Origin of the sequence: Halomonas sp. B23F22_3, from assembly GCF_043496965.1 — a bacterium.
In the GTDB taxonomy this organism is placed as follows: domain Bacteria; phylum Pseudomonadota; class Gammaproteobacteria; order Pseudomonadales; family Halomonadaceae; genus Halomonas.
The window spans coordinates 282,184-339,216 of the sequence record NZ_JBIEKG010000002.1; the positions used below are offsets into that span (position 1 = coordinate 282,184).

A 57,033-nucleotide genomic window follows, 5' to 3' on the forward strand; every position below is an offset into this window, starting at 1 on the left:
TGGTGCTCAAGCGCGTGCTCGAGAGCGGCCTGGGGGCGGTGCGCGAACCGGTCGAGCATGGCCTCGAGCCGGTGCTGGCGATTCACGATCCCGGCTATGTCGATTTCCTCGCGCGCTGCTGGGCGGACTGGGTCGCCGCCGGCCGCGAGGGTGAGGCGATCGCCTGGATCTGGCCGACCCGCACCATGCCGGGGCGCGTCATTCCCGACCACATCGACGGCCGGCTCGGCCACTACGCCCTGGGGGCCGACACCTCGATCTGCGAGGGCACCTTCGAGGCGGCCATGGCCAGCAAGGACGTGGCGCTATCGGCGGTGGATCATGTGCTGGCCAGCGGCGAGCCGGCCTTCGGGCTGTGCCGGCCGCCCGGCCACCACGCCGCCACCGACCAGTTCGGCGGCTACTGCTTCTTCAACAATGCCGCCATCGCCGCGCAGCGCGCGCTGGACGCCGGCCGCTCACGGGTCGCGGTGCTGGACATCGACTTCCACCACGGCAACGGCACCCAGCAGATCTTCTACGACCGCGACGACGTGCTCTTCCTCTCGCTGCACGGCGATCCGCGCCACTGTTTCCCGCACTTCCTCGGCCACGCCGACGAGACCGGCGAGGGCCCGGGCGAGGGCTTCACCGTCAACTATCCTCTGGCGCCGGGGACCGGCTACGAGCGCTGGGCGCAGGCGCTGGAGGACGCCAAGGCGCGCATCCTCGAGGCCGGCTGCGAGCTGCTGGTGGTCTCGCTCGGCGTCGACGCCTTCGAGCACGACCCCATCAGCGCCTTCACGCTCTCGAGCGACGACTTCAGCGACGTGGGCCGGCGGCTGGGACGCCTCGGGCTGCCCACGGTATTCCTGCTCGAGGGCGGCTATGCGGTGGAGGAGATCGGCATCAACGCGGTCAACGTGCTGAGTGGCTTCGAGCAGCCCTGAGCCGCGTCGCCACCGGGCCGACGATTGGGAGAGGGCGTCAGCCCCCCGACGCCTCCAGGTGTCGCTGCCGCTCCTCCAGGGTCTGGTTGATGCGCTCCGCCGCCTGCTCGGCCCGCTCGAGGGTCCCCTGCGGAGGGGGCAGCGCCTCGCCTTGCTCCCCGGCGGTGACGGCCGTGTCCAGGTAGGTCGTCATCACGTAGCCGAGCAGGATCAGGGCCAGCAGCAGGCCGAGGATGCGCATGGCGTCTCTCCTGGATGGTGCCGAGTGGAGGCGCGAGGCGTGGGGCCGGGGTTCCCGCCAGTATAGGCCGCTCCCGGCCGAGCCGAGACGTCGCTATCGGGGCGAGCGCCTTCCCCCCGGGGAGGGGTGGGCAGAGAACCTCTTCCCTGCCGGGGCACTGTGCCATGTCGGGCCGACTCGCGAGGCTTGGCGTTTACCGGGCGTGGGGCCACACTTCAGAGGCGAGAGCGCCGGCCAACGAGGACGAACCATGTTTGATGCTCCGGCAGGGCCCGACGGCGTCGGGGCTTGGCGTGCGGCGATGATCGAGGTTGCCACCCCGGGCCCTGATGGGCGGTACCCCGAATGATGAAGCGCGCCCAGCGGCGCATCGTCGCGCTGGCGACGCTTGGCATCCTCTGCACGGGGGCGCTGGTCGGGCTGGCCACGGCCTGGCCGCTCTACCAGGCGCATCGCCAAGGACTCGAGACGATCACCCTGGTCAGCGCCTCGGCTCAGGCGGAGACCCTCGATCACCTGCTGGCGCGCTATCGGGACGTCGCCCGACAGATCGCCAGTCGCACCGAGTTGAGGGGCCGCCTGGAGGACTACGTGGAGGGCCGTGTCGCGACCCGCGAGGAGCGTGACGCCCTGGCGGCCTTCATGGCGCCGCGGCTGGTGGATGCCATGCTGCAGTCCCCGGACCTCGTGGGCCTGATCCGGCTGGATGGGGCGGGTCAGCCGCTGGTGACCATCGGCCGCGTTCCCGAAGCACGCCCGGTGACAGCGAAGACCGACACGCCGGGTCAGGCGCGCCTGGTGCCGGCGGAGGAGGGCATGCTCGTGGAGGTGACGACGCCGGTCGTCTCTCGGGACAGCCGGCGCCTCGGCACCGACCGGCTCTATTTCGGCGCCCAGGGCATCGCCGGCCTGCTCGACGACGCCAGTCGCTTCGGTGAGGGCGCTCGACAGTGGCTGCTGGCCCCTCCCGGCCAGGCGCTGCTGGCGGCGGATCCCCAGGGCGCGCTGGTCACGACCGAGCCCGACGGGCGGCTCGCCGGACGCCTGCGCGAGGCGCTGGTGTCCGGCCAGGCGGAGCTGTCCCGCGATGGCGAGGGGGCGCAGGCGGCCGTGCTGGTGCTGGTGCCGCTGGCCACGCCTGACTGGGCGCTGATGGTGCAGATTCCCGCCCGCGGCTTCTATGGCGTGGTCTATCACGAGCTGCTCTGGCCGGCGATCATGGTGCTGGTGCTGATGGGGCTCGGGGCGTTGGCCACGGCACGGGTGATCAGCCCGCTGCTGTCGCGCATCACCGATCAGGCCGGTCGCCTGCGGCGCTCGGCCAACTTCGATCCGCTGACCGGCCTGCCCAATCGTACCTATCTCAACCAGCGCCTCGCCCTGGCGCTGGAGCGCGCGGAGGAGGACGCGGGAGCCCTGGCGGTGCTGTTCCTCGACCTGGATCATTTCAAGGACATCAACGACAGCCTCGGCCACCCACTGGGCGACCGCCTGCTGCAGGCGGTCGGTCGGCGCCTGGGGCGGGCCGTGCGAGACGAGGACTCCTTGGGGCGCCTGGGGGGCGACGAGTTCGTGCTGGTGCTGGAGCGCCTGCATGAGTCCGCCGATGCCGGCCGGGTGGCACAGAAGCTGATCGATGCCCTGTTGCAGCCGTTCCATATCGGGCAGCACGAGATCTTCATCGGCGCCTCCATCGGGATCAGTGTCTATCCCGGCGATGGGCGCAGCGCCGGCGAGCTGATCCAGCGCGCCGATACCGCCATGTACGGGGCCAAGGCGCTCAAGCGCAACACCTGGATGTTCTTCACGCCGGAACTGGCCGAGGCCAGCCGCGAACGTTTCACCATGGATACCGGCCTGCGTCGGGCCCTGGATCGCCAGGAGCTGGTGCTGCACTACCAGCCCCAGGCGCGGGTGGAGGGCAGCCGCGTGTTCGGGGCCGAGGCGCTGGTGCGCTGGACGACGCCCGAGGGAGAGACGATCGGGCCTGGGCGCTTCATCGCCCTGGCGGAGGAGGCCGGGCTGATCCATCTCATCGGCCGCTGGGTGCTGGGCGAGGCCTGTCGCCAGGCCCGCGAGTGGGAGCTGGCCGGGCTTTCCCTGCGCGTCGCGGTCAACCTGTCGGGGCTGCAGGTGGTGCAGGGAGACATCGTCGGCGACGTGCGTGAGGCGCTCGAGCAGAGCGGGCTCTCCCCCTCGCGGCTGGAGCTCGAGATCACCGAGGGCTTCGTGATCGGCCATGCCGACGAGGGCCTGGAGCGGCTGAACGGGCTGCGCCGCCTGGGGGTCGAGCTGGCCGTGGACGATTTCGGTACCGGCTACTCCTCGCTCTCCTACCTCACCCGCCTGCCGGTGCAGTGCCTGAAGATCGATCGTTCCTTCATCACCGACGTGCCCGGCGACGCCGACGACGAGACGATCGTCGCCGCCATCCTCTCGATCGCCGAACGCCTGGGACTCGAGGTCATCGCCGAGGGCGTGGAGAACGCCACCCAGCTCGCGCTCCTGCGCTCGCTGGGCTGTCCCGCCTATCAGGGCGACTACCTGAGTCCGCCGCTGACGGCCGCGGAGTTCGCCGAGCGCTGGGGCGCGGGAGGGCTGGCGCGGGAGGCCTGAATCCGCGCCGCTTTCCGCCGGGCGCCCCGGTCGATAGAATGACCGTTTGCCGTCGAGCATCGGGCCCGCGCCAGCGAGCCGTCCGATCGCCCGGCGCCCCATCACCCAGCTGCTGTTCGCTTTACCGCAAGGATCCCGCGCTGCATGAGCTATCAGGTTCTGGCCCGCAAGTGGCGACCGCGTACCTTCCATGAACTGGTCGGCCAGGAGCATGTCCAGCGCGCGCTGGTCAATGCCCTGGACCAGGGTCGGCTGCACCACGCGTATCTGTTCACCGGCACTCGCGGCGTGGGCAAGACCACCCTGGCGCGCATTCTGGCAAAGTGCCTGAACTGCACGGCAAATGGCCGCGGCGACGAGGGCGTGACCTCCACCCCCTGCGGCGAGTGCGACAGCTGTCGTTCCATCGACGAGGGGCGCTTCGTCGACCTGATCGAGGTCGACGCCGCCTCGCGCACCAAGGTCGAGGACACCCGCGAGCTGCTCGACAACGTGCAGTACGCGCCGACCCAGGGACGTTACAAGGTGTACCTCATCGATGAGGTGCACATGCTCTCCACCAGCAGCTTCAACGCGCTGCTCAAGACCCTGGAAGAGCCGCCGCCCCACGTGAAGTTCCTGCTGGCCACCACCGACCCACAGAAGCTGCCGCCCACGGTGCTGTCGCGCTGCCTGCAGTTCACCCTCAAGCACATGGCGCCGGAGCGCATCGTCGGGCACCTGGCCGCGGTGCTAGAGGCCGAGCGGGTGAGCTTCGAGGAGAGCGCCCTGTGGCTGCTCGGCAAGGCCGCCGAGGGCTCCATGCGCGATGCCATGAGCCTCACCGACCAGGCCATCGCCTTCGGCCAGGGCGAGGTTCGCCACGCCGACGTGGCGGCCATGCTCGGCACCCTCGATCATCGCCACGTGCTGGCGCTGGTCGAGGCGCTGGCCGAGGTCGATGCCGCCCGGCTGCTCGGCGAGGTGGCAGCCCTGGCCGAGCAGGGGCCCGACTTCGCCGCGGTGCTCGACGACATCACCGGCGTGCTGCACCGGCTGGCCATCGCCCAGATGGTGCCCGACGCCGTGGACAACGGCCACGGCGACCGCGACGCCCTGCTGGCGTTGGCCGCGCGGTTCACCGCCGAGGACATCCAGCTCTTCTACCAGATCGGCATCCAGGGCCGCGGCGACATGGAACATGCCCCGGACCTGCGCACCGCGCTGGAGATGACGCTGCTGCGCATGCTGGCGTTCCGCCCCCAGGGCGTGCCGCGGCCGGCGCAGACGCCGCTGCCCCTGCGGGGACTGCCGGACGGCGGCGGGGCAGGACCGACCAGCGAGTCGGCCGGCGACCCGGCGTCGGGGCCCGAGGCGTCGCGGGCCGCCTCAGCCGAGATGCCGCCATCTCCAACGCCCGAGCCGACCCATCCGCCGGAGCCCGGGGCCGCGTCTGCTGCTTCGCCCGAGCCGCCCCGTGAGCCGGCAGTGGCCACCGAGACCGCGCCAGCGCCTGCTGCGCAGGAGCCGCCAAACGCGCCGGCCGGCGATGCCACTCCCGCCCCTGAGCCCGTCTCCCTATCACCGGAGATGGCTCCGGAAACGGCACCGGAGACGGCACCCGAGACGGCGCCCCCGGAGAGCATGCCCCAGGCGGCGCCCGCGCCGTCTCCTGCCGAGGCCCCGTCGTCCGAGCGCCCCGAGCCTGTCCCGGCGGGCGAGGCGAGCCACGACCTCGAACCCGCTCAGGCAGCCGATGGGACGGCGCCGGCCGCGCCGGCGGGCCGCTTCGGCCACGCCGACTGGCTGGCCAGCTTCGAGTCGCTGGGGCTCGGCGGGCTGACCCGCAACCTGGCGGCTCACTGCGTGGTCGAGGCCGACGACGGCGAGCGGCTCACGCTGCGCCTCGATCCGTCCCAGGAGGCGATGAACGCCGAGATCCACGTGACCCGCATCCGCGAGGCGCTGGCGGCCGCTGGCGTCGAGCGCCGCCTGGTGCTGGAGCCCGGCGAGCTGCCCCCGGCGGTCGAGACGCCCCGGCAGCAGGCCGACCGCCTGGCCGCCCAGCGGCATGCCGAGGCGATTGAAGCCTTGAACCGCGACCCCCATGTACAGAAGTTGCAGCAGGCCTTCGGCGCGCGCCTGATCGAATCCACGGTCAAGCCCGCCGATGCCGAGGCCCGCGGCTGAACCGCGCGCCGAGACCGATCACATCAACCACGAGAGGATTTCGCCATGATGAAGGGTGGCATGGGCAACATCATGAAGCAGGCCCAGGAGATGCAAGAGAAGATGCAGAAGGCCCAGGAGGAGGTCGCCAAGGCCGAGGTCCAGGGCGAGGCGGGCGCCGGCATGGTCAAGGTGACCATGAACGGCCGCCACGACGTCAGCAAGGTCGACCTTGACCCGAGCCTGATGGAGGAGGACAAGGAGCTCCTCGAGGACCTGCTGGCGGCCGCCGTCAACGACGCGGTGCGCAAGGTCGAGGCGGACTCCAAGGCGCGCATGGAGGAGGCCACCGCCGGTCTCAACCTGCCGCCGGGCTTCAAGATGCCCTTCTGATCCAGGCCGAGACGGACCGACCATGAGCTTTTCCCCGCTGATCGAGAGACTGATGGAGTCGCTGCGGGTGCTGCCCGGCGTCGGCCCCAAGACCGCCCAGCGCATGGCCATGCACCTGCTCGAGCGCGACCGCGACGGCGGCCGGCGCCTGGTGGCGGCGCTGGACGTGGCGCTCGAGCGGGTCGGCTACTGCCGGCGCTGCCGCACCCTGACCGAGGAGGAGGTCTGTGGCATCTGCCAGAGCGCGCGGCGCGACGAGGCCCTGCTCTGCGTGGTGGAATCCCCCGCCGACCAGCTGGCCATCGAGGAGGCCGGCGGCTTTCGCGGCCGCTACTTCGTGCTGCACGGCCACCTCTCGCCGCTGGACGGCGTCGGCCCCGAGGACATCGGCCTCGACCAGCTCGAGGCGCGGGTCGCCGAGGGGGGCGTCGAGGAGATCGTGCTGGCCACCAATCCCACGGTGGAGGGGGAGGCCACCGCCCACTACATCGCCGCCCAGCTGGCGCCCCGGGGCGTCTCGCTCTCGCGGCTGGCCTATGGCGTGCCCATGGGCGGCGAGCTCGAGTACGTCGACGGTGGTACCCTGAGCCGCGCCTTCAACGGTCGCCTGCCCTTCCGGGGCGAGTGAGCCCTTTTCCCTGCTGTCGGAACCCTGCATGACCCTGAACCCCGAGATTCGCTGGATCGATACTCCCGCCGCCCTGGACGCCGCCTGTGCCGAGGTGGCTACGGCCGACGTCATCGCCCTGGACACCGAGTTCTTTCGCGAGAACACCTTCCATCCGGTGCCGGCGCTGATCCAGTTCGCCGCCGGCGGTCCGGCCTTCCTGGTGGATCCCCAGGAGGTGGCGTGCACCGAGGCCTTTCGTCGCCTGCTGGCCGAGGGGCCGTTGAAGCTGCTGCACGCCTCGAGCGAGGACCTCGAGGTCTTCGCCCACTGGGCCGGGGTGCCCGTGGCCCCCTTGGTCGATACCCAGGTCGCCCAGTCGCTCCTCGGCGAGGTCCCGTCGATGGGCTACCAGAAGCTGGTGGAGCACTGGACCGGCGAGACCCTGCCCAAGGACGAGACCCGCTCCAACTGGCTGCTGCGCCCGCTCTCGGGGTCCCAGCAGCGCTATGCGGCCCTGGACGTGGTCTTCCTGCTGGACGTCTGGGAGCAGCAGCGCGCCTCTCTCGAGGATCAGGGCCGCATGGCCTGGGTCGAGGCCGACTGCGCCGCCCTGGTGGCGCAGACCGAGCGCAGCGAGACCGCCGACGGCCAATGGTACCTGCGTCATCGCCAGCTCTGGCGCCTCTCGCCGCGGCAGGTGGAAGCCTATCGGCGCCTGACCATCTGGCGCGAGGGCGAGGCGCGGCGTCGCGACGTACCGCGGGGGTGGCTGGTGCCCGACCGGCTGCTCTATGCCATCGCCGAGCAGCTGCCGGAGAACCGTTTCGAGCTGGCGCGCGTCGAGGACCTCAAGCCCGCGCTGATCAAGCGCGAGGGCGATGACCTGCTGAGACTGGTGCGCGAAGCACTGCAGGTCGACGAGGAGGCGCTGCCGCCGGCACCGCTCTCGCCGATGACGCCCGAGTTCAAGCAGCGCCTCAAGGCCTTGAAGAAGGTGGTCAACGCCGAGGCCGAGGCGCTGGGCGTGGCCCCCGAGGTGCTGCTCAAGCGCCGCGAGCTCGAAGCCCTGGTGAGTGCCGACCTGAAGGGCCAGCCGCTGCTCCTGCCCGGCGGCTGGCGCGGGGAGCGACTGGCGACGGGCCTGACCGCGGCCCTCGAGGAGGCATCACGATGACTGACGACCGGATGCGCGGCGACAAGCTGCTCTGCGAGATCTTCAAGAGCCCCGCCAAGGAGGAGATGTACCTCTACGTGGACAAGCGCCAGGGGCTTGCCGAGGTGCCCGAGGCGTTGCTGGAGCACTTCGGCAAGCCGATCTCCGCGATGACCCTGATCCTTACCCCGGAGAAGCGCCTGGGCCGTGCCCAGGCCGGCGACGTCATGGCCGCCATCCGCGAGAAGGGCTACTACCTGCAGATGCCACCCGCCAAGGAGGAGTATCTGCTCGACCTCTATCGCGTTCCGACCGAGGCACGCTACTAGCGTCGCGCGGCGACACGGCGAGCTGAGGCGCCAACATCGGCGAGCGTCATGTATCGCCAAGGCCCCGAAGGGGCAGGAGAGATCATGAGAGAACGATTCTGGGAGCGCTTCGACCTGCAGGAGCTCACCGACGAGGAGTGGGAGGCGCTCTGCGACGGCTGCGGCCAGTGCTGCCTGCTCAAGTTCCAGGATGAGGAGAGCGGCGACCTGGCGGTGCTCAACGTCGCCTGCGAACTGCTGGATATCCCGAGCTGCCGCTGCGGCGACTATGACAATCGTTTTGCCAAGGTGCTGGACTGCACGCAGCTGACGCCCGAGCGCATCGACGACTTTCGCTGGCTGCCCAAGTCCTGTGCCTACCGTCGGGTCGCGGAGGGTCGCAAGCTGGCCGCCTGGCACCCGCTGATCGCCGGCGGGCCTGAACGGATGCACCGCAAGGGCGTCAGCGTGCGAAGCTTCGCCGTCTCCCAACGCGAGGTGCCCGAGGAGGAGCTCGAGGAGCACATCATCGCCATCCTGCCCATCGACGCTTGATTCACCCCCTGCATCAGGGCGCCCTCCGCTCCATGCCTGAGACGCCTCATACGCAGTAGGCGTCCACGCTCATCCCCCAGCGACCCTTGTTTCATGGCTTCGTCCTATGGCGCCGATCACCGGCGAGGACGATGCTTTGCTGTGTGTAACAGTTTGTTGTCCAGCGTGAACGTGAGCATGGCGTGTCACGTCCGGGGGCATGGGATAACGACGAGGGGATGCATCATGAAAGGTTTCAGGAAGTTAGCGCTTGCCTTGGCGGTGGGTGCCCTGGCCTCTTCCGGTGTGGCGGCGCAGTCGTCCTCGTGGAGTGGACAGGCGCTCAGCGACGACGAAATGGCGGCGATGTTCAACGACCTCATGAACGAGGGCCGGGTACTCGACGACCAGGAGATGGCGCAGCTGCAGTCATGGCTGCCGACGCGGCAAAGTCCCGAACAGCTGCTGCTGCTCTACCCGCCGAGCGCCGGTGACCGGGAAACGGCCCTGTCCAGCGCACGCGACGGCAGTGACGTCGTGCTGGCCGCCAGCGATGGCGGCGCCGATGACGGTACGGGTGGCGGCACGGACGATGGTACCGATGGTGGCACCGACGACGGCAGCGATGATGGCACCGACGACGGTACGGATGACGGCACCGACGATAGCACGGATGGTGGCACCGACGATGGCACGGATGATGGCACCGACGATGGCGGTGATGACGGCACCGACGACGGCACCGACGACGGTACGGATGACGGCAGCGATGATGGCACGGATGACGGCACCGACGATGGCAGCGGTGACAACGGCCTGATTCATTCCGGTGGTGGGGGTGGCGGTTCCGGCGGCGGCTCGGGTGGCGGTTCCGGCGGCGGCTCGGGTGGTGGTTCCGGCGGCGGCTCGGGTGGCGGTTCCGGAGGCGGTTCCGGAGGCGGTTCCGGCGGTGGCTCGGGAGGCGGTTCCGGCGGCGGCTCGGGCGGCGGCTCGGGCGGCGGTTCGGGTGGCGGTTCCGGCGGCGGCTCGGGTGGCGGTTCCGGCGGCGGTTCTGGAGGTGGCCCGGGCGGTGGTGCCGGCGGCGGCAGCTGAGCGGGCGCTCTCCAGGACAGGCAAGTCGCTTCATGCGAGCACGACAGGAACCCGGCCGAGGCCGGGTTCCTGTCGTCAGGGCGCTGTCCTCCGGGCTCTGTCGTCAGATTGATGTCACCGAGGCATCAGGCCTCCCGGTCTTCCAGGCCCAGCGCCCAGAGGATGAAGGCGTCCTGGCGGGCATTGTCGTGCCAGGCCTTGAAGCGCCCCGAGGCGCCGCCGTGGCCGGCAGACATGTCCGTCCTCAGCAGGATGGGGTGATCATCGGCGCGCTGCTCAGGGGCCAGTTCCTTGAGGCGTGCATAGAGCTTGGCCGGCTCCCAGTAGGGCACCCGGGTGTCGTGCCAGCTGCCCTGCAGGAAGACCGCCGGCCAGGGCTGGGCCGAGAGGTTGTCCAGCGGGGAGTAGTCGCGGATGCGGCGTCGCGCCTCGGGCTCGCGAGGGTCGCCCCACTCGGTGTATTCCGCGGTCGTCAGGGGCAGGTCGGGATTCTCCATGGTGCGCAGCACGTCGACGAAGGGCACGTCGAGCACCGCGGCGCAGAAGGCGTCGGGGGCCAGGTTGAGGCTGGCGCTGACCAGCAGACCGCCGGCACTGGCACCGTAGGCGGCGATGTGCTCGCCGTCGCTGAGGCCCTTCTCGACCAGGGCGTCGCGGGCCGCGAGGAAGTCGTGGAAGCTGTTGGCCTTGTGCTCGAGCTTGCCGGCCAGGTACCAGGGCTCGCCGCGGTCGCCGCCGCCGCGCACGTGGGCCACGGCGAAGGCCGCCCCGCGTGCCAGCAGCTCCAGCCGGGCGACCGAGAACCAGGGGTCGAGCACCTCGCCGTAGGCGCCGTAGCCGTAGAGCAGGGTGGGCAGGGGGTGGCCGGAGAGATCGGCCCGCCTGACTACCGAGACCGGCACGCGCTCGCCGTCGTGGGAGGTCGCCCAGATCCGCTCGCAGGCCAGCTGTTCGGGCCGCAAGTCGCCATGGATGGGCTGCTGCTTGAGGAGACGCCGTTCGCCGCTGTCGAGGTCGAGCTCGTGCCAGGTCACCGGCAGGGTGAAGGACTCCTCGCGCAGGCGCAGACACCGCTCGGCGAAGTGAGGCGCGTCGCCCAGCGCCAGGCTGCAGGGCAATTCGGGCAGTGGCAGGCGCTCGTCGCGGATGAGGGCGTGGTCGTCCGCCAGCTCGAGCACCCGCAGATGCACCTGGGCCTCGTGGTGGTCGCGCTCGGTGATGACGAGCCCCCAATCGAAGGCGTCGACCCCCTCCAGGGTCGCCTCGTCGCGATGGTCGATGAGCGGCTGCCAGTGGTGCGCGGGGTCGGCTCCGTCCAGTGAGCGCTCCGCGAGCCGGTCCAGACGGAAGTGCGTCGCCTGGCGGTTATGCAGGACGTAGAAGTGGCCGGGACGATGGTCCACGGCATACTCCACGCCGCTCTCCCGGGCGCGGAAGCAGCGGGGCGGCGTGGCCGGGGCACGGGCGGGAATCAGGTGGCTCTCGCTGGTGTCCTTGGAGGCGCTCTCCAGGATCAGCCACTCCCGTGAGCGGGTCTTGCCCAGGCCCAGCCAGAACTCCGGATCCTCCTCGCGCAGGATCAGCGTCGGCTCGCCGGCCTGGCCATGCGCCACCGGCAGGCGCCAGATGCTTTCCGGACGCTGGGTGGCATCGAAGCGGGTGAACAGCAGGGTGGCATTGTCCTCGGCCCAGCCGATCTCGGGGCCGATCTCCTCGAGCAGCACGGCGGGATCGCCATCCGGCAGGCGCTTGAGATAGAGCGTGTAGGTCTCGTCGCCGCGGGTGTCTTCGGTCCAGGCCAGCCAGGCCTCGTCCGGGGAGAGGGCCATGTCGCCGAGCTCGAGGAAGTCGTGCTCGCCGGCCCTGGCTTCCAGGTCGAGGAAGGCTTCCGCGGCATCGGGGCGGCCGTTGGGGTGGCGCCACCAGACCGGATAGTCGGCGTTGGGCGCCGTCTCGCTCCATACCGTGAAGTGATCCAGCGGCGTCTTGAGCCCGCTCACGGCGAGTTCACGGCGCGCCAGGTGGCCGTGATAGAGGCGCTCCACCAGGTCGTCCAGCGGCGTGAACCAGCGGTCGGACTCCTGGTTGGCGGTCTCGAGGAAGGCGCTGACCTCCGGGGCGTCGCGGTTCTCCAGCCAGTGCCAGGCCGGATCATCGGCATGGCGAAAGCGGGCGGCGGGATCGTCGGCGGGGAGGGTGGGGGCCTTGTCACGTGGCGGCTGTGCTTTCATGGCGCGGGATGTACCATACTCAGTGTGTTTTCAAGAACGTGCGTCGTCGACGCACAACTCGCGAGGTCGTGATGCTGATGTCGGATTCGATGCCCCTACTATGGCTGGTCTATGTCGTGTTGTCGCTGGTGGTGCTGCTGACCGGCTACCTGGGGCTGGGCTTTCTGCCGCGCTTGCCGCGGCTGGTGATCACCTGGGCGGTGGCCGGCGTGATGTGGACCCCGTCCCATTTCCGTCTGCCGCTGCTGGAGGAAGGAGAGTTCTACAGCGGATTCGCCCCGGCGGTGATGGTCGCGGCCGTGGCCTTCCTCGAGAATAACCGCGAGACCTTCCTGCCGGTCGCCCTGCTGGTCGTCATTGGGGCCGGCGTGGGCGCCCTGCTGGGGCTGCTGCTGTGGTGGCGCGGTCGCCATCGCAGGACTCACGGCCAGGAGGACGATGTGGACATGGACGACGAAGCGTCCGCCGCCTCCGGCCGCCGCGACAGTGGCGAACGCCATGAGCCGGTGATCGGCTAATACGCGCCATGATCGGCGGGCGCGAGCGTCTCGCTCGATCGTCCAGCGTGATCGGCTAAGGAGCTCCGATGAGTGGGTACGGCAAGGAACGCGTCGGCTGGCTGCCTCGAATGCTGGCGGCGGGCCTGGTCCTGTGGCTAGGGGCCGGCCCGCTCTGGGCCCAGCCGCACGAGGAGCGCCCCGACGTCCGGGTGGTGGTCGATGTCTCCGGCAGCATGCGCGACAACGACCCCGACCGGCTGGCCGTCAGCGCCCTGGACCTGCTGGTGGCGCTGCTGCCGAGCGGGGCGAGGGCGGGCGTGTGGACCTTCGGCGAGACGGTCGACAACCCCCTGCCGCTGGGCGAGGTGGATGCGGCCTGGCGAGAGCAGGCCCTGGCCCTGCCGCCGGCGCTGCAGGCCTACCAGCAGTACACCGACATCGAAGCCGCGCTCAACGCGGCCTCCCGCAGCGAGGCCAACGGCTGGCGCCACCTGGTACTGCTGACCGACGGCATGATCGACCTGTCACCCGGCCGGGGGCCCAAGCCCGACATCGATCGGGCCTCGCGGCGTCGGCTGGTCGGGGAGCGGGCCGAGGAACTCGCCAATCAAGGGGTGGCGGTCCATGCCATCGCTTTCTCCGACCAGGCCGACCTGGCGCTGGTGGAGCGCCTGGCCCAGTCCACTGGCGGGCTGGCGGCACTGGCACAGAGCCCCGAGGGCCTGCTGGGGGCCTTCCTGGACATCGTCGAGCGTATCTTTCCCGCCGATCAGGTGCCCCTGGACGACGGGCGCTTCGTCATCGATGACGGCGTGGAGACCTTCTCGGCACTGATCTTCCATGAGCCCGACGACGAGCCCCTGACCCTGGTCGACCCGGAGGGCACGCGCTACCGGGCCGAGGATGCGCCGGATGACGTCCGCTGGCAGGTGGAGCCGCGCTTCGACCTGATCCGGGTGCCCGATCCCCAGGCCGGCGAGTGGCGCATCGACGGCGCCGTGGGCGAGGAGAGCCGCGTCAACGTCGCCTCCTCGCTGCACCTGCGTACCGCCGACCTGCCGACCACCCTCTACCGAGGCTTCGACGTGCCGGTGGAGGCGTGGATCACCCACGATGGCGGGCCCTTCGAGGGCGGCGAGGACCTGACGCTGTCGGTGTCGCTGCAGGACGATCAGGGCGAGGTGCAGTCTCGCGTCGTGCTCGAGGCCGAAGCGGGGCGCTATCGTGGGCGCCTGCCGGCTCCGGCGCTGACCGGCAATGCCCACCTGGTGATCCGCGCCGAGAGCGAGGCGTTCCAGCGCCAACGGGCCCAGGCCGTGAACGTGTTGCCGGCCATCGGAGCCGTCCATCGTCCCCAGGCCGGGCGGGTGGTGCTGGCCGCCGAACACCCGAGTCTCAATCGTGACAACACCGAGATCCACGGCGAGCTGCAGGGTGAGCGCCTCGAGGCCGAGGCGGTGGGGGAAACGCGCTGGCACCTCGCGCTGCCCGACCTCGATCCCTCGCTGAGTCTGCCCCTGCTGCTGGAGGCCACCGTCGAGCTCGACGGCGAGCGCCGCACGCTGTCGATGCCGCGCCTGGTGCTCTATCCCGATGGCCGCCTCGGCATCGGGGTGGCCGACGTGGTCGGCCCGACGCTTGCTACCGAGGCCTTCGATGACCCACGTGGGAGCGACGCCGAACCACCGCCCGACATGGGCGACGAGCCGATCGCCGATCGCTTCGTCGCCTGGGTCAACCGCCTGCCGGACGCGGCCCAGGCGCTCTGGCGGGCGGGCTGGCCGGGCCTCGAACGCCTCTGGCACGAGCACCGTCGCGATCCGCGCCTGTGGGGAGCGCTGGCGGCGCTCGTCCTGCTGCTGGTGGTCATATCCCTGATTCGGCGCCGCCAGGAGCGGCGCCCCCCACACCGGGAGGAACCCCATGTGTGAGCTTCTGGGCATGAGTGCCAATGTGCCCACGGATATCTGCTTCAGCTTCACCGGCTTCCTGCATCGGGGCGGCGGCACCGGACCGCATCGCGACGGCTGGGGCATCGCCTTCTACGAAGAGGGCGGCTACCGCGACTTTCGCGACCCGCACCCCTCGGTGCACTCGCCGATCGCCCGGCTGATCTGCGACTATCCCATCAAGTCGAACATCGTCATCAGCCATATCCGCCAGGCCAACGTCGGCCAGGTGCGCCTGGCCAACACGCACCCCTTCGTACGCGAGATGTGGGGGCGTCCCTGGTGCTATGCGCACAACGGCCAGCTGGCCGACTGGCAGGCCCTGCCGCACTCCTTCTACCGCCCGGTGGGCAGCACCGACAGCGAGCACGCCTTCTGCTGGCTGCTCGGCGAGCTGCGCAGTGCCTTCCCCGAGCCACCTGCCGATGACCGGCAGCGCGAGGCCCTCTGGTCGATGCTGCACGGGCTCTGCGAACGGCTGCGTGGCCTGGGGGTGTTCAACCTGTTGCTGGCCGACGGCGACTATCTCTATACCTTCTGCTCCACCAAGCTCGCGCACATCACCCGCCGGGCGCCCTTCGGGCGGGCGAGCCTGTCGGATGCCGAGCTGACGGTGAACTTCGCCGAACACACCACCACCGATGACGTGGTCTCGGTGATCGCCACCGAGCCGCTCACCGACAACGAGGAGTGGGTGTGCATGGTGCCGGGCGAGCTTCTGGTGTGGCAGGGGGGAGTGATCCAGGCACGCTATAAAACGTAAGTTTTAATCGCTCGTTTTACAGCCATCGAGTCGCTGGTATAAGGTGCCTGCTAACAACACCGCGTGTGGATAACCCTTCGCGTGGAGAACAATAAGGCCGGTATCGACATCGGCCGCAGCATGGAGATAGCCCATGAGCGAGAACGCCACGCCCGCCATCCTGACCGGTCAGCCCCTCGAGAAACTCGATGGCTATGCCTCGGTAATGGAGGTCTTCCACGCCTCGGTGGCGCGCTTCGGCGACAAGCCGGCCTTCAGCTGCATGGGGCGGGTGCTGAGCTACGCCGAGCTCGACCATCTCTCCGGCCACTTCGCGGCCTGGCTGCAGCAGGAGACCGACCTTGAGCCCGGGGATCGCATCGCCATCCAGCTGCCCAACGTGCTGCAGTTCCCGGTCGCGGTGTTCGGCGCCCTGCGGGCCGGCCTCGTGGTGGTCAATACCAACCCGCTCTACACCGAGCGCGAGATGGCCCATCAGTTCAAGGATGCCGAGGTACGCGCCATCGTCATCCTGGCCAACATGGCCGCCAAGCTCGAGAACATCCTCGAGCGGACCGGCATCGAGCAGGTGGTGGTGACCGAGCTCGGCGATCTGCACCCCTTCCCCAAGCGTGTGCTGATCAACAGCGTGGTCAAGCACGTCAAGAAGCTGGTGCCGGCCTTCTCGCTGCCCGGCGCCACGCCGTTTCGCCGGGCGTTGGCCACCGGTGCCCGGCATGCTCACCGTGAGGTGAGCCGCGAGCCCGACGACATCGCCGCCCTGCAGTACACCGGCGGCACCACCGGGCTCGCCAAGGGTGCCATGCTGACTCACCGCAACCTGGTGGCCAACATGCTGCAGGCCCGCCAGGCGATCGGGCCGGCGCTGGGGGAGGGCGTCGAGACCATCATCGCGCCGCTGCCCGTCTACCACATCTACACCTTCACGGTGAACTGCCTGTTCATGATGGAGACCGGCAACCATTCGGTGCTGATTCCCAATCCCCGCGACCTCGACGGCTTCGTCAAGACGCTCAAGCAGGTGCCTTTCACCGGCTTCATCGGGCTCAATACGCTGTTCAATGCGCTGTGCAACCGCGAGGACTTTCGCGGGCTCGACTTCTCGCGGCTGCACCTGACCATCTCCGGCGGCATGGCCCTGACCCGCGCCTCGGCGACCCGCTGGGAGGAGGTCACCGGCTGCCAGGTGGCCGAGGGCTACGGCCTGACCGAGACCTCGCCCATCGTCAGCTTCAATCCCGTGGACGCCATCCAGCTGGGCACCATCGGCAAGCCGGTGGCGGGCACCGAGGTGAAGGTGCTGGACGCCGACGGCCGGGACGCCCCCCTTGAGGCCGCGGGGGAGCTCTGCGTGAGGGGCCCTCAGGTGATGAAGGGCTACTGGCGCCGCGACGACGAGACCGCGAGGTCGATCGATGATCAGGGCTGGTTCCACACCGGTGACATCGCCGTGCTCCAGCCGGACGGCTATATCCGCATCGTCGATCGCAAGAAGGACATGATCCTGGTGTCGGGCTTCAACGTGTACCCCAACGAGATCGAGGACGTCGTCGCCGCCCATCCGGGGGTGGTGGAATCGGCGGCCGTGGGGGTGCCGGACGAGGCCAGCGGCGAGGCCATCAAGCTGTTCGTGGTGTCCCGCGACGAGGGCCTCGATGCCGATACCCTGCGCACCTGGTGTCGCAAGGAGCTCGCCGGCTACAAGGTGCCGAGGTTCGTGGAGTTTCGCGACGAGCTGCCCAAGACGAACGTGGGCAAGGTGCTGCGTCGCCAGCTGCGCGACGAGGAGCAGGAACAGGCGGGGGCCTAAGCTTAGGGGGAGCACCGAGACTGAGACCGGTTGTCGCGGCGTCATTGAAATGCCTGCCCTGGAGCACCAGTGTCGGGTTGTGGGGCAGCTCATCCGCCCCGTTCGACGATCCAAGGAGAGAGCGATGCGCATCGAGAAGATAAAGTCGGAAGGTGTCGCCCATCTGTCCTACATGGTGATCGACGGTCAGTCGGCCGCCGTGATAGATCCCCGGCGCGATATCGATGTTTACCTCGATATCGCCAGGCGGGAAGGCGCCAACATCACCCATGTCTTCGAGACTCACCGCAACGAGGACTATGTCGTGGGGTCGCGCAGCCTGGCAGAGATGACCGGGGCGCGAGTGTTCCATGGCCAGGCCGGTCAGGTTGCCCACGCGCAGCCGGCCACCGACGGCGAGCACTTCGATATCGGCAAGGCCCGGCTGACGGTGCTCGAAACGCCGGGCCATACTTTGGACAGCATCTCGCTGACTCTGGCTGACAGCGATTTCGGCGATGCCCCCGTGGCCGTGTTCACCGGCGATACGCTGTTCATCGGCGATGTGGGGCGCACGGACTTCTACCCGGAGCGCCGCGAGGAAATGGCCGGCAAGCTCTACGACAGCCTCTTCGGCAAGCTGCTGCCTCTGGGTGATGGGGTCCAGCTCTATCCGGCCCATGGGGCAGGCTCGGTGTGCGGCAGCGGGATGGCCGAGCGCGAGTTCTCCACCCTGGGCTATGAGCGGCGCTACAACCCCATGCTTCAGCTCGATCGTAGTGCGTTCATCCGCACCAAGAGTCAGGAGCATCACTACCAGCCCCCCTATTTCCGGCGCATGGAATCGCTCAATGACCAGGGCATCGAGCATGATGCTCTGCCGCGGCCCAGTGCCTTGCCACCCGGACCATTCGCCGAACGCTGCGGCCGTGACATGACGGTGCTCGACCTGCGCACGCCCGAGGCCTTCTGCGGTGCGCATATTCCCGGGAGTCTCTCCATGCCCACGGCGGTGGCGCCGGGCTACATCGGCTGGCTGGTGTCCTATGACACACCGCTGGGACTGGTGCTGGACGACGATGCCGACCTCGATCGGGCATTGCGCGAGCTGTACCGTCTGGGCTATGACCGGGTGGAGGCCTATCTGACGCCGGGTATGACGGCCTGGGAAGCGAGTGGTGCCGACTACGGTGTGGTGCCGACCATCGCGGCCTCGACCCTGAAGCAGCGCTATGCGCAGGATGAAGCGTTCGTGCTGCTGGATGTGAGGGGCATCGAGGAATACGAGGCAGGTCACCTGCCCGAGGCGAGGCATATCTACCTGGGCCATCTGCCCGACCGGCTCGATGAGCTGCCCAAAGAGGTGCCGATCGTGACCTTCTGCGGCAGCGGCAAGCGTGCGGCGGTCGCCGCCTCTCTCCTGAAACGCCATGGTTTCGACAGGGTCGAGAACTGCCTGGGATCCATGGCGGCATGCCAGGCGGTGGGCTGCCAGATTGTCGACTGACCCCGGACATCTCCCCCTGGGAGCGATATAATCGTTGATTTGCCCCGGGTTCGCCCGGGGCAAATCGCGTTGTGTTTCACTCGATGAGGTTTCCTTGAGCACCACCACATCCGACCATGCATCCTCTGATCGCCAGGCACTGGCCGCGCTCGAACGGGAACTCGATGACGTCATGCGCCGCGACGTCGTCGGCCTCGAGAAACGCCTGCGCGGCCTGCGCCGCCGCCTGAAGGAAGGCAAGCCCGTGGACCGCGGCCTCGCCGAGGTCCGGCGGGCGATTGAGCGGTCGCGAGAACTGGTGGAACGACGCCGAGCGTGCCCTGTCACCCTCGACTACCCGGCGTCGCTGCCGGTGGCCGAGCGTCGCGAGGACATCCTGGCGGCGCTCGAGGAGCACCAGGTGGTGGTGGTCGCCGGCGAGACCGGCTCGGGCAAGACCACCCAGCTGCCCAAGCTCTGCCTGGAGCTGGGCCTGGGGCGTCGTGGGCTGATCGGCCACACCCAGCCGCGGCGCTTGGCGGCGCGCTCGGTGGCCACGCGCCTGGCCGAGGAACTCGCGGTGCCGCTCGGCGAGCAGGTCGGCTACCAAGTGCGCTTCACCGACCAGAGCAGCGACGAGACCCTGGTCAAGCTGATGACCGACGGCATCCTGCTCGCCGAGACCCGCCACGACCCCGACCTCAGCCGCTACGAGGCGATCATCATCGACGAGGCCCACGAGCGCAGCCTCAACATCGACTTCCTGCTGGGCTACCTCAAGCGCCTCACCGCCCGCCGGCCCGACCTCAAGGTGATCATCACCTCGGCGACCATCGACGTCGAGCGCTTCGCCGCGCACTTCGGCACTCGCGACGCCGAGGGCCGGGACGAGCCGGCGCCGGTGGTCGAGGTCTCCGGGCGCACCTACCCGGTGGAGGTGCGCTATCGGCCCCTGGTGCGCGATGACGACGACGAGGAGGACCGCACCCTGCAGGAGGGGATCCTCCACGCCGTGGAGGAGATCGAGCGGATCGAGCGCGAGAAGGGCTGGTTCCACGGGCCCCGCGACATCCTGGTGTTCCTGCCGGGTGAGCGCGAGATCCGCGAGACCGCCGACACTCTGCGCCGGGCCGACCTGCGCGGCACCGAGATCCTGCCGCTCTATGCAAGGCTCTCCAACGCCGAGCAGAATCGCGTCTTCGCCTCCCACGCGGGGCGGCGCATCGTGCTTTCCACCAACGTCGCCGAGACCTCGCTGACGGTGCCGGGCATCCGCTACGTCATCGACCCGGGCCTGGTGCGCATCAGCCGCTACAGCTACAAGGCCAAGATCCAGCGCCTGCCGGTGGAGCCGGTCAGTCAGGCCAGCGCCAACCAGCGCAAGGGCCGCTGCGGCCGGGTGGCCGAGGGCGTCTGCATCCGCCTCTATGACGAGGAGGACTTCCTCGCCCGCCCCGAGTTCACCGACCCCGAGATCCGGCGCACCAACCTGGCCTCGGTGATCCTCTCGATGCTCTCGCTCAAGCTCGGCGACATCGAGGCCTTTCCCTTCGTCGATCCGCCGGACGCGCGCTTCATCACCGACGGTTTCCGGCTGCTCTTCGAGCTGGGCGCGGTGGATGCGGGCAACCGCCTGACCCCGCTGGGGCGCAAGCTGGCCCGACTGCCCATCGATCCGCGCCTGGCGCGCATGGTGCTGGCCGGCGCCGAGCAGGGGGGGCTGCGCGAGGTGCTGATCGTGGTCGCCGGCCTGGCGGTCCAGGATCCCCGCGACCGCCCGGCCGACAAGCGCCAGGCCGCCGACCAGGCGCATCGCCGCTGGCACGACCCCGACTCCGACTTCGTCGCGCTGCTCAACCTCTGGCACGGCTTCGAGGCCGCCCGGGAGGAGCTCTCGGGCAACCGGCTGCGCCGCTGGTGCAAGGATCACTACCTCAACTACCTGCGTCTGCGCGAGTGGCACGATACCTTCCGCCAGCTGCGCCAGCTGCTGCGCGACATGGAGATCGAGGTGCCGCCGCCGGCACCGATCGAGGCCCAGGAGGAGGGCGACGACAAGGCGCGCCGCGAGGCCGGCCGCAAGCGCGCGGTCGCCCTGCACCAGGCGCTGCTCACCGGGCTGCTCTCGAATATCGGCCTGCTCACCGAGAACCGCGAGTACCTGGGGGCGCGCAACCGCAAGTTCGTCGTCCACCCCGGCTCGGGGCTCGCCAAGAAGTCGCCCAAGTGGCTGATGGCCTTCGAGCTGGTGGAGACGACCAAGCTCTTCGCCCGCACCGCGGCGCGCATCGAGCCCCAGTGGATCGAGCCCCTGGCCGGCCACCTGGTGAAGCGCTCCTACGCCGAGCCCCACTGGGAGATGAAGCGCGCCCAGGTGGTGGCCACCGAGCAGGTCACGCTGTTCGGCCTGCCCATCGTCACCGGGCGCAAGGTCAACTTCGGGCCGATCGACCCGGCGGCGTCCCGGGAGCTCTTTATCCGCCGGGCGCTGGTCGAGGGCGAGTTCAGGACCCGCGGCGACTTCTTCGCCCACAACCGGGCGCTGGTGGAGGAGGTCGAGGACCTCGAGGATCGTGCCCGCAAGCGTGACATCCTGGTCGACGAGGAGACCCTCTTCGCCTTCTACGACGAGCGCCTCCCCGCCGAGATCGTCAACGGCAAGGGCTTCGAGGCCTGGCGCAAGAAAGCCGAGGCCGAGGACCCCGACATCCTCAAGTTCGACCGCGCGGCCCTGCTGGCCCGCGAGGCCGGCGAGGTCACCCAGGCCGACTACCCCGACGAGCTCACGCTCAACGGCGTGCGCTACCCGCTCGCCTACCACTTCGAGCCCGGCGCCCCGGACGACGGCGTGACGCTGACCGTGCCGGCCGCCATGCTGCCCCAGCTGCCCCTGGCGCGGCTGGAGTGGCTGGTGCCGGGCCTGTTGCGCGAGAAGTGCATCGCCCTGATGAAGTCGCTGCCCAAGGCGATCCGGCGCCAGGTGGTGCCGATTCCCGACTGGGTGGACGCCGCCCTGGAGGCGATGATCCCGGACGACGTGCCGCTCACCGAGGCGCTGGGCGAGTTCCTGCGCCGCAAGACCGGCGTGCGCCTGCACCCCGACGACTGGAACCTCGAGGCCCTGGAGCCCCACCTGGTGATGAACCTGCGGGTGGTCGATCATCGCGGCGAGCCCCTGGGCCAGGGCCGCGACGCCCGCGAGCTGGAGCGCCGCTTCGAGGCCGCCGCGGGAGAGGGCGCCCGGGCCCTGGCCGAGCAGGCGAGCGACGAGGACGAGCTTTCGGCCCTGCCCGAGACGCCGCTGCCCGAGTCCCGGGTCACCACCCAGGCGGGCATCCGGGTGGAGGCCTATCCCGCCCTGGTGCCCGCCGGGGAGGCCTACCGGGTCGAGCTGTGCGATCATCCCGACAAGGCCCGCGAGGCCCATCGCGCCGGCGTGGTCCAGGCGGCCATGGCGCAGTGCCCCGACCAGGCGCGCGCCATCGAGCGGCTGAAGGGGCTCTCCACCTGCGCGCTGCTGTTCGCCAAGGTGGGCGGCAAGCGCACGCTCATCGAGGACGTGGTGGCGGCGGTCTTTCGCCAGGTGGTGGCCACCGACCCGCTGCCGCGCTCCCGCGATGAGCTGGCGGCGCGACTCGAGGCCACCGGCGACGCGCTGCTGCCCCGCGCCGAGGCCCTGGTAGCGACCCTCGAGCAGGCGCTTCAGGGCCACCTGGCGGTGACCAAGGCGCTGAAGGGCAACCTCAACCTGGCCCTGGCACTGGTGTACAGTGACCTCAAGGCGCAGATGCAGCGCCTGGTGCACCCCGGCTTCGTCAGCGAGGCCGGCAAGTGGCTCGAGGAGTACCCCCGCTACATGGAGGCGGCGCTGATCCGCCTGGAGAAGGCGCCGCGGGAGCGCATGCGCGACCAGATGCACATGCAGGAGGTCCAGGACTTCGAGGCGCGCCTGGCGGCTCGCCGCGAGAGCGAACGGCGCGGTGGGGTGGAAGACCCGGCGCTGGTGGAGTTCGGCTGGTGGATCGAGGAGCTGCGCGTCTCGCTCTTCGCCCAGCAGCTGGGCACCCGCTTCCCGGTCTCCACCAAGCGCCTGGAGAAACGCTGGGCCGAACTCACAGGGAGAAGCGCATGACCCACGCAGTGATTACCGGCACGGGGCTGTTCACGCCGTCCCATGCCATCGACAACGCGGCCCTGGTGGCCTCGTTCAATGCCTGGGTGGACGCCGAGAACGCGCGTCGCGCCGAGGCCGGCGTCGAGGAGCGCCTCGAGCACTCGAGCAGCGACTTCATCGTCAAGGCGTCGGGCATCCACAGCCGCTACGTGATGGATGCCGAGGGGATCCTCGATCCCGAGCGCATGCGACCGCGGCTCGCGCCGCGTGGCAATGACGAGCCCTCCATCCAGTGCGAGATGGGCCAGGCCGCGGCCCGCGAGGCGCTGGACGCGGCGGGTGTGGCGGCCCGCGAGATCGACCTGGTGATCGTCGCCTGCTCCAACCTGGAACGCCCCTACCCGGCGGTGGCCGTGGAGCTGCAGGCGGCGCTGGGTGCCGGCGGCTATGCCTTCGACATGAACGTGGCCTGCAGCTCGGCGACCTTCGCCATCGAGACCGCCGCCAACGCCATCCGCGCCGGCAGCATCCGGCGTGCCCTGGTGGTCAATCCCGAGATCTGCTCGGCCCACCTGAACTTCCGCGACCGCGATAGCCACTTCATCTTCGGCGATGCCTGTACCGCCCTGGTGCTGGAGAGCGACGAGGTGGCCAGCGCCGAGTCGCGCTTCGAGATCCTCGGCACCCGGCTCACGACGCGCTTCTCCAACGCCATTCGCAACAACGCCGGCTTCCTCGATCGCGTCACCGACAGCGACCCGCTCGCCACCGACCGACTCTTCGTGCAGGAGGGGCGCCGGGTCTTCAAGGAAGTCTGCCCGATGGTGGCGGCGCTGATCACCGATCACCTGGCAAGCCTGGAGCTCACCGGCGGTGACCTGGCGCGCCTGTGGCTGCATCAGGCCAACCGCCACATGAACGACCTCATCGCCCGGCGCGTGCTGGGCCATGAGCCTGAGGCCGAACAGGCGCCGATCATCCTCGATCGCTACGCCAATACCAGCTCGGCCGGCTCGATCATCGCCTTCCACCTGCATCGTCACGACCTCGCGTCCGGCGCACTCGGGGTGGTCTGTTCCTTCGGCGCGGGCTACAGTGCCGGCAGCGTAGTGGTGCGTCGCCAATGAGCGTCAAGACAGTAACCGCAGGGAGGCGATAGTGCCCGATGAACGGACGTGAGAGGAACGGGATGATGGCAGGGGCGATGACCCGGTGGGCGGGTCGCGGTGCCCTGGTGGTGGCGCTGGCACTGCTCGCGGGCTGCGCCAGCAGTGGCGAGATGCGCGAGCGACATCCCGACGACCCCTGGGAGGGCTTCAATCGCAAGGTCTTCGCCTTCAATGACGTGGTCGACCGCTATGCGCTGAAGCCTGTCGCCCAGGGCTATCGCTTCATCACCCCGGATCCGGTGGAGACGGGTGTCGGCAACTTCTTCTCCAACCTGGGCGAGATCCGTACCACCCTGAACAGCCTGCTGCAGGGAAAGGGGGGCAACGCCGGCGTCTCCACGGGTCGCTTCCTGATCAACACCACCGTCGGCATCGGCGGGCTCTTCGACGTCGCCACGCGGATGGACATCACCGGCCGTGAAGAGGACTTCGGCCAGACCCTCGGCGCCTGGGGCGTCGGGGAGGGGGCCTATCTGGTGCTGCCGCTGCTGGGACCGAGCACCGTGCGCGATACGGCGGGGCTCCCGGTGGACGCGTACACCTACCCGCTCACCTACGTGGAAGACGACACGGTCCGCTACGGGTTGCGCGCCCTCCAGATCATCGATGCTCGTGCCGGGCTGCTCGACCAGGAGGCGCTGATCAGCGGCGATCGCTACAGCTTCATCCGCGATGCCTACCTTCAGCAGCGTCGCTTCGAGGTCAACGACGGACAGCTGGGCGAGGATCCCTTCGCCAGCGACGAGTTCGACTTCGATGAGGCGGACTTCGACGACGCCTTCGCCGAATGAGGCCATGACCGCATGCCACCAGCCAAGCAACTGATCGGCGTGATCGACCTCCCGGGCCCGGAGCGTGACGCCCTGGCCCAGACGATCGCCCGTGACGACCTGGCGGTATACGCCGCCTCCGGGATCGAGGAGCTGCCGCCGGAGACGGCGCTGATCGTCGCCCATGCGCGGGCGGTCTCGCGCGCCGAGTGGGAGCGCCTGGCCGAGCGGCTGCCGACCCTGGTGGTCAGTGACGATCGTCAGGACGCCGATCTGCTGAAGGCCGTAGAAGCGGGCCTGGTGGACTACATCATCGATCCGCTGCGCCACGGCTCGCTCTTGCGGCGCATGATCGTCAAGGCGATCGAGGTGCATCGGCTGGCCGCCGAGCGGGAGCGTGACCGCACCCGGCTGGCGCATCTCAACGAGAACCTCGAGGAGCTCAACGAGAGCCTGGAGACCCACCTGGCGATGCTGCGCCTCGACCAGCAGGCCGGCGGCCAGATCCAGCGCAAGCTGCTGCCGCCCCGTCCCCAGACCCTGCAGGGCGTGACCTTCGACTACTGGCTGGCGCCCTCGCTCTATCTCTCCGGGGACTTCCTCGACTTCCAGGGCTTCGACGAGCGCTACAGCCTGTTCTACTTCGCCGACGTCTCCGGCCACGGCGCCTCCTCGGCCTTCGTCACCGTGCTGCTGAAATACCTCTCCAATCGCTGGCAGCAGGAGTGGGACGGCGAGCATCCCGAAAGGCTGGCGCCGCGCTGGCTGGAGGCGCTCAACCGCGAACTGCTGGATGCCGGCATCGGCAAGCACGCGACCCTGTTCGTCGGGGTGATTGACCACCGGCGCCGTTATCTCCACTATTCCCTCGGCGCGCAGCTGCCCATGCCGTTGCTGGTGACCGACGGCGAGGTGCAGGCGCTGCCCGGCGAGGGGATGCCGGTCGGCCTCTTCCCCGGGGTCGACTACCCGAGCCTGGGCTGTCCGCTGCCGGAGAACTTTCGGCTGTGGCTCTGTTCGGATGGCATATTGGAGTGTCTGCCGGGGGATACCCTGGAAGGGCGGCTCAGGGAACTCGAGCGGCGGGTCCTGGCCAGCGAGACGCTGGAGGACCTACGTGGCAGTCTTGCACTGGAGCATCTGGCCGACGATGATGAAGTCGTGGCCCAGAGTGCACCGGGGCATGAGGAACTGCCAGACGACCTGACGATCATGGTGTTGAGCGGATTTGGCAATGATAAATCATGAGGGCCGCATCAAGGCAGCGTTTGCATCGGGGGTCTTCGTCCTCAAGCTGTGCGGGGATGTGCGCCTGACGCTCTGTGCGACCCTGGATCGCCAGGCCCAGCAGCTCGCGGAGACGCCGGGCCTCGAGACCCTGATCATCGACCTGAGAGACACCACCAACGTGGATTCCACCGCTCTGGGCTTTCTCGCCAAGGTGGCCATGGCGGTGCAGGGACGGGTCAGCGAGCCGCCGACCATCATCGCCGACAATCCCGATGTCCAGCGCATGCTCGACGTCATGGGGTTCTCGCGCATCTTCACCCTGGTGGAATCGCCGATCACCGAGGCGCATGACCTCCGCGACCTGCCCGAGATCCCCACCGACGTGGAGGAGACCCGCCAGCGGGTGCTCGAGGCGCATCGCATCCTGATGCGCCTCAACGAGCATAACCGCGAGGAGTTCCAGCCGCTGGTGGAGATGCTCGAGGCCCAGCAGGCCGCCTCCCACGACTCCTAGACGGGCGCCCATCGAGGCGGCCCGGCCGCCCAGGCCGCCCGTCTCCGATCACCCCCTCCTGAGCTCTCCCAGCAGCGTCTCCAGCTTGCGCTGGTCGGCCATGAACTTGCGGATGCCCTCGGCCAGTTTCTCGGTGGCCATGGCGTCCTCGTTCATCGACCAGCGGAACTCCGCCTCGTCCTGCGGCTCCGGCGCGCTCGTCTCGGCGTCCAGCGGTGTGAGTCGACGCGTCAGCGGCGCCTCGGTGCCGGCCAGCTCCTCCAGCAGCGCCGGGGAGATGGTCAGCCGGTCGCAGCCCGAGAGGGCGAGGATCTCGCCGCTGTTGCGGAAGCTGGCGCCCATCACGATGGTATCAAAGCCGTGGCCCTTGAAGTGCTCGTAGATGCGCTTCACCGACTGGACGCCCGGGTCGCGGTCGCCCTCGAAGTCGGCCTCGGGATCCTGGGCCTTGTGCCAGTCGAGGATCCGCCCCACGAACGGCGAGACCAGAGTTGCGCCGGCATCCGCGCAGGCGCGGGCCTGGGCGAAGCTGAACAGCAGGGTCAGGTTGGTGTGGATGCCCTCGCGCTCGAGGATCCGCGCGGCACGAATCCCCTCCCAGGTCGCCGCGACCTTGATCAGGATCCGCTCGGGACCGACCCCGTGGCGGCCGTAGCGCTCGATCAGCGCACGGGCCCGGGCCAGGGTGGCATCGGTGTCGAAGGAGAGTCGCGCGCTGACCTCGGTGGAGACGAAGCCGGGCACCAGGGCGCTGATCTCGCTGCCGATCTCGACGGCCACGGTGTCCAGGGCATCGTCGATATCGGTGGCGTGGCGGGCGATCTCGCCCAGCCGCGCCCGGCGGCTCTCGTGCTGCGCCGCCTGGAGGATCAGCGAGGGGTTGGTGGTGGCGTCGGTGGGTTCGAAGCGACGAATCGCCTCGAGATCGCCGGTGTCGGCCACCACGGTGGTCATGGTCTTGAGTTGTGAAAGCAGGTCGTCTGCCATGGTGGGGATCCCTCCGGTTGTCATGGCGTTCACTCTAGCAAGGCAGCCCGGGCGAATATAGGCGGCCGGGCCAGCGAGCGGATTTTGGGTTATCATTAGCCCTCTATCTTTTGTCGCGATCCACTCCTTCTCTGCCAAGAGCCCTGTGGGAGGCGCCTTGTTGACCCTGAATTCCCGGCGCGTGGCCCTGCTGGTCGCCGCCAATACCGCCCTGGCTCCCTTCGCCATCGATGCCTACCTGCCCGCCATGCCGGCCCTGGCCGAGGCGGTGGGCGCGAGCATCCATCATACCGAGCTGTCGATCAGCACCTTCCTGGCCGGCTTCGCCCTCGGCCAGCTCACCGGCGGGCCGCTCTCCGACCGGCTGGGGCGCAAGCCGGTGCTGCTCACGGGCCTGGTGATCTTCCTGCTGGCGAGCCTGATGCTGACCACGGTGGGCAGCCTCGGCGAGCTGCTCTCCTGGCGCCTGGTGCAGGCGCTGGGCGGGGGTGCCTGCGTGGTCAACTCGGCGGCCATAGTGCGCGACTGCTTCCAGGGGCGCGAGGCCGCCAAGGTGATGTCGACCATGGCGATGATCATGATGCTGGCGCCGCTGGCGGCCCCGGCGGTGGGCAGCGGGCTGCTCTATCTCGCCGACTGGTGGCTGATCTTCGTCTTCCTGGCGGTCTATGCGGCCTTCCTGCTCTGGCTGATGGGCACCAAGCTGCCCGAGACCCGCGCGCCGGACGCCCCCACGGCCTCGCCGCGGCAGGTGCTGCGCAACTACGCCAGCGTGCTGCGCCACCGTGAGGGCATGGGCTATGTGCTCGCGGTGGCCTCGACCTTCGCCGGCATGTTCGCCTTCATCACCGCCTCGCCGTTTCTCTACATCACCCACTACGGCGTGTCGCCGGCGATCTACCCGGTGGTCTTCGGCGCCAACGTGGTGGTCATGGCGGCCTCGAATCGCGTGAACATCCGCCTGCTGCGCCGCCGCAGCCCCCAGCAGAACATGCGCCTCGGTCTCGGCGTGCAGCTTGGCGTGGCGTGCTGCCTGACCCTGCTGGTGGCCTCCGGGCAGGACTCGCTCTATACCGTGGTGCCGCTGATCATGCTGTTCATGGGCATGGTCGGACTGATCACGCCCAACGCCATCGCCTCGCTGCTCGAGCACTTCAGCCACATGAGCGCCACCGCCACGGCGCTGCTCGGCAGCATCCAGTTCACCTGCGGGGCGCTCGCCGGGGTGGTGGTGAGCGGCTTCGAGATCGACAGCGCCTGGCCGATGGTGCTGACCATGCTGGCGGTCTCGCTGGCCGGCAACCTGGCCCTGCGGGGGCTCGTGGGGCGCGCCGGTCGGGAGGCCACGCCCGCCACCTGATGGCGCAGGCGTGAAGGCGAGGCGCGAATGAGGGCGTCAGCGCGGACTGTCATGAAGCTGTCACGTTCCTGAGGCAACGTGTGTGTCGCGAAGGATGAATCCCTTTCTCGACAGGAGATCGCTCCATGAACCGCATCCTCAAGACCACCGCCATCGCTGCCGCCGTGATCGGCGTGGCCGGTGTCGCCCAGGCCCGCGAGCAGGCTCGCATCGTCGGCTCCAGCACCGTCTACCCGTTCGCCAGCTACGTGGCCGAGGAGTTCGGTGCCACCACCGAGTACCCGACGCCGGTCATCGAATCCACCGGTTCCGGTGGCGGGCTGCGCCTGTTCTGCAACGGTGTCGGCGACGACACGCCGGACATCACCAACGCCTCGCGCCGCATGAAGCCCTCCGAGTTCGAGCGCTGCGAAGAGAACGGCGTCACCGACATCACCGAGGCCTTCATCGGCTACGACGGCATCGCCTTCGCCCAGTCCAACGCCAACGAGGCGATGGACGTCACCCGCGAGCAGATCTTCCTGGCCCTGGCCGCCCAGGTGCCGGTCGACGGTGAGCTGGTCGACAACCCCTACACCCAGTGGAGCGAGATCGACGACGCCCTGCCGGCGCGCGAGATCGCCGTCTACGGCCCGCCCACCACCTCCGGCACCCGTGATGCCTTCGAGGAGCTGGTGATGGAAGCCGCCTCCGAGGAGATGGACGCCTACGGTGGCGAGGGCTACACCGACATCCGCACCGACGGCGCCTTCATCGACGCCGGCGAGAACGACAACCTGATCGTTCAGCGCCTGGCCGAGAACACCGATGCCTTCGGTATCTTCGGCTACTCCTTCCTCGAGGAGAATGCCGACACCCTGATCGGTTCCAGCATCGACGGCGTCGCGCCGACCCCCGATGCCATCGGCAGCGGTGAGTACCCGGTGTCGCGCTCGATGTTCTTCTACATCAAGAACCAGCACGCCGACGAGGTGCCGGCCATGTACGCCTACGCCGACCTGTTCATGAGCGAGACCATGATCGGTGACCTAGGCTACCTCAAGGGCATCGGCCTGATTCCGGCGCCCGCCGAGATGCGCGAGGAAGCGCGCCAGGACGTCGAGAACCGTGAGACCCTCGAACTGGCCGATCTGAAGTAACGCCGGCTCGTTCTGCACCACCCGGCCGGCAGCCGAGGGCTGTCGGCCGGCTCACGTTTCGACGGGCGGGGCCGGTGTCGCCCCGCCCGCGGATGAACTCCTTCGAGAGACTCCTATGCAGACCAACCAGATACTCGCCATGTTCGGCGGCGCCCTGCTGCTGCTGGGTCTGATAGCCTTCTTCCTGGGGCGTGCCAAGGCGTCCCGCGTGCGGGCCAGCGGCACGGCCATGTTCGCCCAGCCCGACCAGTACGCCTGGTTCACCGTGCTGACGACGGCCGGACCGGCGCTGCTGGTCAGCGCGGTGGGCGGCTTCGCACTGCTGTTGCTGGGGGCCGAGATCCCCACCCTCTATCTGCTGACCGGCAGCCTGGTCGTGGCCTGCCTTGGACTCGCCATCGGCATGTTGATGGTGCGTCCCGACTTCCATGCGCGCCAGGCCATCGAGCGGGTGATCCGCTTCGTGCTGGCCGGCGCCGCGCTGATCTCCATCTTCACCACCCTGGGTATCCTGGTCTCGATCATCGGCGAGGCGCTGCGTTTCTTCCAGATGCAGAACTTCTGGGACTTCATCACCGGGACCACCTGGAACCCGGGCGCCAGTTTCCTCGAGGCCGCCGGTCGCGCCGAGGAAGGCGCCAGCGCCGCCCAGTTCGGCTCGGTGCCGCTGTTCGCCGGTACCTTCATGATCACCGCCGTGGCGATGCTGGTGGCGATTCCCATCGGCCTGCTCGCGGCCATCTACATGGCCGAGTTCGCCCCCGCCCGCGTGCGCACGGTGGCCAAGCCGGTGCTCGAGGTGCTGGCCGGTATCCCCACCGTGGTCTATGGCTTCTTCGCCGCCATCACCGTGGCGCCGATCATCGTCAGCGTGGCCGGCTTCTTCGGGTTCGAGGCCTCCTTCAACAACGCGCTGGCGCCCGGCATCGTCATGGGCATCATGATCATCCCGTTCATCTCTTCGCTCTCCGACGACGTGATCACCTCGGTGCCCGACAGCATGCGCCAGGGCTCGCTGGCGCTGGGCATGACCAAGGGCGAGACCATCCGTGACGTGGTGATCCCGGCGGCCCTGCCGGGGATCATCTCCGCCTCGCTGCTGGCGGTCTCCCGGGCGCTGGGCGAGACCATGATCGTGGTGATGGCCGCCGGCATGCGGCCCAACCTGACCGCCAACCCGCTCGAAGACATGACCACCGTGACGGTGCGCATCGTGGCCGCCCTGACCGGCGACCAGGAGTTCGCCAGCGCCGAGACCCTCTCCGCCTTCGCACTGGGCCTGGTGCTCTTCGTGGTGACCCTGAGCCTGAACCTGGTCTCGGTGATCATGATTCGCCGTTTCCGCGAGAAGTACCGGGTCAACAACCTGTAACGCCGAGGACACGTTCCGATGAGTCAATCCTTCGACGACATCAGCGCCCAGCTCAAGCGCCGCCACCGCAAGTCGGCGCGCCTGAAGTGGATCTCCATGGGGGCCCTGGGGCTCGCCGGGCTCTTCCTGGTGCTGTTCTTCGCCGACATGCTGGTCAAGGGCCTGCCGGCGTTCAAGCAGGCCCAGATCCAGGTCCAGGTCGACTACAGCGAACAGGCCAGCCAGCTGCCCCTAGCCGCCGTGAACGAGGACGTCCGCTCGCTGGTCAGCCGCGGCTACCTGCGCCTGATTCCCGGGCGCATGGATGACAATCCCGACCTGCTGGGCACCACCCGCATGGAGTGGGTGCTCGCCGACGGCCAGGTCGACCAGTACCTCAAGGGCCACCACTCCAAGCTCAAGGCCGGCGAGCAGGCCGTGGTCGACCGTCTGGAGGAGCAGGGGCGCGCCGAGCTGCGCTTCAATACCACCTTCTTCACCCGCGGCGACTCCAAGATGCCCGAGCTGACCGGTATCGCCTCGGCGGCCATGGGCACGCTGCTGACCCTGCTGGTGACCCTGGCGGTGGCCTTCCCGATCGGCGTGATGACGGCGGTCTACCTGGAGGAGTTCGCTCCGGACAACCGCTTCACCCAGGCCATCGAGATCAACATCAACAACCTGGCGGCGATCCCCTCGATCCTCTTCGGCCTGCTGGGCCTGGCGATCTTCATCAACTTCTTCGGCGTGCCGCGCTCCTCGCCGCTGGTCGGCGGCCTGACGCTGGCGCTGATGACCCTGCCGGTGATCATCATCGCCACCCGCACGGCGCTGCGCAGCGTGCCGGAATCGATCCGCCACGCCGCCTTCGGGGTGGGCTGCTCACGCTGGCAGGTGGTGCGTGACCACGTGCTGCCGCTGGCGCTGCCGGGGATCATGACCGGCTCGATCATCGGCCTGGCCCAGGCCATGGGCGAGACCGCGCCGCTGATCATCGTCGGCATGGTGGCCTTCATCCCGGACGTCACCACCTCCTTCACCGAGGCGGCCACGGTGCTGCCGGCGCAGATCTTCACCTGGGCGGGCGAGCCCGATCGGGCCTTCATCGAGAAGACCTCCGGCGGCATCCTGGTGCTGCTGACCGTGCTCATCACCCTGAACGCCACGGCGGTGGTGCTGCGCAAGAAATTCGAGCGTCGCTGGTAGCCATCGACACGACACAGGATATCCTCAGATGAACATGCAAGTTGCCGAGCGGAGTAGTGCGCCGATGTCAGCTCAACACAGGTCCGGCCAGGACGGCCCGGGACAGCAGAACAGGGAGCAGCAACGCGGTCAGCCGGTGACGCGCAACGACGATGCCCATCACGAGCTCTCCATCCGCGTGCGCGACCTCAACCTCTGGTACGGCCAGAGCCAGGCGCTGAAGGGCATCGACATCGATGTCTTCCAGAAGAACGTCACGGCGCTGATCGGGCCCTCGGGCTGCGGCAAGTCGACCTTCCTGCGCTGCCTCAACCGCATGAACGACCTGATCCCCAACGTGCGCATCGAGGGGCTGGTGGAGATGGACGGTCGCGACGTCAACGCGGTCAAGATGGACGAGGTGGCCCTGCGTCGCCGGGTGGGGATGGTCTTCCAGAAGCCCAATCCCTTCCCCAAGTCGATCTACGAGAACGTCGCCTACGCGCCGCGCATGCACGACCTGGTGGGCCGCAAGTCGGACCAGGACGAGCTGGTGGAGCGGGCCCTGCGCGATGCCGGCCTCTGGGAGGAGGTCAAGGACAAGCTGCACCAGCCGGGCACCTCGCTCTCCGGCGGCCAGCAGCAGCGCCTGTGCATTGCACGGGCGATCGCCGTGCAGCCCGACGTGATCCTGATGGACGAGCCGACCTCGGCCCTGGACCCGATCTCCACGGCGACCATCGAGGACCTGATGGACAAGCTCAAGCGGCAGTTCACCATCATCACCGTGACCCACAACATGCAGCAGGCGGCGCGGGTGGCCGACTACACGGCCTTCTTCCACCTCGGTGAGATCATCGAGTACAACGACACCAAGACGATGTTCTCCAACCCCCACACCAAGAAGACCGAAGACTACATCACCGGCCGTTACGGCTAGGCGTGGCCGAGCGGCTAGACATGCCGGCGGCGTCTCACGACGGCGGGGCCCGTCGGCCGGGGCGCCCGGGGGAGGTCTTCCGGGCCTTCCTGGTGCTGGGCCTGACCTCCTTCGGCGGCCCCGTCGCGCATCTGGGCTACTTCCGGCATGAATTCGTGACGCGCCGTCGCTGGCTCACCGAGGCGGACTACGCCGACCTGGTGGCGCTCTGTCAGTTCCTGCCCGGGCCCGCCAGCAGTCAGGTGGGCTTCGCCCTGGGGCTGTTGCGCGCCGGCGCCTGGGGCGCGGCCCTGGCCTGGATCGCCTTCACCCTCCCGTCGGCGCTGGCGCTGGTGGTCTTCGCCTGGGGCGCGAGCCTCTCCACGGGGCCCGTGGCCGCGGGGCTGGTGTACGGCCTCAAGGTGGCGGCGGTGGCCATCGTCGCCCAGGCCGTGTGGGGCATGGCGAAGAGCCTCTGTCCGGACCGGCGTCGCACCGGCATCGCGCTGGCGGCGGTCGTCACCGTGGTGCTGGTGGGCGGGCACCTCGGGCAGCTGGCGGCGATCCTGCTGGGCCTCCTGGGCGGCCTGACCCTCTGCCAGGACGCCGAGGCGGCGGCCCCTCGCGAGGTGCTGTCGCTGCCCGTCTCGCCCCGGGCCGGCGGCGTCGCCTTGGCGGTGTTCCTTGCGCTGCTCGGCGGCTTGCCGCTGTTGGCCCTCGCCGCTGCCTCGTCGACCCTCGACCTGCTGGACGCCTTCTATCGCGCCGGGGCGCTGGTGTTCGGCGGCGGGCACGTGGTGCTGCCGCTGCTCGAGGCCGAGCTGGTAGCCCCCGGCTGGGTCTCGCCGGAGACCTTCCTGGCGGGCTACGGCGCCGCCCAGGCGGTACCCGGCCCGCTGTTCACGTTCGCGGCTTATCTCGGCAGCCTGCTCGCCATCGGGCCGGGCGGGCTCATCGGCGCCGCCCTGGCGCTTGTGGCCATCTTCGTGCCGGGGCTGCTGCTGCTGGTGGCGGTGCTGCCATTCTGGAACCGGCTGCGCCACTGGGCCACCGCCCAGTCGGCGATGCGCGGCGCCAACGCCGCGGTGGTGGGGATCCTGGGCATGGCGCTCTACGATCCGGTCTGGACCAGCGTCATCCTCGGGCCCGAGCCGTTCGCCCTGGCGCTGGCCGGTTTCCTGCTGCTGGTGCGTTGGCGACTGCCCGCCTGGACGGTGGTGGGGCTGCTGGCACTGGCGGGGCCGCTCATCGCCCCCTGATCGCGAGACGCGCCGATCGCCGTCACGGGATTGACATTCGCCGTCGATATATATGGAATTCCGTATGTTTTCCACGGCCCGATCCCATCAGGAGAGACCATGACCCTTCGCATCGGCATCAACGGCCTCGGTCGCATCGGCCGCCTCGCCCTGCGCAGCCTCTGGCCGCGCATTGCGGCCGGGGAGGCCGACCTCGTGCGCCTCAACGACCCGGGGGGCGACGCCGCCACCTTCGCCCATCTGCTCGAGTTCGACTCGGTCCACGGCCGCTGGGCGCCTGGTGCAGGCATTCGCGCCGAGGAGGAGGTCCTGGTGATCGACGGCCGGCGAATCGCCTTCAGCCGCCATGACACCATCGCCGCGGCCGACTGGTCCGGCTGCGACGTCACGCTCGAGTGCTCCGGCAAGATGAAGACCCGGGAAGCGCTCCAGGCCTACCTCGACCAGGGCGTCGAGCGGGTGGTGGTCAGCGCGCCGGTGAAGGAGGAGGGCGTGCTCAACGTGGTGATGGGCGTCAACGACGACGCCTATGACCCGGACGTCCATCGCATCGTCACCGCGGCGAGCTGCACCACCAACTGCCTGGCGCCGGTGGTCAAGGTGATCCACGAGACCTTCGGTATTCGCCATGGCTCGATGACCACGGTGCACGACATCACCAACACCCAAGTCATCCTCGATGCCCCCAGCTCTCCACGGAAGCCGGACCTGCGCCGTTCCCGGGCCTGCGGCATGAGCCTGATTCCGACCACCACCGGCTCGGCCAAGGCGATCACCGCGATCTTCCCGGAACTCGAGGGCAAGCTGAACGGCCACGCCGTGCGCGTGCCGCTGGCCAACGCCTCGCTCACCGACATGGTCTTCGAGCTGGCGCGCGAGGTGACGGTGGAGGAGGTCAACGCCGCCCTGAAACAGGCGGCCGACGGTGAGCTGGTCGGCATCCTGGGCTATGAGGAGCGCCCGCTGGTCTCCATCGACTACCGCACCGACCCGCGAAGCGCCATCGTCGACGCGCCCTCCACCATGGTGGTCAACGGTACCCAGCTGAAGCTCTACGCCTGGTACGACAACGAGTGGGGCTACGCCAACCGCACCGCCGAGCTGGCCCTCAAGGTGGGGCGTTCGCCGGCCGGAAGCGCGCGGGTGGGCCGTGGCTGAATCGCTTGCCGCGCGCCTGCGGGGGCTGCCCTTCGAGGTGCGTCAGTATCTGCTGATCACCGGCAACTACTGGGCCTTCACCCTCACCGATGGCGCCCTGCGCATGCTGGTGGTGCTGCACTTCCACCAGCTCGGCTACTCGCCGCTGGAGGTGGCGCTGCTGTTCCTCTTCTACGAGGCCTTCGGCGTGATCACCAACCTGGTGGGCGGCTGGCTGGGCGCGCGCCTGGGGCTCAACCGCACCATGAATGCCGGCCTCGCCCTGCAGATCGTGGCGCTGTCCATGCTGATGGTGCCGGCGGCCGCGCTGACGGTGCCCTGGGTGATGGCCGCCCAGGCGCTGTCGGGGATCGCCAAGGACCTCAACAAGATGAGTGCCAAGAGCGCGGTGAAGGTGCTGGTGCCGAGCGACAGCCCCACCGCCGGCTCCGCGCTCTATCGCTGGGTGGCGATCCTCACCGGCTCCAAGAACGCGCTCAAGGGGGCCGGCTTCTTCCTGGGCGGCGTGCTGCTCACGCTGATCGGCTTTCGTGGCGCCGTTATCGCCATGGCGTTGATGCTGGTAGCGGTGCTGGCGCTCTCGCTGGTGCAGCTCAAGGCCGACCTGGGGCGCCAGAAGCACAAGCCGAAGTTCACCGAGGTGTTCTCCGCCTCCCGGGCCGTCAACATGCTCTCGGCGGCCCGGCTCTGTCTCTTCGCCGCCCGGGACGTCTGGTTCGTGGTGGCGCTGCCGGTATTCCTCTATGACCAGCACGGCTGGAGCCACTGGACGGTGGGCGGCCTGCTGGCCCTCTGGGTCATCGGTTACGGCGGGGTGCAGACCCAGGCGCCGCGGCTGACCGCCCGGCTTGGCGATAGCCCGCGCGGCGTCACCGTGGCGCTGGCGCTGCTGCTGGCCGGACTGCCGGCGGGACTGGCGCTGCTGCCCCTGGCCGAGGTCGGCTGGCTGGTTGCGGGGCTGCTGGCCTTCGGGGTGCTGTTCGCCGTCAACTCCAGCTGGCACAGCTACCTGATCGTCCACTATGCCCGGGCCGACGGCGTCTCCATGGACGTGGGCTTCTACTACATGGCCAACGCCATGGGGCGCCTCGTCGGAACCCTGCTCTCCGGGTGGCTCTATCAGAGTCAGGGGCTCACCGCCTGCCTGTGGGTCTCGGCGGCGCTGGTGGTGGGAAGTGCGCTGATGGCCCTGGCGCTGCCGCGGGAGGCAGCGGCCCGCTGATGTCAGCTGCTCAGGCGAACGCGGCGGTGTACGGCCACGTCCTTCGGTCATCTTCGACTAGGCTTGAGTCAATCGCCCATGTCCTGTCAGGCGTGACGCGCGTGTCATCCTGGCCGCAGTGACGGGCCTCCCGCCGGAGTGCTTGCACGTGGAGTTCAAGGATTACTATCAGGTTCTCGGGGTGGAGAAGACCGCGACGGCCGAGGAGATCAAGAAGGCGTATCGCAAACTGGCTCGCAAGTATCATCCTGATGTCAGCAAGGAGCCGGGCGCCGAGCTGCGCATGCAGGAGATCAACGAGGCCAAGGCGGTGCTGACCGACCCGGAGAAGCGGCTCGCCTATGATCAGCTGGGCCAGCAGTATCGGTCGGGCCAGGATTTCCAGCCGCCACCGGACTGGGATGCAGGGTTCGAGTTCAGCGGGGGAGGCTTCGAAGAGGCCGACCTCGGGGAGTTCAGCGACTTCTTCGCCAACCTGTTCGGCCGGGGCGGCCGGGCAGGGCGAGGGAGCCGCGGCTATCAGATGCGTGGCGAGGATCGTCATGCCAAGGTGGTCATCGATCTCGAGGACGCCTACCACGGCGCTACCCGGGCAATCACCCTGCAGGTGCCCCGGGTCGACGCCCAAGGACGCGTGGTGTCCCGAGAGCACACCCTCAACGTGCGCATCCCCAAGGGGGTGAAGGTGGGCCAGCATATCCGTCTCTCCGGCCAGGGTGGTCCCGGCATGGGAGGAGGCCCGGCGGGTGACCTCTTTCTGGAGATCCACTTCACCCCGGATACGCGCTATCGGGTCGAGGGACGGGACGTGCATCAACGCGTGCCGGTCACCCCCTGGGAGGCCGCCCTGGGAGCCAGCATCGAGACGCCGACGCCGTCGGGGGTGGTCAAGGTGAAGGTGCCCGCCGGCTCACAGTCCGGGCGCCAATTGCGCTTGAAGGGGCGCGGGATTCCGGGGCCCGAGCCGGGCGATCTCTACGTGGAGCTCGAGGTGGTGCTGCCTCCCGCCGATACGGACAGGGCGAGGGAGCTCTATGAGACCATGGCGCGGGAGCTCGCTTTCGATCCGCGTCGGCGGAGGGGAGGCTAGGCCATGGCACAGCGGCATATCGCCAGCGGCGAGTTGATCGACGAGGCGACCCTGACGCTCGAGGAACTGGCGCGCGCCTGTTCGGTCGAGGTCGGGTGGGTCGTCGAACGCATCGAGAGCGGCCTGCTGGCCTATGGGTCGCCCTATGTGGCGAGCTGGCGCTTCACCAGTCGCGACCTGACCCGGGCCCGGCGGCTGTGTCAGCTGGAACGTGACTTCGAGGCAGCGCCCGAGCTCGCCGCCCTGGCGGCCGACCTGATCGAGGAGAACCAGCGACTCAAGGAGCGACTCCGGGCCGCCGGGCTGAGCGACGACTAGTCCCGCTCCCTATGGCGCGAGCGGTGCTCGGCCTGCTGGCCGGCGTGCCGTTGCAGGGTTATGGGCATCGGATGCGCTCACCGCCCCGCGCCGGTCCCTCAAAGGCGCCGCAGCGCCCAGAGCCCGAGGATGGGCCCCGGCAACAGCCACCACAGCACCCATGTCCCCTGGGCGACCCACAGGCTCGAGGTCAACGAGATCGCCGGAATGGTCAGGGCGAAACCCACCGCGTTCATCACGGCGAGCGTAGAGCCGACCCGGGCATGGGGGGCGGTAGCGGCGGCCAGCGCCGAGAACTGGGGGGAATCGGCGATCACCGTGAGGCCCCAGGCGGCGAGCAACACGAGCAGCAGGCCGGGCGGCGCCCAGGCCAGCAGCGGATAGGCCAGGCAGGTCAGCCCCGAGACGGCCAGCGCCCGTCGCGCCACCCACAGGCTGCCCAGCCGGCGGCTCAGCTCCCCGCCCCCCACGCAGCCCGCGAGCCCCAGGGCGATGACGCCGAACGACAGCCACGGCACCAGGTCCATCGGTGCCCCCAGCCGCCCCAGCTCCCGCGCCACCAGGAAGGGGGTGAGCATCCACAGCGCGTAGAGCTCCCAGCAGTGGCCGAAGTAGCCGCCGGCCACGGCCCGGAAGCGCGGCGCGCGCAGCCCCGCCAGGCCCTCCCGCAGCCGGGTGCGCCCGGCCGGTGGGGGCAGGTGCGGGCCGTCGCCGAGCAGATGGATGACCGCTCCGCCCGCCAGCGCCAGCAGCGAGGCACCGAGCAGCGGCCACTCCCAGGGCAGGCCCAGCGTCGAGCCGCGCAGCAGGTGGGGCAGGGCGGTCCCCAAGGTGAGCATGCCGACCAGCCAGGCCAGTGCCGCCCCCTTGTGGGTCGGCGTCCAGCCGATCACCAGCTTCATGCCCAGGGGATAGATGCCGGCCAGGCACAGCCCGGTGGCGAAGCGCAGCAGCAGGCCGGCGGCGGTATGCTCGGCGGCCAGCACGAAGCCCGCGTTGACGAGCGCGCCCAGCAGGCAGGAGACGGCGAAGATGCGACTGGCCCGGAAACGGTCGGCCAGGCCGCTGGCGGCGATGCTCAAGGTGCCGAGAATGAAGCCGGCCTGGACGGTGAGCGTCAGCCGGCCGAGGTCGGCTTCGGTGAAGCCCAGGTCCCGGGACAGCGACAGTCCCACCCCGTTGACGGAGAACCACAAGGAGGTGCCGCAGAGCTGGGCCAGGACGATGATGGCCAGGGCATGGCGGTGCAGGAAGGTCGTCATCCTGCCATGGTCGCCGTCGCTCCCCGGCAAGGCAAGCGCCACCGACCCTTGGCGCCATGTTCCTCGATGCCTGCTCGACGCCAGGGCGCGCCGCGCTTCGAGCCATGCCCGCCATCGCGTAGAATGATGCTGAAACCCACTGGAGGACCCCCCGATGTCGCTGGAACCGGTTCGCGTCTTCAAGTGCCTGGGGGAAGAGACCCGGCTGATGCTTTCCCTGCTGCTGCTGCGGGAGGGTGAGCTGTGCGTCTGCGAGATGACCCATGCCCTCGACCAGTCCCAGCCCAAGGTCTCACGGCACCTGGCCCAGTTGCGCCATTGCGGTTTGCTCAATGATCGACGCGAGGGGCAGTGGGTCTATTATGCCATCGACCCTGACCTGCCCGACTGGGTGACCACGACCCTGGAAGCCGCTGGCCAGGGTGCAGCAGCCCGCCTCGCCGAGCTGCAGGCACGCCTTCATACCATGGGGGATCGCCCGGAACGCCGTGTGGCCATGTGTTGACGCCGGAGTGTCAACGACAGGCGGGAGTGCGCTTGGACACTCCCGCCGTGGCTGGCCATCGCGATCCTCTTTTCAGATGCGTGACGGTGACATCAGGAATATCGCCTGCGTTTGAATGACACATCGCGCAGGTAGGCTGGATTCTCACCCACCCGACGGATGCTGGCCCAGCTGCCCTTGTAGTAGGGAATAATGTTGCGGTCGGTCCACTCGCTGACGACGTCGCCCTGTACCCCGTTGGGATAGCCATACATCATGAACACTTGCCCCCTCTCCAGGTCCGGTTCCAGGTAGGCCATGGCCATCGTGGCACCGACGTCATTGTAGACTTCGACAATATCCCCATTGGCGATCCCCAGTGGCTTTGCATCCTGCGGATTGATCTCGATCGGTGCCATGGGGAACCGGCCCTTGCGAAAGGCCAGGTGCTGGTCGTGATAGGCGGTCTGCCAGATCTGGTTGGTCCGGCCGTTGTTGATCCAGAAGTCGTAGGTGTCCTTCTGCTGCTGGACGATCTCCGGCAACCCGTTCCAGGGGGAGGGCTGGCAATGCGCCTTCCCGTCCTCGGTATCGAAACGGTTGTCGGTATAGAGCATCTCGGTACCGATGAGCTTGCCGTCCCGATACTCCTTGATGGGCAGCTGTACACCATTGTTACCCGCCTGGCGGAGGCGTTCATAGGTGGCCAGGTGTCCGGTCGGCCCGCCCTGGCTGTCGATCTCCTTTTCGTGTGCCATGCGGAAGCCATCGTCGAAGGCGTCTTCCTCGGTGGTCCAGTCGAACCCGGCGAATCGCTCCGCCATGGCGGGGTTGCCGTCGGCCTCGTAGCGCTGCTTGAGGGCGTTGGCCATGTCGGCGGCGATGAGACAGTCCGGCTTGGCAATGCCGGGAGGGTCCATGAAGCGCTCGGATAGTCTGAGGCGCCGCTCACCGTTCATCGAGGTTAGGTTCATCTCGCCGGGATGGGTGGCGGGAAGCACCAGGTGAGCGTACTGGGCAAGCTTGGTCCGGTAGAGGTCGATATCGACGATGAACAGGCCACCCTGATTCTTGACTGCATCGTAGACAATATCGATGAGTTCCTCGGTGGTGGCACCGCGAGCCTCGGCCAGCGCCTGGTTGACGATATTGGCGCGACGCTTGATCACCTGCCGGTAGGTCTCGGCATTGACCGTGGTCTGAAAGGCATTGCAGGCCCAGACCGTCAGCATCATGCCGTTGCCCTTGATGAGCTCCTGGTCGATGTAGGGTGCCGGTCGGCCACCCGGATAGGGGGGGCGCGTATAGCCCTCCTGGTGGCCTCCCATCCGCACCACCCCTGTCCCCCGACGGCCGACATTGTGGGTGGCGATGGCCAGATTGACGATGGACGACTGGATCCGATAGTTGTCGTTGCCCCAGATCACGCCCTTCTCGTAGGCATGCAGGGTGCGCGGTGCATGGCCGTCGGCCTTGGGCTTGTAGGCCCACTCGGCCGCCTTGACGATATCGGCGCTTTCCACGCCGGTGATCCGGCTGCACTCATCGAGGTCGAGCCGATTGGCCGCCAGCATGTCGTCGAAGCCGCTGGTGTGCGCCGAAACGAATGCCGCATCATGCCACCCCTGGTCGACCACATAGGTCAGCAGCCCGTTGAACAGGGCCGTATCGGTCCCGGGCTGGATCGCCAGGTGCAGGACATTCTCCTTGCCGGCTATCGTCTCGCAGACGGCAACCGTCGGCGTGCGTCGCGGATCGACCAGGATGACCTTGCCGCGGGCGATGTTCTCGTCGGGAAACCATTCCTGCTTCTTGCCGAGGTTGGCGCCACGCAGGTTCGGCTCCCAGTGGGCCAGGAACCAGTTGGACTGCGTCTCGTAGGAGTTGCCGCCGATCGAGAAGATGACATCGGCGACCTCGGCATCCTCGTAGCTGTTGTTCAGCTCGCCGATCCCCATGTCCCGGGTGGCGTGGCATTCCGAGTTGTAGGCAGGTCGATTGTGAATCCTGACCATCCGGGTCTGCAGACCATTGAAGATCAGTTTGCCGGTGGCCCAGGTATTCTCGAAGCCGCCGCCGGCACCGCCATGGTCGAACAGGTTGAAGAACAGCTGGTCTGGCCCATCGTTGTCGAGTATCCGCTGGGTCAGTCCCGCATACAGGGCCATGGACTGCTGCCAGTTGCTCTCCACCCAGTCGTCCCCGGTATAGCGCAGCGGATACTTGAGCCGCCTCTCGCCGATCGGGGAGTTTTCCGAATACATCACGCTGGCCATCTGTCCCCCTCTCGTTGAGGACAGGCCCTGGTTCACGCTGCATGCCTTGTCGGGAACGATCATGATGGTGTGTTCGCTGCCGTCATGATCCTTGACCTGGTTGACCATGGCCGGCGTCATGGTCCCCTGCATGGGGGACAGCTGCTGGGTGAAATCCAGCGTCAGGGCGTTCTGGTCGGCTGCCCGACCGCCCTCCCTGTTTGCCGGCCATTTGTAGACATGGTAGCCACAGCCCACGATGCAGAAGTGACAGGTCATGTTGGTCTTCTGGGCATCCACCGGGGGAAGGGGAATACGGTCCTTGAACTGACTCATGGTTGTTCTCCCACAACAGGTATCACCATGCTGTTCAGATGATGTTGGCCTGGCGGCCGTAGATCAGGCCATCGACCGACACGGCCTGGATGACGTCCTCGGCCTCGTCGTACGCCAGTATGATCCTTGGCAGGTTTTCCGTTGCCTGGCCGATGACCATCTGGCCGGCATTGTCGGGATCGAAGATGCTGTAGTGGCAGGGACACTTGAAGGTCTCCGACGCCTGGTCGTAACTGACCGGGCACCCCATATGCGTGCATTGGGTGCTGTAGGCCACCACGTCCCGCTCTGGACCCACGCCCCCCTTGACTTCCCGTCCCTTGCGGATGACCACGCACGGGGAGCGATCGTCCGGGTAGTTGAAACTCAGCGGCTCATTGATCTTCAAGTCGCCGAGCTTCGCGATGACATCTCGCGGGTAGGGAAGCGTGGTATTGCCGAGGGCAGCGTTGCTCTTGTCCTGTTGGGCATGCGTGAGAGAAGACAGCGAGAGCGTTCCCACCGCGGCACTGCTGCCCGTCAACTTCAGGAAGTTGCGTCGACTCAGGTGTGGCATCGTCTGGCACTCCAATATTGTTGTCAGGAACCGGTTGGATCGTCGGTGCATAACGAATGATAGATCTGACGGTGTATTGTTATTCGTATATGCGTATATATCTGTCGGTGACCTCGCATAGCGCTCCGGATGGTTCGCACGGCGAGCATGGCACCCACGGGTCGGTCACGAGCAGAAGTATAGATCGGTGCTCGGCAGGGACGCCTGCCGATGCCCGGAAAGCTGGTGGGAACTTGATGCAGGTTAAGCTTTCGGTGCGGGGAGGCGGCGTATCGTCCATCAGCCGAGCAGTGCCCCGGTAGCAGCCACCATCCATCGCCGCCAGGAGCCCTGAAGCCATCAGAGCGTGCTGGTCAGCGAGATGGCGGGGATGGTCAGGGCAAGCCGCGAGCCGCCCTTTGCCGATCAGGCCTTCAGCAGGCGCTGGATCTCCTCGGCGCTGGCCACCTTGCCCTCGAGGATCACGTCGCCATCGACGCCCAGGGCCGGGGTGCGCATCACCCCCTTGTCGATGATGGCGTTCATGTCGGTGACCTTCTCGATCTCCACGCTGAGCCCCAGCGCCTCGGCGGCAGTCCTGGCGTTGTCGGTCAGCTGCTCGCACTTCCTGCAGCCCTTGCCGTAGATACTCAGTTTCATGGTCATGCTCCTTGCCTGTGTCGCTACGGCCACAGCTGACCGTAGAGATAGCCGGTGAGGGTGGCCATCACCACCACCAGGGTGCAGTAGACCAGGGTCTTCCGGGTGCCCAGGATGGTACGGATCACCAGCATGTTGGGGAGTGAGAGGGCGGGGCCGCCCAGCAACAGCGCCAGCGCCGGCCCCTTGCCCATGCCGCTGCCCAGCAGGCCCTGGACGATGGGGACCTCGGTAAGGGTCGAGAAGTACATGAAGCCGCCCAGCAGCGAGGCCAGGAAGGTGGAGCGCAGGCCGTTGTCCCCCACCGCCAGCATGACCCACTCCGAGGGGATCAGCCCCTCCTCACCCGGGCGGCCCAGCAGCAGGCCGGCCACGAAGACGCCGATCAGCAGCAGCGGCAGGATCTGCCGGGTGAAGTCCCAGCTCTGCTCGGCCCACTCCCGGTCACTCTCGCGCAGGGTGGCGATCAGCATAAGGCCGATGATGCCCACCGCAAAGGCCAGCTGGGGGGCGCCGGGCACGAGCAGCAGCGCCAGGGCCACGCTGCCCCCCAGGGTCAGTAGCCAGCGGGCCGGCCAGCCCCAGCGGGCCCACAGCAGCCAGCCGAGCAGCAGTGAGAGCGCCGCGGTGATCGGCCATTTCCAGGCATGAATCGCCATCCACGCGCGGCTGTCGGCGGCCGCCCAGTTGGCGAAGACCAGAATACCCACCATCAGCCCGAAGAAGGCCGCCACCTGCCCCAGCGGGCGACCGTCATCGTCACTGCCGAAGCCGCGGGCATGTCCCCGGCTGCGTTCCTGCTCCTCGCGGCGGTAGAGCAGATGCATGATCACCCCGATCACCACGGCGAAGACGATGGCCCCGATGGCCCGGGCGAGGCCCAGCTCCAGGCCCAGGACCTTGGTGGTGACCACGATGGCCATGACGTTGATGGCCGGCCCGGAGTAGAGGAAGGCCACGGCCGGGCCGAGCCCGGCGCCGCGACGGTAGATGCCACCGAACAGCGGCAGCACGGTGCAGGAACAGACGGCCAGCAGGGTGCCGGAGACGGACGCCATGCCGAAGGCCACGGGCATGGAGGCCTCGGGCCCCAGGTAGCGCATCACCGCCCCCTGGCTCAGGTAGGCGGCCATGGCGCCGGCGATCACGAAGGCCGGCAACAGGCAGAGAATGACGTGTTCCTGGGCGTACCACTGCGTCAGCCGGATGCCCTCCAGTACGGCGTTGTCGAATCGCGCGGACCCGGTCGGCAGGAAGTAGATCAGCAGGAAGAGGCCTACCACCGTCCCCAGCCAGCGGAGCTGGTCGGGGTTTTCCCTGGCCAGGGCTCGCAGTTGCAAGGGCACGGAGCGGTGAGGGCGGGTATCGGGCATGCGGGGCCTCGCATGAGGTAGGCGGCGGTCAGGGGTTCAATCTATCCGCAAATCCATATATCGAACAGGCCGCGCTGCCGAGAGCCCGATGAAGCGTCAGTCGCGCCGCGGAGCCGGTGGGCGGGGCGGGATGCCCCGCGCTGGTCAGGACGGCGCGGGGAAGCGGTCTCGTGTCGCGTTGGCGATGCGCACCAGGGCGAGCATCACCGGCACCTCCACCAGCACGCCGACGACCGTGGCCAGCGCCGCGCCCGACTGCAGGCCGAACAGCGCGATGGCGGCGGCCACCGCCAGCTCGAAGAAGTTGCTGGCGCCGATCATCGCCCCGGGCGCGGCCACGCAGTGGGGCACCCGCCAGGCCTTCGCCCAGCCGTAGGCGAGGAAGAAGATCAGGAAGGTCTGCAGGATCAGCGGCACGGCGATCAGCACGATGTGCAGCGGCGCCTCGAGGATGACCTCGCCCTGGAAGGCGAACAGCAGCACCAGGGTGATGATCAGGCCGATCGGCGTGAGGGGGCTCAACCGCGGCAGGAAGGTCTGCTCGTACCAGTCGCGGCCGTGTCGGGCGATCAGGCTGCGGCGGGTCAGCACGCCGGCGGTCAGGGGAATGACGATATACAGCACCACCGAGAGCGCCACCGTGTCCCAGGGGATCGGGATGTTCGAGACCCCGAGCAGAAACACCACGATGGGCGCGAAGGCGAACAGCATGATCAGGTCGTTGAGCGAGACCTGCACCAGGGTGTAGGCGGCGTCGCCGCGGGTCAGGGTGCTCCACACGAACACCATGGCGGTACAGGGCGCCGCACCCAGCAGGATGGCGCCGGCCAGGTACTGGCTGGCCACGGCCTCGGGCAGCCAGGGGCGGAAGACCACCATCAGGAAGAACCAGGCGATGGCGAACATCGTGAAGGGCTTGATCAGCCAGTTCACCGTGGTGGTGATGATGAGCCCCTTGGGCTGTCGGCGGACGCCGAGCACCGCGCTGAAATCGATCTGAGCCATCATGGGAAAGATCATCGCCCAGATCAGGATCGCCACCGGGATCGACACCTGGGCGACCTCGAAACGCGACAGGGTCTCGGGAATCACCGGGGCGAACTGGCCGAGCAGCACGCCGGCGACGATGGCCAGCGCCACCCACAGGGAGAGCAGGCGCTCGAAGAGTCCCATGCCCTCCGTCGTCTTCGGGGCGTCGGCGGTGGCGTGGCGCGTCATGGGGGAGCTCCCGGCGGGTGGGGGGTATCACGCGACAATATATGATATTCCATATGTCTTCAATCGTCTCACCGGCCCGGTGGCCCGGAGCTGCTATGCTCGGCGCCACTGGCTCCCTTCGGGGCGTGACGCCATCCCCCTCGAAGCCCGCGTCGTCAAGAACCCTGCCATGGAGGCCTGCATGCGCGCCCATGATGCCTTGCGTCTGGATCGGTTGAGCATCGGCGATCTCGCCCCCGTCAGCCTGACCCTCGCGCCCGGCGAGATCCTCTGCCTCTCCGGCAGCAGCGGCTCGGGCAAGAGTCGGCTGCTGCGCGCCGTGGCCGATCTCGAACCCCACGGCGGCGAGGTGTGGCTCGGCGAGACGGCCCAGTCGTCGATCGCCGGGCACGCCTGGCGCGCCCGGGTGATGCTGGTGCCGTCGGAGAGCCACTGGTGGGCCGACACGGTGGGCGAGCACCTGCCCGAGGCGTGTCTCGAAGATCTCGAGGCCCTGGGGTTCGCGGCCGAGGTGCGCGACTGGCAGGTCGCGCGGCTTTCCTCGGGCGAGAAGCAGCGCCTGGCCCTGGTCAGGGCGCTGAGCCGCGAGCCCGCGGCACTGCTGCTCGACGAGCCCACCGCCAACCTGGATGACGCCACGGCTCGCCGGGTCGAGGCGTGGCTCGGTGCGCGGATCCGCGCGCGCGGCTGGCCGGTGATCTGGGTCGCCCATGACCCCGCGCAGATCGCCCGGGTGGCGGATCGTCATCGGCGCATCGTCGAGGGGCGACTGGAGGAGGCGGGCACATGGGCGTGATCGCACTGGCCTGGTGGCAGCTGGCCCTGGTGGCCCTGATGGTGGTGGCGCTGGCCGGCTGCACCATGCTCGCCCGCCTGGAGATGGGGCGCAGCCTGCTCATCGCCGCGGCGCGCACGGTGATCCAGCTCGGCCTGGTCGGCCTGGTGCTCGAGGCGCTCTTCTCGGCGGCGCGCTTTCATTGGGTGGCGCTGATGGCGCTCGGCATGCTGCTGATCGCCGGGCGCGAGGTGATGGCCCGCCAGACGCGGCGGCTGCGCGGCGGCTGGGCCTTCGGCATCGGCACCGTGGCGATGTTTCTCTCCTCGTTCACCGTCACCGTGCTGACGCTCACCGTGATCATCGGCCCCGAGCCCTGGTACCGGCCCCAGTACGCCATCCCGCTGCTCGGCATGATGCTCGGCAACACCATGACCGGCGTCGCCCTGGCCCTGGATCGCCTCACCGACACGGCCTGGCGCCAGCGTGCGGTGATCGAGAACCGGCTGATGCTCGGCCAGCGCTGGCAGGAGGCGATCGGCGATATCCGCCGGGAGGCGATGCGCAGTGGCATGATGCCGATGATCAACGCCATGGCGGCGGCCGGGGTGGTCAGCCTGCCGGGCATGATGACCGGCCAGATACTCGCCGGCAGCCCGCCGGCACTGGCGGTGAAGTATCAGATACTGGTGATGTTCACCATCACCCTGGGCACCGGCTTCGGCACCCTGGCGGCGGTGGCGGCGGGCAGCCGGCGGCTGTTCGACGGCCGCGAGCGGCTGCGCCTGGAACGCCTGTCTGCGCCCCGCTGACCGGGTATCCGAGGTGGTCGCGAGGGAAGGGAGCCGCCGTGTGGCGGCTAGCGGGATGGGGAGGTAGCGAGGAAGGATCGGACGGGGGCGATCAGCCGCTCCGGGGATTCCCGATGGGGCACATGGCCGCAGTCGGTCAGGATCGTCGGCTCGGCGGGGCCCGGCGTGAGCGCGGCGATCCGGCGCGGTTGCGCCAGGGAGCCGAACTCGTCCTGCTCGCCGTGGATGGCCAGCGTCGGGCAGCGCACCCTGGCGAGGCTGTCATCGAGGGTCCAGTGCGCGAAGGGGGCGGAGTGCCAGGTCTCGACCCAGGCGTCGAGCACCCAGTCGGCCTTGTCGCCGTGATGCCTTGCCAGCCGTGCCATGCGGTCGGGGTCGGCAAAGGCGCGCTTTGCCTCGCGGATGCCGGCCAGGGTGCGCGGCTCGGTGAAGGCCTGGGCCGCCACCGTGACCAGCGCCTCGCAGCCATCCGCATGGCGCCCGGCGATCGCGGTCGCCATGCCGCCCCCGACGCTGTGGCCGAGCATCACGAACCGCTCCAGATCCAGCTGCTCGCGCACGGCCTTGAAGGACGTCGCCTCCTCCTCGATGAAGTCGGAGGGCTGTGGCCCGGGGTAGGGGGCGGATCGCCCGTACCCCAGGCGGTCATAGGCGATCACCTCGCGCCCGGTGGCGCGCGCCAGGCGCTCGGGGAAGTCACGCCAGAGGGCCACGCAGCCCAGCGAGTCGTGCATCAGCACGATGGGGCTGCGCCTTTCCCCGGCGTCGCCTGCCCGGTGGCGCACGGCGTGCAAGGTGCCCGCCGGCGTGGCGATCCGCCACTCCTGCCTCTCGGGCGTCCCCGCCATGCCGGCGGTCAGTCGACCAGCTCCACGGCCACGGCGGTCGCTTCGCCGCCGCCGATGCACAGGCTCGCGATGCCGCGCTTGCCGCCCTTGGTACGCAGGGCGTGGATCAGGGTGGCGATGATCCGCGAGCCGGTGGAGCCGATGGGATGGCCCTGGGCGCAGGCGCCGCCGAAGACGTTGACCTTCTCGTGGGGCAGGTTCAGGTCGTCGATGGCCATCAGGGTGACCACCGCGAAGGCCTCGTTGATCTCGAACAGGTCGACGTCGTCGACGCCCCAGTCGAGCTTCTTCATCAGCTTGTCGATGGCGCCCACCGGGGCGATGGTGAACTCGCTCGGGTGACGCGAGTGGGTGCTGTGGCCGAGCATCCGCGCGATCGGCGTGGCGCCGAGCCGGTCGGCCGCCGCCTGGCTCGCCATGATCAGCGCCGAGGCACCGTCGGAGATGGAGCTGGAGTTGGCCGCGGTGATGGTGCCGTCCTTGGCGAAGGCCGGACGCAGGGCGCGAATCTTGTCGAGCTTGGCCTGGAAGGGCTGCTCGTCGTGGTCGACCACGCTCTCGCCCTGGCGGCTGGTGACGGTGACCGGCGCCATCTCGGCGTCCAGGTGGCCGGCCTTGGTCGCCTCCATGGCGCGCTCCAGCGAGGCGATGGCGAAGTCGTCCAGGCGCTCGCGGCCGTAGTCACGCTGGCTGGCCACGTCCTGGGCGAAGACGCCCATCAGCTTGCCGGTCTCGGCATCCTCGAGGCCGTCCAGGAACATGTGATCCTTCAGCTCGCCATGGCCCAGGCGGTAGCCGGCGCGGGCCTTGGTGAGCACGTGGGGCGCGTTGGACATGGACTCCATGCCCCCGGCCAGCATCACCTCGGCGCTGCCGGCGCGGATCAGGTCGTGGGCCAGCATGGTGGCCTTCATGCCCGAGCCGCACAGCTTGTTGATGGTGGTGGCGCCGCTGGCGTCGGGGATGCCGGCCTGGCGCATGGCCTGGCGGGCCGGGCCCTGCTTGACGCCGGCGGGCAGCACGCAGCCCATGATGCCCTCGTCGATGGCGGAGGCCTCGATGCCGGCGCGCTCGATGGCGGCGCGGATGGCCGTGGCCCCGAGCTCGGGGGCGGTGAGGCTGGACAGGCTGCCGAGCATGCCTCCCATGGGCGTGCGGGTGGCGGACAGGAAGACGATATCGTTGGACTGGCTCATGGCATGGCTCCCGAGGTGGTCCGGCGCTGGCCGGAAAGCTGAGGGTTGTCGTTGTTGAGGGCTGGGTGTTCAGGCGGTTGCCGCGCGTTGACCCGGCGTCGGGCCTGTGGTCTTCTCAGGGTCAACCAAGCAAGCGCTAGTGTAAATCCCAATGAATGTAATGAATGACTCCCCGCGCCGCAAGGAATTGACCCGCCAGGCCGCCCAGTTGTTCGTCCAGGAGGGCTTCGACCGGACGACCGTGCGCATGCTCGCCCAGGAGATGGGGATCAAGTCCGGCAGCCTCTTCCACCATTTTCGCGACAAGCAGGAGATTCTCGCGGCGGTGATCGAGGCGGGCACCCAGAATGCCCTGGTCATCGCCAGGGCGGCCCTCGAGTCCTGTGACCACACGCCCGAGGCGCGGTTGCAGGCGATGGCCCGGGCCCACCTGGAGACGCTGCTCACCGACCGCAACGCCCACGTGGTCGCCCTCTACGAGTGGCGCCGCCTCGACCCCGAGGCCCGCGATCACCTGATCCACCTGCGCGATGCCTACGAGGCGCTCTGGGAGGCGGTGATCGACGAGGCATTGGACGCCGGCCTGATCCATGGCGACCGCTTTCTGGTCTCCCGCTTCGTGATGGGCGCGCTGAACTGGACGGTGCGCTGGTACGACCCCGCCGGGCCCCGCTCGCCGGACGACCTGGCCCATGAGCTGGTCGCCATGATCACCCAGCGCCCCGCCTGATCCCGAACGGTTCCCGCGCGGGCCGTCGGCCCGCCGTGCACGACCATCGTCTAGTCCCTTCTCGTCGCTCAGGGGTTGCCCCCTTCCCCGGTTGCCACTAGCGTGTACCGAGCGCTTGCTAGGTTTACGCTTACGTTAACTGCTTGGCAATCGGAAGAGGGCGTGTCCACGCCAGCGACCGGCCAGCCTCATGGTCGTCACCGTTTGCCGCTACAACAATCACAAGCCGCCAGAGGGCAGACCATGAGCACCCAATCCGCGCCATCCCTGACCGACTACGCGACCTATCTCGACTCCTTCTCCGTCGATGACGTCATCGCGCGCCTCGACGACCATCGCGACGGCCGCGCCAACGCCTTCGAGTCCTGCTGCGGGCGCCATGTGCGCGCCGGCCGGGGCGAGGTGCCGGCGCTGATCCAGGAGGATGCCCAGGGCGTGGTCACCACCCTGAGCTATGCCGAGCTGGAGGCCCAGAGCGCCCGTCTCGCCGGCTGGTTCGTCGAGCAGGGGCTGGGCGAGGGAGATCGCATCGCCTGCATGCTGCCGCGCACGCCGCAGCTGCTGGTGGCGGTGGTGGCCACTTGGCGCATCGGCGCGGTCTACCAGCCGCTGTTCACCGCCTTCGGTCCGGATGCCGTGGACTACCGCCTGGGCCGGGCCGATACCAAGCTCGTGATCACCGATCACGCCAACCGCTTCAAGTTCGACGGCCTGACCCAGTGCCCGCCGGTGCTCGCCGTGGGCGGCCCCGATGACAAGCACGCCGACGACCGGGACTGGGTCGAGGCGCTGGCCCACGCGCCCCTCGAGGCCGCGCCGCCGCGGCTGCCCCGCGAGGCCCCCTTCCTGCAGATGTTCACCTCCGGCACCGTGGGCAAGCCCAAGGGCGTGGCGGTGCCGCTGTCTGCGATGCCGGCCTTCGCGCTCTACATGGAGCTCGCCGTCGACCTGCGCGACAGCGATCGCTTCTGGAACATGGCCGATCCGGGCTGGGCCTACGGCCTCTACTACGCCATCGCCGGCCCGCTGCTGCTGGGCGTGACCACCCACTTCTGCGAGGCGGGCTTTAGCGCCGAGGGGGCGCTGGCCTTCATGAAGCGCCATCGCATCACCAACTTCGCCGCCGCGCCGACCGCCTATCGCCTGATGAAGGCCTCGGGGCTCTTCGACGATGCCCACGAGACCCTCGAGCTGCGCGCGGCCAGCTCCGCCGGCGAGCCGCTCAATACCGAGGTGGTGACCTGGGTGGAGCGCTCGCTGGGCTGCCCGGTGATGGACCACTACGGCCAGACCGAGACCGGCATGACCTGCAACAACCACCACGCGCTGGATCATCCCAAGCACGTCGGCGGGATGGGCGTGCCGCTGCCCGGCTACCGCCTGGCGATCCTCGATGCCGAGTACAACGAGCTGCCGCCAGGCGAGCCGGGCGTGCTGGCCGTGGACATCGAGAACTCCCCGGCACACTTCTTCGCCGGCTACACCTGGCAGGAGAAGCACCCCTTCGCCGAGGGCTACTACCTCACCGGCGACGTGGTGATCCAGAATGAGGACGGCACCTTCCAGTTCGCCGGCCGCGACGACGACATCATCACCACCGCCGGCTACCGGGTGGGCCCGACCGACGTGGAGAACAGCGTGATGACCCATCCGGCGGTGGCCGAGTCCGCCGCGGTGGGCCAGCCCGACGAGATCCGCGGCGAGATCATCAAGTCCTACGTGGTGCTGCGCGAGGGCTTCGAGGCGAGCGACGACCTGGCCGACGAGATTCGCCAGCAGGTCCGCGAGCGGCTCTCGACCCACGCCTTCCCGCGGGTGATCGAGTTCGTCGACGTGCTGCCCAAGACGCCCAGCGGCAAGATCCAGCGCTTCAAACTGCGCGCCGACGCCTCCGAGAAGGCGGGCGACGCATCCGTCACCTGATATCGAGGAACCCTGCATGAACGTGAAGGACAATACCTTCCTGATCACCGGCGCCGCTTCCGGGCTGGGCGCGGCCACCGCCGAACGCCTGGTCGCCGGCGGCGGCCGGGTGGTGCTCTGCGACCTGAGTGACGCCGTGGAGGCCCACGCCGAGACGCTGGGCGAGGCGGCCCGCGCGGTGCGCGGCGACGTCACCTCCGGCGACGACATCCAGGCGGCCGTCGAGGCCGCCGTGGCCCTCTCCGAGGGGCGCGGCCTCGCCGGCGTGGTGCACTGCGCCGGCGTGGTGAGCGTGGGCAAGCTGGTCGATCGCGAGGGCAACCCCGCCGATCTGGACGCCTACAACCGCACGGTCCAGATCAACCTGGTGGGCACCTTCAACGTGATGCGCCTGGCCGCGGCCGCCATGGCGAAGAACGAGCCCGGCGAGGATGGTGAGCGCGGGGTGATCATCAACACCGCCTCCGTCGCCGCCTTCGACGGCCAGGTGGGGCAGTGCGCCTACAGCGCCTCCAAGGCCGGGGTGGTGGGCATGAGCCTGCCCGCGGCGCGTGAGCTCTCGCGCCACGGCGTGCGGGTGATGGCCATCGCCCCCGGCGTCTTCGAGACGCCGATGATGAGCGAGATCCCCGACGAGGCCGCCCAGGCCCTCGCCGCAGCCGTGCCTTTCCCCAAACGGCTCGGCAAGCCCGCGGAGTTCGCCCGCCTGGCCGAGCAGATCGTCACCAACGCCATGCTCAACGGTGAGGTGATCCGCCTGGACGGCGGCATCCGCATGCAGTAAGGCCGTCAGCCAGCAGCAAGCCAGTAAGGAGCAAGCTTCAAGGAAACCCTTGGCTTGCTCCTTTTTTCATCTTGCGCCTGGGGGCATACCTTGCGCCTTGTAACTTGCCGCTTGAAGCTTTTAAACGAACGCTTGACTCATGCCTGGCGGGTGGATATTTTCAAACACATGTTTGAAAGCGGCCGCCGCCGCTGCCCCCGCCCGATTTCCAGGAGAGACGAGATGCCCGACTATCAGGCCCCCCTGCGCGACCTTCGCTTCGTGATGGACGAGATGCTCGACTATCCGGCCCACTATGCGCGCCTGCCGGGCGGCGAGGAGGCCACGCCCGACGTGGTGAGCGCCATCCTGGAGGAGGGCGCGCGTTTCGCCCGCGTGGTGCTGCTGCCGTTGAACCAGAGCGGCGATCGCGAGGGCTGCCTGCTGGAAGGCGGCGAGGTGAAGGCCCCGAAGGGCTTCAAGCAGGCCTATGCCCAGTACGTGGAGGGTGGCTGGCCGGGGCTCGCCGCCGAGGCGGAGCACGGCGGCCAGGGCCTGCCGGCCTCGCTGGGCATGGCGCTCAACGAGATGATCTGCGCCACCAACCTGGCCTGGGGCATGTACCCGGGGCTCTCCCACGGCGCCGCCGACGCCCTGCGCCACCACGGCACCGAGGCGCAGAAGGCCACCTACCTGACCAAGCTGGTCGAGGGCACCTGGACCGGCACCATGTGCCTGACCGAGCCCCACTGCGGCACCGACCTGGGGCTGATCAAGACCCGCGCGGTGCCCCATGACGACGGCGGCTACGCCATTTCGGGTACCAAGATCTTCATCTCCGCCGGCGAACACGACCTGGCCGAGAACATCGTCCACCTGGTGCTGGCCAAGCTGCCGGACGCCCCGGCGGGCTCCAAGGGCATCTCGCTGTTCGTGGTGCCGAAGTTTCTGCCGAACGAGGCGGGGGAGCCCGGCGAGCGCAACGGCGTCAGCTGCGGCTCGCTCGAGCACAAGATGGGCATCCACGGCAACGCCACCTGCGTGATGAACTTCGATGCCGCCCGCGGCTACCTGGTCGGCGCGCCCCACAAGGGCCTGGCCTGCATGTTCACCATGATGAACGCCGCGCGCATCGGCGTGGGCATCCAGGGGCTAGGCCTCACCGAGGCGAGCTTCCAGAATGCCCTGGCCTACGCCCGCGACCGCCTGCAGATGCGCGCGCTCGCCGGTCCGAAGGCCCCGGAGAAGCCCGCCGACCCGATCATCGTCCACCCGGACGTGCGCCGCATGCTGCTGACCCAGAAGGCCTTCGCCGAAGGCGGCCGGATGCTGACGCTCTACACCGCGCAGATGATCGATCTGGTCGAGCACGGAACCGACGCCGCCGAGAAGGCGCGTGCCGAGACACTGCTCGGCCTGCTGACGCCCATCGTCAAGGCCTTCCTCACCGAGGTTGGCTTCGAGGCCACCAACGAGGGGGTGCAGGTCTTCGGCGGCCACGGCTTCATCCAGGAGTGGGGCATGGAGCAGCTGGTGCGCGATGCGCGTATCACCCGCCTCTACGAGGGCACCACCGGCATCCAGGCCCTCGACCTGCTCGGCCGCAAGGTGCTGATGAGCCAGGGCGAGACCCTCAAGGTCTTCACCAAGGAGATCCACCAGTTCTGCCGGGCCGAGGAGGGCAACGCCGAGCTCGCCGAGTTCGTGCGTCCCCTGGCCAAGCTGAACCAGGAGTGGGGCGAGCTGACCATGGGCGTGGGCATGAAGGCCATGAGCGAGCGCGAGGAGGTCGGCGCGGCCAGCGTCGACTATTTGATGTACTCGGGCTACGTGACCCTGGCCTACCTCTTCGCCCGGGCCGCCAAACAGGCCCGTGCGGCGCTGGCCGAGGGGGGCGACGAGGCCGCCTTCTACCGCGCCAAGCTCGACACCGCGCGCTTCTACTACCAGCGCCTGCTGCCGCGCACCCGCGCGCACAAGCAGTCCATCGAGGCGGGCGCCGAATCGCTGATGGCGATCAGCGCCGATGACTTCGGCCTGGGCTTCGAGGCCTGATGTCGTAACGACACACCAGCGAGCTCTCTCGATCGGAAACGATCGGTATCTGGCGGCGAGGAACTCCCTCGCCGCTTTGTTTACGTGGGATGTTTTCGGACCCGACCTGGCCTTGCAGCGCGGTGGCGGTTTGCTTGGTGGGCCCGGAAAGAGCAGGATGCTTCGTAGGCGTCGGGCCATCTGCCTTGCGGAAATTGCGGAGTGAGGGCCTCATGCGTGTCTTTGCCAATCCGGTCGGTGCCGGATCCCTCTGGTTCGACAATCTGGCTACTGCCGACGGAACACCCGTCGCCTACGATCCCCAGGCTCGGGCTTTCCTGCCCATGCCGCCGTTCTGCATCAATCGAGAGGTCATCGGCTGCAACTGGATCGCGCCCGAGCAGGGAGCCTTCTGCCGCTCCTGCGCCATGACCGCGCTGGCGCCGGATCCCTCCATCCCCGATGCCATGCCCAACTGGGCGCAGACCGAGGCCGCCAAGCGTTGGGTGCTCGACAACCTGGGCCGCTGGCACTGGTTCCGTCCCGAGGATCCCGGTGCCCGGCCCGTGTTTCACATGCTGGCCGAGGGCCCGACGCCGGTACCCATGGGCCATGCCGGGGGCGTGGTGACGATCAGCGTGGCCGAGGCGGACTCGGTCCTGCGCACGATCCGGCGGGAAGCGCTGGAGGAGCCCTATCGCACCATGATCGGCCACATGCGCCATGAGATCTCGCACATGCTCTGGTGGCGCCTCAGCCTACGCGAAGATTTTCTCGAGGCCTTCCGGGCCATGTTTGGCGACGAGCGGGTGGATTACCCGGCCGCGCTCCAGCGGTACTTCCATGACGGCCCGCCGCCGGACTGGAGGCTACACTTCCTGACCACCTACGCCTCCGCGCATCCCCACGAGGACTGGGCCGAGACCGCCGCCCACCTGCTGCATTTGACCGATATCACCGACAGCTTCGTGGCGACGGGGCTCTCCTCTCCGGAGCTGCCGAACTCCCACTGGGATCCCTACATGGAGCCCGACGCCGAGCGCCTGATCCATGTCGCGGCGAGCCTGGTGGCGGGGGTCAACCACGTCAATCGCTCCATGGGACTCTCCGACCTCTATCCCTTCGTGCTCTCGGATGCCGCACGCCGCAAGCTGGTGTTCGTGCATGATTGGCTACGCCGGGGGGCCCAGGGGCGTTGAGCCGGACAGGACGCAATGCCATGGAGGGGCCGGGAACCGGCGGCATGCCCCGTCTCGCGTCCCTTGATGTCGCTTCCGCATACCGCTTGCACATGCTTGGTCG

General features: G+C 68.7%; 48 protein-coding genes (1 of these 48 only partly in view). 37 read left to right on the forward strand and 11 right to left on the reverse strand.

What is annotated here, in order from left to right; genetic code table 11:
- Positions 1-929, forward strand: the 3' portion of a protein-coding gene (locus tag ACGTNG_RS04940; protein WP_394575825.1) for a histone deacetylase family protein. It extends 103 nt beyond the left edge of the window; only the last 929 of its 1,032 coding nucleotides appear in the window; its start codon lies off the left edge, out of view; the stop codon is at positions 927-929.
- 37 nt (positions 930-966) lie between these two features.
- Here ACGTNG_RS04940 and ACGTNG_RS04945 read toward each other — a convergent pair whose 3' ends face one another.
- Positions 967-1,170, reverse strand: a complete 204-nt coding sequence (locus ACGTNG_RS04945) for a hypothetical protein (RefSeq protein WP_394575826.1) — start codon at positions 1,168-1,170, stop codon at positions 967-969.
- A gap of 345 nt (positions 1,171-1,515) precedes the next feature.
- Between ACGTNG_RS04945 and ACGTNG_RS04950 the strand changes: the two genes are divergently transcribed.
- The 8 genes from ACGTNG_RS04950 to ACGTNG_RS04985 all read left to right on the forward strand — a co-directional run bounded on the left by ACGTNG_RS04950 (position 1,516) and on the right by ACGTNG_RS04985 (position 10,024).
- Positions 1,516-3,786, forward strand: a complete 2,271-nt coding sequence (locus ACGTNG_RS04950) for a putative bifunctional diguanylate cyclase/phosphodiesterase (RefSeq protein WP_394575829.1) — start codon at positions 1,516-1,518, stop codon at positions 3,784-3,786.
- A gap of 144 nt (positions 3,787-3,930) precedes the next feature.
- Positions 3,931-5,955 (forward strand): DNA polymerase III subunit gamma/tau, encoded by a 2,025-nt coding sequence (dnaX, locus tag ACGTNG_RS04955; RefSeq protein WP_394575830.1) that lies wholly within the window; start codon positions 3,931-3,933, stop codon positions 5,953-5,955.
- A gap of 45 nt (positions 5,956-6,000) precedes the next feature.
- Positions 6,001-6,327, forward strand: a complete 327-nt coding sequence (locus tag ACGTNG_RS04960; RefSeq protein WP_349757528.1) for a YbaB/EbfC family nucleoid-associated protein — start codon at positions 6,001-6,003, stop codon at positions 6,325-6,327.
- Positions 6,328-6,349: 22 nt separating this feature from the next.
- Entirely contained in the window at positions 6,350-6,955 is a 606-nt protein-coding gene (gene recR / locus ACGTNG_RS04965) for a recombination mediator RecR (RefSeq protein ID WP_394575831.1), read from the forward strand.
- Between the two features lie 28 nt (positions 6,956-6,983).
- A complete protein-coding gene (rnd, locus tag ACGTNG_RS04970) occupies positions 6,984-8,111 on the forward strand; it encodes a ribonuclease D (protein ID WP_394575833.1) in 1,128 nt (375 codons plus the stop codon).
- Positions 8,108-8,419, forward strand: coding sequence for a YcgL domain-containing protein (locus tag ACGTNG_RS04975; protein WP_394575834.1), 312 nt, complete (start codon positions 8,108-8,110; stop codon positions 8,417-8,419). The genes rnd and ACGTNG_RS04975 overlap by 4 nt, the downstream gene beginning before the upstream one ends.
- An 84-nt stretch (positions 8,420-8,503) precedes the next feature.
- Positions 8,504-8,953, forward strand: a complete 450-nt coding sequence (locus tag ACGTNG_RS04980) for a YcgN family cysteine cluster protein (protein ID WP_394575835.1) — start codon at positions 8,504-8,506, stop codon at positions 8,951-8,953.
- 225 nt (positions 8,954-9,178) lie between these two features.
- Positions 9,179-10,024: a hypothetical protein gene (locus ACGTNG_RS04985; RefSeq protein ID WP_394575836.1), complete on the forward strand. Its 846-nt coding sequence runs from the start codon at positions 9,179-9,181 to the stop codon at positions 10,022-10,024.
- Positions 10,025-10,149: 125 nt separating this feature from the next.
- Here the strand turns inward: ACGTNG_RS04985 and ACGTNG_RS04990 are convergent, their stop codons facing one another.
- Positions 10,150-12,255 carry a S9 family peptidase gene (locus ACGTNG_RS04990; RefSeq protein ID WP_394575837.1) on the reverse strand — a complete coding sequence of 702 codons (2,106 nt, stop codon included), beginning with the start codon at positions 12,253-12,255 and terminating at the stop codon, positions 10,150-10,152.
- Positions 12,256-12,326: 71 nt separating this feature from the next.
- Here ACGTNG_RS04990 and ACGTNG_RS04995 point away from each other — a divergent pair, with 71 nt between their 5' ends.
- The 10 genes from ACGTNG_RS04995 (at position 12,327) to ACGTNG_RS05040 (ending at position 26,539) form a co-directional block, all read left to right on the forward strand.
- On the forward strand, positions 12,327-12,773 hold the full coding sequence (locus tag ACGTNG_RS04995) for a hypothetical protein (protein ID WP_394575838.1): 447 nt from the start codon (positions 12,327-12,329) through the stop codon (positions 12,771-12,773).
- A 68-nt stretch (positions 12,774-12,841) separates the two neighbouring features.
- Complete coding sequence (locus tag ACGTNG_RS05000) at positions 12,842-14,686, forward strand: VWA domain-containing protein (protein WP_394575839.1); 1,845 nt, start codon at positions 12,842-12,844, stop codon at positions 14,684-14,686.
- Entirely contained in the window at positions 14,679-15,467 is a 789-nt protein-coding gene (locus ACGTNG_RS05005; protein ID WP_394575840.1) for a class II glutamine amidotransferase, read from the forward strand. Before ACGTNG_RS05000 ends, ACGTNG_RS05005 begins: the two co-directional genes overlap by 8 nt.
- 133 nt (positions 15,468-15,600) lie before the next feature.
- A complete protein-coding gene (locus tag ACGTNG_RS05010; RefSeq protein ID WP_394575841.1) occupies positions 15,601-17,277 on the forward strand; it encodes an AMP-binding protein in 1,677 nt (558 codons plus the stop codon).
- 124 nt (positions 17,278-17,401) lie between these two features.
- Positions 17,402-18,763, forward strand: coding sequence for an MBL fold metallo-hydrolase (locus ACGTNG_RS05015; RefSeq protein WP_394575842.1), 1,362 nt, complete (start codon positions 17,402-17,404; stop codon positions 18,761-18,763).
- A gap of 94 nt (positions 18,764-18,857) precedes the next feature.
- Positions 18,858-22,874, forward strand: coding sequence for an ATP-dependent RNA helicase HrpA (gene hrpA, locus ACGTNG_RS05020; RefSeq protein WP_394575843.1), 4,017 nt, complete (start codon positions 18,858-18,860; stop codon positions 22,872-22,874).
- Positions 22,871-23,983, forward strand: coding sequence for a beta-ketoacyl-ACP synthase III (locus ACGTNG_RS05025; protein ID WP_394575845.1), 1,113 nt, complete (start codon positions 22,871-22,873; stop codon positions 23,981-23,983). Before hrpA ends, ACGTNG_RS05025 begins: the two co-directional genes overlap by 4 nt.
- Positions 23,984-24,048: 65 nt before the next feature.
- Positions 24,049-24,816: an MlaA family lipoprotein gene (locus tag ACGTNG_RS05030; RefSeq protein ID WP_394575846.1), complete on the forward strand. Its 768-nt coding sequence runs from the start codon at positions 24,049-24,051 to the stop codon at positions 24,814-24,816.
- Positions 24,817-24,828: 12 nt separating this feature from the next.
- Complete coding sequence (locus ACGTNG_RS05035) at positions 24,829-26,043, forward strand: PP2C family protein-serine/threonine phosphatase (protein ID WP_394575847.1); 1,215 nt, start codon at positions 24,829-24,831, stop codon at positions 26,041-26,043.
- Entirely contained in the window at positions 26,030-26,539 is a 510-nt protein-coding gene (locus ACGTNG_RS05040; RefSeq protein ID WP_394575848.1) for an STAS domain-containing protein, read from the forward strand. Before ACGTNG_RS05035 ends, ACGTNG_RS05040 begins: the two co-directional genes overlap by 14 nt.
- Positions 26,540-26,587: 48 nt before the next feature.
- On the opposite strand, the gene tal is transcribed toward ACGTNG_RS05040, so the two are convergent.
- The gene (gene tal / locus ACGTNG_RS05045; protein WP_394575849.1) at positions 26,588-27,526 is read right to left on the reverse strand and encodes a transaldolase; all 939 of its coding nucleotides are present in this window, start codon (positions 27,524-27,526) and stop codon (positions 26,588-26,590) included.
- A gap of 160 nt (positions 27,527-27,686) precedes the next feature.
- On the opposite strand from tal, the gene ACGTNG_RS05050 reads away from it, so the two are divergent.
- The 10 genes from ACGTNG_RS05050 (at position 27,687) to ACGTNG_RS05095 (ending at position 38,527) form a co-directional block, all read left to right on the forward strand.
- Positions 27,687-28,886: a Bcr/CflA family multidrug efflux MFS transporter gene (locus ACGTNG_RS05050; RefSeq protein ID WP_394576174.1), complete on the forward strand. Its 1,200-nt coding sequence runs from the start codon at positions 27,687-27,689 to the stop codon at positions 28,884-28,886.
- Positions 28,887-29,011: 125 nt separating this feature from the next.
- Complete coding sequence (locus ACGTNG_RS05055) at positions 29,012-30,025, forward strand: substrate-binding domain-containing protein (protein WP_394575850.1); 1,014 nt, start codon at positions 29,012-29,014, stop codon at positions 30,023-30,025.
- Positions 30,026-30,140: 115 nt separating this feature from the next.
- Positions 30,141-31,397: a phosphate ABC transporter permease subunit PstC gene (gene pstC / locus ACGTNG_RS05060; RefSeq protein ID WP_394575851.1), complete on the forward strand. Its 1,257-nt coding sequence runs from the start codon at positions 30,141-30,143 to the stop codon at positions 31,395-31,397.
- Between the two features lie 18 nt (positions 31,398-31,415).
- Positions 31,416-32,582 (forward strand): phosphate ABC transporter permease PstA, encoded by a 1,167-nt coding sequence (gene pstA, locus ACGTNG_RS05065; RefSeq protein WP_394575852.1) that lies wholly within the window; start codon positions 31,416-31,418, stop codon positions 32,580-32,582.
- A 64-nt stretch (positions 32,583-32,646) separates the two neighbouring features.
- Positions 32,647-33,501, forward strand: coding sequence for a phosphate ABC transporter ATP-binding protein PstB (gene pstB / locus ACGTNG_RS05070; protein WP_394575853.1), 855 nt, complete (start codon positions 32,647-32,649; stop codon positions 33,499-33,501).
- 20 nt (positions 33,502-33,521) lie between these two features.
- A complete protein-coding gene (chrA, locus tag ACGTNG_RS05075; RefSeq protein WP_394575854.1) occupies positions 33,522-34,739 on the forward strand; it encodes a chromate efflux transporter in 1,218 nt (405 codons plus the stop codon).
- 99 nt (positions 34,740-34,838) lie between these two features.
- Positions 34,839-35,897, forward strand: coding sequence for an ArsJ-associated glyceraldehyde-3-phosphate dehydrogenase (locus tag ACGTNG_RS05080; protein ID WP_394575855.1), 1,059 nt, complete (start codon positions 34,839-34,841; stop codon positions 35,895-35,897).
- Complete coding sequence (arsJ, locus tag ACGTNG_RS05085) at positions 35,890-37,119, forward strand: organoarsenical effux MFS transporter ArsJ (protein WP_394575856.1); 1,230 nt, start codon at positions 35,890-35,892, stop codon at positions 37,117-37,119. Before ACGTNG_RS05080 ends, arsJ begins: the two co-directional genes overlap by 8 nt.
- A 148-nt stretch (positions 37,120-37,267) precedes the next feature.
- Positions 37,268-38,209 (forward strand): DnaJ C-terminal domain-containing protein, encoded by a 942-nt coding sequence (locus ACGTNG_RS05090; RefSeq protein WP_394575857.1) that lies wholly within the window; start codon positions 37,268-37,270, stop codon positions 38,207-38,209.
- 3 nt (positions 38,210-38,212) lie between these two features.
- Positions 38,213-38,527 carry a chaperone modulator CbpM gene (locus tag ACGTNG_RS05095; protein WP_394575858.1) on the forward strand — a complete coding sequence of 105 codons (315 nt, stop codon included), beginning with the start codon at positions 38,213-38,215 and terminating at the stop codon, positions 38,525-38,527.
- A gap of 98 nt (positions 38,528-38,625) precedes the next feature.
- On the opposite strand, the gene ACGTNG_RS05100 is transcribed toward ACGTNG_RS05095, so the two are convergent.
- Positions 38,626-39,789 (reverse strand): MFS transporter, encoded by a 1,164-nt coding sequence (locus tag ACGTNG_RS05100; RefSeq protein ID WP_394575859.1) that lies wholly within the window; start codon positions 39,787-39,789, stop codon positions 38,626-38,628.
- Positions 39,790-39,943: 154 nt separating this feature from the next.
- Here ACGTNG_RS05100 and ACGTNG_RS05105 point away from each other — a divergent pair, with 154 nt between their 5' ends.
- Complete coding sequence (locus ACGTNG_RS05105; RefSeq protein ID WP_394575860.1) at positions 39,944-40,294, forward strand: metalloregulator ArsR/SmtB family transcription factor; 351 nt, start codon at positions 39,944-39,946, stop codon at positions 40,292-40,294.
- Between the two features lie 92 nt (positions 40,295-40,386).
- Here ACGTNG_RS05105 and ACGTNG_RS05110 read toward each other — a convergent pair whose 3' ends face one another.
- The 5 genes from ACGTNG_RS05110 to arsB form a co-directional block, all read right to left on the reverse strand.
- The gene (locus tag ACGTNG_RS05110) at positions 40,387-42,864 is read right to left on the reverse strand and encodes an arsenate reductase (azurin) large subunit (RefSeq protein ID WP_394575861.1); all 2,478 of its coding nucleotides are present in this window, start codon (positions 42,862-42,864) and stop codon (positions 40,387-40,389) included.
- A gap of 34 nt (positions 42,865-42,898) precedes the next feature.
- Positions 42,899-43,420 (reverse strand): arsenate reductase (azurin) small subunit, encoded by a 522-nt coding sequence (locus ACGTNG_RS05115; RefSeq protein WP_394575862.1) that lies wholly within the window; start codon positions 43,418-43,420, stop codon positions 42,899-42,901.
- Between the two features lie 405 nt (positions 43,421-43,825).
- Positions 43,826-44,059, reverse strand: a complete 234-nt coding sequence (locus tag ACGTNG_RS05120) for an MTH895/ArsE family thioredoxin-like protein (protein ID WP_394575864.1) — start codon at positions 44,057-44,059, stop codon at positions 43,826-43,828.
- A 23-nt stretch (positions 44,060-44,082) separates the two neighbouring features.
- Positions 44,083-45,432, reverse strand: coding sequence for a permease (locus ACGTNG_RS05125; RefSeq protein ID WP_394575865.1), 1,350 nt, complete (start codon positions 45,430-45,432; stop codon positions 44,083-44,085).
- A gap of 144 nt (positions 45,433-45,576) precedes the next feature.
- Positions 45,577-46,650, reverse strand: coding sequence for an ACR3 family arsenite efflux transporter (gene arsB / locus ACGTNG_RS05130; RefSeq protein ID WP_394575867.1), 1,074 nt, complete (start codon positions 46,648-46,650; stop codon positions 45,577-45,579).
- Positions 46,651-46,831: 181 nt separating this feature from the next.
- Between arsB and ACGTNG_RS05135 the strand changes: the two genes are divergently transcribed.
- Complete coding sequence (locus ACGTNG_RS05135) at positions 46,832-47,446, forward strand: ABC transporter ATP-binding protein (RefSeq protein ID WP_394575869.1); 615 nt, start codon at positions 46,832-46,834, stop codon at positions 47,444-47,446.
- Positions 47,437-48,237: an ABC transporter permease gene (locus ACGTNG_RS05140; RefSeq protein ID WP_394575870.1), complete on the forward strand. Its 801-nt coding sequence runs from the start codon at positions 47,437-47,439 to the stop codon at positions 48,235-48,237. Before ACGTNG_RS05135 ends, ACGTNG_RS05140 begins: the two co-directional genes overlap by 10 nt.
- A gap of 47 nt (positions 48,238-48,284) precedes the next feature.
- Here ACGTNG_RS05140 and ACGTNG_RS05145 read toward each other — a convergent pair whose 3' ends face one another.
- Together ACGTNG_RS05145 and ACGTNG_RS05150 are read right to left on the reverse strand one after the other, a co-directional pair.
- Positions 48,285-49,085, reverse strand: coding sequence for an alpha/beta fold hydrolase (locus ACGTNG_RS05145; protein ID WP_394575872.1), 801 nt, complete (start codon positions 49,083-49,085; stop codon positions 48,285-48,287).
- A gap of 8 nt (positions 49,086-49,093) precedes the next feature.
- Positions 49,094-50,281, reverse strand: a complete 1,188-nt coding sequence (locus ACGTNG_RS05150) for an acetyl-CoA C-acyltransferase (protein ID WP_394575874.1) — start codon at positions 50,279-50,281, stop codon at positions 49,094-49,096.
- Between the two features lie 160 nt (positions 50,282-50,441).
- On the opposite strand from ACGTNG_RS05150, the gene ACGTNG_RS05155 reads away from it, so the two are divergent.
- The 5 genes from ACGTNG_RS05155 (at position 50,442) to ACGTNG_RS05175 (ending at position 56,930) form a co-directional block, all read left to right on the forward strand.
- Complete coding sequence (locus ACGTNG_RS05155; protein WP_394575876.1) at positions 50,442-51,011, forward strand: TetR/AcrR family transcriptional regulator; 570 nt, start codon at positions 50,442-50,444, stop codon at positions 51,009-51,011.
- 243 nt (positions 51,012-51,254) lie between these two features.
- Positions 51,255-52,934, forward strand: coding sequence for an AMP-binding protein (locus ACGTNG_RS05160; RefSeq protein ID WP_394575877.1), 1,680 nt, complete (start codon positions 51,255-51,257; stop codon positions 52,932-52,934).
- 16 nt (positions 52,935-52,950) lie between these two features.
- A complete protein-coding gene (locus tag ACGTNG_RS05165; RefSeq protein ID WP_394575879.1) occupies positions 52,951-53,718 on the forward strand; it encodes an SDR family NAD(P)-dependent oxidoreductase in 768 nt (255 codons plus the stop codon).
- 222 nt (positions 53,719-53,940) lie between these two features.
- Complete coding sequence (locus ACGTNG_RS05170) at positions 53,941-55,752, forward strand: acyl-CoA dehydrogenase C-terminal domain-containing protein (protein WP_394575880.1); 1,812 nt, start codon at positions 53,941-53,943, stop codon at positions 55,750-55,752.
- 212 nt (positions 55,753-55,964) lie between these two features.
- Positions 55,965-56,930: a zinc-binding metallopeptidase family protein gene (locus ACGTNG_RS05175; RefSeq protein ID WP_394575881.1), complete on the forward strand. Its 966-nt coding sequence runs from the start codon at positions 55,965-55,967 to the stop codon at positions 56,928-56,930.
- Positions 56,931-57,033 lie beyond the last annotated feature (103 nt).

Bases quoted from the DNA above. Each gene is read 5' to 3' on its own strand.
- ACGTNG_RS05170 (WP_394575880.1), top strand. From the start codon at position 53,941: ATGCCCGACTATCAGGCCCCCCTGCGCGACCTTCGCTTCGTGATGGAC.
- ACGTNG_RS04945 (WP_394575826.1), bottom strand. From the start codon at position 1,170: ATGCGCATCCTCGGCCTGCTGCTGGCCCTGATCCTGCTCGGCTACGTG.
- ACGTNG_RS05115 (WP_394575862.1), bottom strand. From the start codon at position 43,420: ATGCCACACCTGAGTCGACGCAACTTCCTGAAGTTGACGGGCAGCAGT.
- ACGTNG_RS05135 (WP_394575869.1), top strand. From the start codon at position 46,832: ATGCGCGCCCATGATGCCTTGCGTCTGGATCGGTTGAGCATCGGCGAT.
- ACGTNG_RS04985 (WP_394575836.1), top strand. From the start codon at position 9,179: ATGAAAGGTTTCAGGAAGTTAGCGCTTGCCTTGGCGGTGGGTGCCCTG.
- ACGTNG_RS05120 (WP_394575864.1), bottom strand. From the start codon at position 44,059: ATGAAACTGAGTATCTACGGCAAGGGCTGCAGGAAGTGCGAGCAGCTG.
- ACGTNG_RS04990 (WP_394575837.1), bottom strand. From the start codon at position 12,255: ATGAAAGCACAGCCGCCACGTGACAAGGCCCCCACCCTCCCCGCCGAC.
- ACGTNG_RS05140 (WP_394575870.1), top strand. From the start codon at position 47,437: ATGGGCGTGATCGCACTGGCCTGGTGGCAGCTGGCCCTGGTGGCCCTG.
- tal (WP_394575849.1), bottom strand. From the start codon at position 27,526: ATGGCAGACGACCTGCTTTCACAACTCAAGACCATGACCACCGTGGTG.
- pstA (WP_394575852.1), top strand. From the start codon at position 31,416: ATGAGTCAATCCTTCGACGACATCAGCGCCCAGCTCAAGCGCCGCCAC.
- rnd (WP_394575833.1), top strand. From the start codon at position 6,984: ATGACCCTGAACCCCGAGATTCGCTGGATCGATACTCCCGCCGCCCTG.
- ACGTNG_RS05145 (WP_394575872.1), bottom strand. From the start codon at position 49,085: ATGGCGGGGACGCCCGAGAGGCAGGAGTGGCGGATCGCCACGCCGGCG.
- arsB (WP_394575867.1), bottom strand. From the start codon at position 46,650: ATGACGCGCCACGCCACCGCCGACGCCCCGAAGACGACGGAGGGCATG.
- ACGTNG_RS05125 (WP_394575865.1), bottom strand. From the start codon at position 45,432: ATGCCCGATACCCGCCCTCACCGCTCCGTGCCCTTGCAACTGCGAGCC.
- ACGTNG_RS04950 (WP_394575829.1), top strand. From the start codon at position 1,516: ATGATGAAGCGCGCCCAGCGGCGCATCGTCGCGCTGGCGACGCTTGGC.
- ACGTNG_RS05165 (WP_394575879.1), top strand. From the start codon at position 52,951: ATGAACGTGAAGGACAATACCTTCCTGATCACCGGCGCCGCTTCCGGG.
- ACGTNG_RS05095 (WP_394575858.1), top strand. From the start codon at position 38,213: ATGGCACAGCGGCATATCGCCAGCGGCGAGTTGATCGACGAGGCGACC.
- ACGTNG_RS05080 (WP_394575855.1), top strand. From the start codon at position 34,839: ATGACCCTTCGCATCGGCATCAACGGCCTCGGTCGCATCGGCCGCCTC.
- ACGTNG_RS05015 (WP_394575842.1), top strand. From the start codon at position 17,402: ATGCGCATCGAGAAGATAAAGTCGGAAGGTGTCGCCCATCTGTCCTAC.
- ACGTNG_RS05025 (WP_394575845.1), top strand. From the start codon at position 22,871: ATGACCCACGCAGTGATTACCGGCACGGGGCTGTTCACGCCGTCCCAT.
- ACGTNG_RS05155 (WP_394575876.1), top strand. From the start codon at position 50,442: ATGAATGACTCCCCGCGCCGCAAGGAATTGACCCGCCAGGCCGCCCAG.
- pstC (WP_394575851.1), top strand. From the start codon at position 30,141: ATGCAGACCAACCAGATACTCGCCATGTTCGGCGGCGCCCTGCTGCTG.
- chrA (WP_394575854.1), top strand. From the start codon at position 33,522: ATGCCGGCGGCGTCTCACGACGGCGGGGCCCGTCGGCCGGGGCGCCCG.
- ACGTNG_RS04995 (WP_394575838.1), top strand. From the start codon at position 12,327: ATGCTGATGTCGGATTCGATGCCCCTACTATGGCTGGTCTATGTCGTG.
- ACGTNG_RS05175 (WP_394575881.1), top strand. From the start codon at position 55,965: ATGCGTGTCTTTGCCAATCCGGTCGGTGCCGGATCCCTCTGGTTCGAC.
- pstB (WP_394575853.1), top strand. From the start codon at position 32,647: ATGTCAGCTCAACACAGGTCCGGCCAGGACGGCCCGGGACAGCAGAAC.
- ACGTNG_RS05105 (WP_394575860.1), top strand. From the start codon at position 39,944: ATGTCGCTGGAACCGGTTCGCGTCTTCAAGTGCCTGGGGGAAGAGACC.
- ACGTNG_RS05150 (WP_394575874.1), bottom strand. From the start codon at position 50,281: ATGAGCCAGTCCAACGATATCGTCTTCCTGTCCGCCACCCGCACGCCC.
- ACGTNG_RS04960 (WP_349757528.1), top strand. From the start codon at position 6,001: ATGATGAAGGGTGGCATGGGCAACATCATGAAGCAGGCCCAGGAGATG.
- ACGTNG_RS05030 (WP_394575846.1), top strand. From the start codon at position 24,049: ATGGCAGGGGCGATGACCCGGTGGGCGGGTCGCGGTGCCCTGGTGGTG.
- ACGTNG_RS05100 (WP_394575859.1), bottom strand. From the start codon at position 39,789: ATGACGACCTTCCTGCACCGCCATGCCCTGGCCATCATCGTCCTGGCC.
- ACGTNG_RS05040 (WP_394575848.1), top strand. From the start codon at position 26,030: ATGATAAATCATGAGGGCCGCATCAAGGCAGCGTTTGCATCGGGGGTC.
- ACGTNG_RS05005 (WP_394575840.1), top strand. From the start codon at position 14,679: ATGTGTGAGCTTCTGGGCATGAGTGCCAATGTGCCCACGGATATCTGC.
- ACGTNG_RS04980 (WP_394575835.1), top strand. From the start codon at position 8,504: ATGAGAGAACGATTCTGGGAGCGCTTCGACCTGCAGGAGCTCACCGAC.
- ACGTNG_RS05110 (WP_394575861.1), bottom strand. From the start codon at position 42,864: ATGAGTCAGTTCAAGGACCGTATTCCCCTTCCCCCGGTGGATGCCCAG.
- ACGTNG_RS05055 (WP_394575850.1), top strand. From the start codon at position 29,012: ATGAACCGCATCCTCAAGACCACCGCCATCGCTGCCGCCGTGATCGGC.
- ACGTNG_RS05160 (WP_394575877.1), top strand. From the start codon at position 51,255: ATGAGCACCCAATCCGCGCCATCCCTGACCGACTACGCGACCTATCTC.
- recR (WP_394575831.1), top strand. From the start codon at position 6,350: ATGAGCTTTTCCCCGCTGATCGAGAGACTGATGGAGTCGCTGCGGGTG.
- ACGTNG_RS05000 (WP_394575839.1), top strand. From the start codon at position 12,842: ATGAGTGGGTACGGCAAGGAACGCGTCGGCTGGCTGCCTCGAATGCTG.
- ACGTNG_RS05010 (WP_394575841.1), top strand. From the start codon at position 15,601: ATGAGCGAGAACGCCACGCCCGCCATCCTGACCGGTCAGCCCCTCGAG.
- ACGTNG_RS04975 (WP_394575834.1), top strand. From the start codon at position 8,108: ATGACTGACGACCGGATGCGCGGCGACAAGCTGCTCTGCGAGATCTTC.
- dnaX (WP_394575830.1), top strand. From the start codon at position 3,931: ATGAGCTATCAGGTTCTGGCCCGCAAGTGGCGACCGCGTACCTTCCAT.
- ACGTNG_RS05035 (WP_394575847.1), top strand. From the start codon at position 24,829: ATGCCACCAGCCAAGCAACTGATCGGCGTGATCGACCTCCCGGGCCCG.